Origin of the sequence: Velocimicrobium porci (assembly GCF_009696045.1) — a bacterium.
GTDB lineage: Bacteria > Bacillota > Clostridia > Lachnospirales > Lachnospiraceae > Velocimicrobium > Velocimicrobium porci.
In genome coordinates, this window is sequence record NZ_VUMT01000001.1 from 1 (window position 1) to 57671 (window position 57671).

A 57671-nucleotide genomic window follows, 5' to 3' on the forward strand; every position below is an offset into this window, starting at 1 on the left:
TCTATTTTTATATTTGTTATGATCCGATTATTTAATATCATATGAGTTCCTCCTTGTAACTCATATATCATAACATTTGTACATTCTTATTTAATATTTATTGTACATATTTAAGTATAACTTTATATCCTGCAAGTTTGGGTCGCCATAGGCAATGAGCTTTGCACTGCTGCTGACCGTCGGCACATTGTTCCTCTTTGCCGTAATGCGGATAGAACCGCTGATAGCTACGGTAGAGCTGATTGTCAATTTATTTCCAGACTTCGATACACTCACATTGCTGTCAGAGCTTGAAAAGCTGTAATCGGAAAGGACGCCGTTGCTGTCCGTCAATGTGATGCTGTACTTTCCGTCCTTGTAGGCAAGCTCCTTTGTAATGTCATTCTTACCGCCCGACATAAAGCTCGGAATGGTGTTATGCTCACGCAGCATTGCAACAATCTGGTCATACACTGCCCTTGCTCCGCTGTTGGCATAATTTGAACCGAAGTGCAGGCTGTAAACGGTGGTGCTTGTCTGGTTATATGAACCTGTGGCTTCACGGCAGCCTGTGACAAACTCCCATACGAGGGTCTGCGTGGCAAGCCATTTTTCATCATCACTTCCTGACAGATTATTTCGGTTGCCCTGATACCCATAGAGCAGGGCAAGCCCAACCGCCTTTTTCTGGTTGGCTGAAAGGGCGTTCCAAGTATCAGAGGAAGCCTTTTTCAAGGTGTTTCCTGTTTTCAGCGGTACTCCCGGCTGAATACAAAACGCATTCTCACCGTCCACAAACATACGGTACTTATAATTTCCCGTTCCGCCTGCGGTATAGCCGCCGATATTCGCACTGGAATTGTACCTCATCGCATTACCGTTGCTGTCATAGGTGTGGGAAAAGGAAATCGTCCCGATGTCACCCGCAGCAAACGCCGTCGCAGGCATTATGGATAATGCCGTGACCGCAGCCATTACAAAAGCCGCAGCCTTTTTGAACAATTTAGGGATTTTCATAGTTACCTCCTGTAATTTGGATTGAATATTTTGCCTTACTGACCGAAAAAAGCTGCCCGTTATGGACAGCCTAAAGTATTTCTTTTCTCGGATAGTTACTGGCAGTAGTTAGGGGGTGAGGTGTGGAGAGGGGGAAGCCAAAATAATGGCTATCCACTCAAATGGGCAGACCTCGCCCTCGATGTGTGGCTATCTCTCGTGAGCCTTGTTCCGCTGCAAGTGTCGGTTATAAAACTCTAACGCCTTGACAACAAAATCCGTTTCCTGCCCTCTGGGAACTGTCTTGGGAATGAGCTTGGTTATCCTCTCGTCACGGAAAGCGGGTTTTTCCTTCTGATTGGGCTTTTCTTCCTCCATAATGGACTGGATAACCTCGGAAGTGAGCTTGCCGTCTTGGTTATACTTCTTCATTTTGATAGCCTGTGCCAATGACGGGGTAGCATCGTTGTACTCCATTGCTTCAAGCAGGGTGTATTGCTGTTCCTCGGTCAGATAGGAAATTTCAACCGCAGGACGGAATGCAATCTGCCTTTCATCTACCATTTGCAGGATTTCGGGTACAAGCTCCGTTAGACGGATATAGCGGAAGATTTGATTTTTGCTTTCACCGACTTTTTCGGCAAGTTCATCACTTGAAGTAGCGAACTCAGAATTATTACCCACTGGGGAATAATTTTCTTTTGCGGGTCTGCCTGCCTGTCGTTTCATAGCTTCCAACCGCATTTTATACGCAAAGGCTTTTTCACTTGGTAGAATAACGGAGCGTTGGAGATTACTTTCCACCATCACAATAATGGCTTCGTCACGGGTAAGCTCTTTAACCTCGCATTTCAGCGTTTCAAGCCCCGCAAGTTCACAAGCCTTTTTTCGCCTGTGACCGCTGATAAGCTCATACCGTCCGTCCTCTTTTAAGCGAACTGTCGCAGGGGTCATTACACCGTTTCGCTTGATACTCTCGACAAGCTGTTCCATATCCTCGTCCATTAAAACCTTAAACGGGTGGTCTGGAAACTCGTCAATCTCCGATATGGGAATATCCCTTATCTTAGAGAGCTTTGCTTCCTCACGGCTTTCGTCCGTTTGGAAAAGGTCATCGTATGCGGTCAGCTCGATTTTGGTTTCTCTGCTTCTCGCCAATCTCTGCCACCTCCTTTCCTAACTGCTCATAGGCTACGGCAACCTTGCCGCTTTTGTCGTAAGCAAAAATACTTTTGCCTTCTGCGGTAGCTTCCACCGCACGGATAGAATGTGGTATCTCGGTATCAAACACCTTGATTTTCTGACCATATGCACTTTTGACAGTTGCCGTAATTTCCTTAGAAATGTTGGTACGGGGCATTACTATAGTCATTAAGATACCGTCTATCCGCAGCTTTGGGTTGATTTGCCGCTTGACCCTTGATACGGAGCGAAGCAAAAGCTCCAGACCTTTAGCCGAGAGATAGTGGGGCTGTGTCGGGATAATTACACTGTCAGCCGCCGCCAGAGCATTGATGGTTATCATGCCTAAGCTCGGCATACAATCAATAAGCACATAATCGTAATTCTTTTTAACCTCATTGACATAGGTTTTCAGCACACGCTCACGGCTCATTGCATTGATTAGCCTTACCTCAAAGCCCGACAGCTCAATGTTTGACGGAAGTAGGTCAACGCCCTCGCTGTGGTGGATAATACCCTGTGAAACATCAAGTGTTTTATCGTCTATGATGTTCTGCATCACAGTAGAGAGCGTTATGGGAATATCGTCTGGTCTGTTATAACCCAGAGCCATCGTGAGATTTGCCTGTGCATCGGCATCAATCAGCAGGACTTTTTTACCCTGCTGCACCAGACTTACACCCAAATTGACCGCTGTGGTTGTTTTTCCGACACCACCCTTCTGGTTAGTCAGAGCAATTACTTTGCAATTTGACATAGATGCGTCCTCCTTTCACATAGATTTAGCCACTTTGTCAAGGTAGCTATGTAAACAGTACCAGAGAACGCAAAAAAGCCGCCTACTCTTAAAATCAATAAGAATAAGCGGCTTCGTAATTTGCCTTAGACATATTCAATTTTCATTCTCTTGGTCGGTGCATTTATGACCTTAAAAATAAGCTCGTCAATACAATCCGTATATCTGCCTTGCTGTATGAGCTGATTTTTTAACTCTACAAGGCTATGTATCAAAAGTTTTCTTTCGTGGCTATCCAAATACAGATGATTAAATTTCTCTCTCATAAGCACACCTCCACTTCTTTAGCTTCATTATAAGTTTCGGAAAAATAATATACAAATCTATAACTGGGAGATTTTGATAAAAACTCATTCCTATCATAAATTTCTTCCATCTAAATACTGGATTGCGGTTGAAATTAAAGACAGGCAACGTTTATAAAAATATTCATAATGCCTTTTATCCTGAATATCCGTTTTTGTTGTTTCATGGTGTCGAATTCTAAAATTATTGCCAAGTATGGTAAGCTCATGAAATTCCTTTTCAAATAATTCTAAAAACGGCTGTTGATTATTACCCATATCCATTATAATCTTATTAACCGATTTCTTCTTATCTACAGTCGATGAGCAGTAATATGTCTTTAGTCTCTCAAATGCATCCCAAAGTTTCTCCACTGCAATTTGCAAATTGTTTTCATCATAATATTTTGAAGCCTCTTGTAATAACTCTTTCAGTCCTACTTCTTGAACAGACACTAATGAATTTTTATTTATCTGGGTATCAAATGTATTCATTAGCTTTCCCTTGGAAAGCTGAAACGGTATCTCATTCAGTTTTAATATAGCATTAATCTGTGGTTCAAAGTCATCTGAGATACTATGTTTCGCAAAAAACTCTATTGCGTCCAACACGCAAAATGGAGAATTAGAAAGTATGAATGCTTGCAAATCAGCAGTTTCAACATATTCTTTTTTATCATTATAACACTTTGGCACATAAAATTGCCTTATTTCATTGAAAACATCCTCAGCTACTGTTGTATTATAATTCCATCCCGTTTCGTCAGTCGCTTGATATACGATATTATATCGCTCCAGAAACTGATAAATTTGATTTCTCGCTTTCCGCTTTATGGACAATACTATCTTTTTTGCTTTTATGTCCTTTGCATTTCGTTGAGAATATGGAATAAACAACGTATTATCTTCTTGCTGATATATTCTCCATCCATAAACATCACGATTGGATATTTTCTCAGCAGGGTAAATCTCATAACCATCATTTTGTAATAGCTTGTTAGTTGCCACTAAAAATTCTTTCCAATATCCCTTATCATATCGAACAGCAGGGTGAAATACTTCGCAAAGAAATTTTAAATATACTTCATCGCTACCATCTTGTAAATTGAATCTTTTGTCTTCAAAAACCCAGCAGTATGGATAATCATCATTATTCACTGTATGTTGCCAAATATCCTGTTCTGCATTTGCAAATCTTGAATCAAAACTTGGCATTCTCTCCAAATCATATAATCTTTTAAGAAAATCTATTTCTTCAAGGCGACCATAATAATTATAAGTAACGGTTCGGGTTTGAAAAAATTCGTCTATCTCTAATCCATTCTGAAATAAATCTAAAATATCTCGCTTTGTTATTTCTGTAATACGGTTCACTCCATTTTCCTCCTTTCAAGCATATTCAGCACTTATATATTGCTTCCCAAATATTTTAAAGAAAAGCGTACCACTATTTTTAATGATACGCTCACCATTATTAAATCACTTCAAAATGCTTCAATGCATCCTTTATCGCTTCCACTTTCTCCGCTGTCGGATGTTTCCTCGGCTGTTTCAATTCTTCTACCGCATTAGGAGCATCATACATTGGCAAGCCTAAATCTCTCTTTACCTCTGCGATATATGCGGTATGTACTTTGAAGCCGTATTTAGCTTCTATGTACTCCTTTATCATTTTGTAGGTCACTCGTTCTTTGGGCTTATAGCTTTCGGCTCTTTTAGCGATATTATCAAGCGGAACTTTTCCCTCACCCTCACCAAACTCAACTTTTACGTTGATATGTCCGTCTGGCTTTTTGTGGGAAAGCAGTACTACCGTCTCCACATGTGTCGTTTCTGGAAACATATCCACGCAGCATACCTTCTCCACCCTATATCCTCTTTCCTGCAATCGAATCAAATCTCTTGCTAAGCTGGTTGGTTTGCAGGAGATGTATACCATTTTGTCTACCCCAAAGTCTATTATTTTCTCCAGTGCTTTTGGGTGAATTCCATCTCTTGGTGGATCTAAAACGATTAAGTCTGGTTTTTCTTCTATTTCATCAATTACTTTCAGGACATCGCCAGCTATAAATTCACAATTATCCAAATGATTTAGGGCGGCATTTTCTTTTGCTGCTTCGACAGCTTCCTCTATGATTTCCACTCCGATTACTTTTTTTGCTACTGGTGCAAGAACTTGTGCAATTGTTCCCGTTCCACTATATAAATCAAAAATCAGTTTATCTTTTGTATCACCTATAAACTCTCTTGCCTGACTATATAAAACTTCTGCACCCTTTGTGTTTGTCTGGAAAAAGGAAAATGTGGAGATTTTAAATTTCAGTCCCAGTATTTCCTCATAAAAATAATCTTGTCCAAACAAAATTTCTGTTTTATCACTTTTTACAACATCAGCTACACTGTCATTTGTAATGTGTAGAATTCCAACAATTCTTCCATTATAAGAAAGGGTTAATAAATTTTCTACTAATTCTTGTAACTCAACTTCTTCCTGGCCAGATGTAATGATACTGATCAGCATTTCTCCTGTTTTAACAGCCCTTCTTACTAATAAATGACGCAAATATCCCTGATGTGTTATTTTATGATAAAATGATGTTCCCTTTTGGGTAAAATAATCTAACACACATTTCAATATTTTGCTGTAATCCTCATCGACTAACTGACAGCCCTCTGCATTTACAATATCATACATACTTCCTTTTTTATGCAGTCCCAGTGCTAATGGTCCATCCTTATATTCATCTCCAAAAGAAAATTCCATTTTATTTCGGTATTCCCATTCTTCAGGACTTCCCTTAATTCCAAGAAATTCATATTCTTCGCAGACCTCATCTAATAACTCTTTTACCTGACTTGATTTTAATTTTAATTGTTCTTCGTACGAAAACGTCTGGTACATACAGCCTCCACATGGACCAAAATGAACACAGCGTGCCTCTCTTGTTTCTAACGGTGAAGCTGCCACTACTTCCATAAGTCTCGCTTCACACTTACCTTTTCTCTTTTTGTTAATAACAGCTTTCACAGTCTGTCCTAATAAAGCATTTTTAACTATAACGGTTGTATCTTCCGTTTTCAGAATTCCCTTATTGGGGAATTTCACTTGCTCAATCGTTCCTTCAATTGTTTGACCTTTTTTCATTTTAAACTTATTCCTATACCTTTCCTATCTGTTATAATGTAACTCTTTTTTACTCTTTTTCTAGATTTATCTATTTTATTTTCTCAATTTCATCCAATCTCCCATTATCTTACTTATCGCCCAATTAATCACTCAACTCTAATATTAATCGCTCAAAAGAAATGTGTGGCAGACTTCATTCTCGTCTTCCACACATTTTATTTTCTATCGTTATTACATTATAACGGAATTTTCGGAAAAAGGCAACTTCTTATTCACGAATCTATCGCACAAATTCCAAGTTCAACAGCAATTTTTAATCCTCTTCGTTCTCCCTTTTTCTTTTCCTAATTCCATTTTTCTTATCAAATATTTCTTCATAAGTGTCAGCAACTTTTTTATCGACTTCTATTGGTTTACTTTTTGCCTTAGCATCTGTTGCAATTGCCTCCACGATTTTTTTAATGTCTTCCGGCTTAAACATACCGATTGCTTTTACTAAGTCATCAATATTATCACGATTTACACGCAACACCGTTCCACCAGACAATGTGATATTGAGTACATCGTCTTCATTTGTCATGTCTCCCAAAGTAATAACGTCTTCTATGCTATTATACAAAAATACACTACCTTTATACTCAATGATTCCATTTTCATCTGCCAGATACGCGTAATCTGATTTATGGCTTTTCCATTGTTTTTCAATATGCTTATCGACTTTCTCTCCAACTGTTTGTTTCTGGCTTTGTTCTACCACCACTTTATCATACGTAAATAGAACTTGATCTAAATCAATCCCGCCAATTTTTTGCTTTTCTTCCTTTTCATAAACATCTTTTCCAAAAGAAGACATTGCCTGTTTTGTCAGTTCCATAGCATTTTTCCAATTTGAATCTTTTTCAAATGATTTTGTTTGATTTACTTTTTTTACTGGTGAAATTTTTTCAACCCTTATTACTTTTTTATAATCTGTTATATTGAAATTATCCGAAAACATAATTCTAATCCTCCTACCGTTTCTGTTCCGTTCTTCTGGTTCATCTCATCCATTAATTTAGGACCTAAAATAATTTCTTCTCCATCCAATATAGTTTTTCTTCCCTGTCATCACCCTCGAACTGTTTGATTAAGTTGCAATACAAGTGTATCTGCTTTTTTTCTTTATCAACATCTTCTTCAATTAACATACTTTTTTCTTTAAAAAATTCATGAAAATATAAGTCTAATAATCCACTTCAAACAAAACTATAAAAAGCAGCAATAAAAATGGTTCCGTCCATTCTTATTACTGCCCTCCATAGCTGTAATATATATCGGTATAATTTGCTGATTTTTTTACATATGTTTTCTAATCTTGTTTTTTCTATGTATCTTGATTATAATAGTCTTTAGTCAAAAAAAAATTTACCTAAATCAGATAATGAAATTGAAATAGATCTTGGAATTAAGGAATTTTGTATCACTTCTGATGGTGAAATGATTGAAAATCCTAAGTATCTTAGAAAGTCAGAACAACGATTAAGAAAACTGCAAAATCAATAGCAGATATATCTTGGAGTGAGTTTGTCAGACAGTTGGAATATAAAGCTGATTGGTATGGTAGAGAGATTATCAAGATTGATACTTTGTATCCATCAAGTCAAATATGTTCTAATTGCGGTCATAAGGACGGAAAGAAAGCATTATCAATAAGAGAGTGAACTTGCCCTGTTTGTGGGACCCATCATGAAAGAGATATAAATGCAGCAATAAATATTCTCAACGAAGGATGGTAGCAGTTTTAAAAACTTATAAAAAGTTATAAATAATTGTTGGCTTTTATAACTTTTATTGATAGAATAAAGTATAAACATTATAAAGAGATTTTTAATTATGAGTAAATATTATTCTATCAATGAATTTTCAAAAATTTTAGGAGTGTCAGCACAAACATTACGAAATTGGGATAATAATGGAAAACTTCATCCACACCATACTTCTAGCAATGGATATAGATATTATTCACATGAACAACTAAATCAAGTGATGAATATAAAACCAAATCTTGATAGAATTGTTATTGGATATTGTAGAGTTTCAAGTAATAAACAAAAAGATGATTTGGAATGGCAAACGTGCTGACCAAGCAAGAAAACTAATGAATATACTTGGTTAAACAATGTTTCAAACAACGTAACAAAGCAAGCAATTAAAGATGCTTGTGAAACATATAATGTAAAAATCCAGTTTACAGATACACATGTAAAAGTAGAAGGTTTTGCAACTTCTAAAAAGAAAAATAAGCAGAAACTAAACTGGATAAGACTTGCAGAACATGATCGTATACCTACTGAAAACATAAAATATATGAATCCTCGTATTAAATATGATGGACTTAATTGGTATATAACGGTTGGAATTGAATATAAAGATTGTACTACTCTTCCATCAAATGAAGGCATTGGAATTGATTTAGGAATGAAAGATTTAGCAATATGTTCTGATGAACATAAATATAAAAATATTAATAAGACACAAAGAATTAAAAAACTAGAAAAAAGAAAACGCAGGTTACAGCGTTCTATATCAAGGAAATATGAAAATAATAAGAAGGAGGAAGTTACTGTAAAACAAGTAACATTGTAAAAAGCGAAAAAGAACTTTTAAAATTAAATCATAGACTAGCGGATATTCGTCAGAACTATTTACATCAAACTACTACTGAGATAGTGAAAACCAAGCCGTCTTATATAGTATTAGAAGATTTGAAGTTGTCAGACCGTATTTACAAATGTGAATGTGGAAACGTGATAGATAGAGATTACCAAGCTTCTTTAAATCTAAAAAGATATGGAGAAACGACTTTAGAACAACAATCTGTATCATAACACGTTCAAGTTAATACAGATATGTACTGATGCGTTTAGTCAGGAATTTACGCCTATGGAGTGTACAAGAACTTGTGAGTAGTATCTGAATTTATTCAGTACAAAAGCATACACGATGAAGTAGGAATGAAACATAAAAGTTTATAACTTTTTATAAGTTTTCAGTAACGGAATAAAATGAATTTCTATTTAGATACTCATACACATACATTAGCAAGTGGACACGCTTACAGTACAGTGTCAGAAATGATTAACGCTGCAAAGGAAAAAGGCTTATCCTTACTTGCAATCACTGAACATGCCCCCAAAATGCCTGGAACCTGTCACGAGTTTTACTTCCATAATTTCCGTGTTTTTAAAAATAAAGACTTCGGAATTGAACTTTTACTTGGAAGTGAATTAAACATATTAGATTTTGACGGACATGTGGATTTAGATGAAAATACGTTAAAGTCATTAGACCTTTGTATTGCAAGTCTTCATCTGCCTTGTTATGAACCGGGTACGAAAGAACAAAATACAAATGCCTATATAAATGCTATGAAAAATCCATATATTCATATCATAGGACATCCTGACGATGGAAGAATTCCAGTGGACTATGAAAAGCTTGTAAAAACAGCGAAAGAGAACCATATTGCACTGGAATTAAATAACAGCTCCTTAAATCCACTCAGCTTTCGTCCAAATGCAAAAGAAAATGATCTTGTTTATTTAGAGTTATGTAAGACTTATCAAGTTCCAATCTCTTTAGGCAGCGATGCACATATTTGTTACGATGTTGCTAATTTTACTTATGCTGCTTCCGTTCTCAAACAAGTAAATTTTCCAGAAGAGCTTATTTTAAATACCTCTTTAGAACGCTTCAAACAATATATGGAAGAACGAAAAAAATTTATAAAATCCATATAAAAACGCTTTACTTTACAACTTTATCGTGGTAAAATTAGTAACAGAATAAGGGGAATTTTATTTACATAAGGAGCGATTAGAATGAATAAAAAAATTAAAACCCCCGCTGTTGACCACTTATTTGAAGCCATATTAAGCTTACAGAGTCCGGAAGAATGTTATACCTTCTTTGAGGACGTTTGTACAATAAATGAACTGTTGTCCCTATCACAACGTTTTGAAGTTGCTAAAATGCTCAGAGAACAAAAGACTTATCTGGAAATAGCTGAGAAAACAGGTGCTTCCACTGCTACAATAAGCCGTGTCAATCGTTCTCTAAATTATGGTAACGATGGCTATGATATGGTCTTTAAACGTATTGAAGAAAAAGATGTAAGTCAATAGCCCAAAACACGCTAGGTCTTCTATGGTAATATGTATAATCATAGAAGACCTTATTAATACTATGTTTCTATCCGACTTTATTAATTCTGTTTCAAAACAAAATATATCAATTTCAAAGATTATTTCTTTACTTTTCCTATAACAATTCTTACTATTTTAACTCCACTTCCAACGCTTAAAATACAGAATTTGGCAATCTTATACTTTTTGTCCAACGAATGTCAAACTATGGTTAATTAAGAACCAAATTCCTCTCCTCCATTCAAATCAGCCGTCATAAAACACTTGTCATATAGTTTTCAATACTATATAATGTAAACCAGAGGTGAGAAACGTGGGCGTTAATAACGAAGAATATATTATGCAGATTATTCAAAGTCTGCAAAAATTAGACTATATTAAACCAGAAGAAATACCAAATATTGATTTATATATGGATCAGGTTACTACATTTATTGATGAACATCTCAGTGGTTCTAAACGTTATCCCGATGATAAGCTACTGACCAAAACAATGATTAATAATTATACGAAAAACAATCTGCTTCCATCACCAAATAAAAAGAAATACTCAAAAGAGCATATGCTTTTATTAATTTTTATTTATTACTTTAAAAATATTCTTTCTATTAGTGATATACAAACCATTTTTACTCCATTAACGGAACGATTTTATAATCATCAAAATGACATTTCTTTAGAAGAAATTTATAATCAAATATTTCAATTAAGTGAAGAACAAATTAATTCGTTAACCAAAGATGTTATACGCAAATATACAAAGGCAAAAGATACTTTTTCCGATACAGACAATGATGAAGACAAAGAATTTTTACAAACATTTTCTTTTATTTGTATGTTAAGTTTTGATGTCTATGTAAAAAAAGTTATTATTGAAAAATTGATTGATAAGACCGTTTCCGGAATTAGTGAACCAGATACAAAGAAAAAAAAGAAAGAAAAAAAAGAGAAACCAGAAAATTTGCAATAAAATTTTAAAAATTAATAAGAAAGGGTGCCTCATCGGTGACAGGTGATTATATGAACATTTTAGAAGGATTGAATAAAGAGCAAAAAGAGGCTGTTATGCATAATAAGGGACCGCTTCTAATACTGGCAGGCGCCGGTTCTGGGAAAACAAGAGTTCTCACTCATCGTATTGCCTATTTAATTGATCAATGTGATGTCAATCCATGGAACATACTCGCACTTACATTTACAAACAAAGCTGCAAAGGAAATGCGGGAACGTGTTGACCGTATTGTTGGTTATGGCTCCGAAAATATTTGGGTAAGTACATTTCACTCCACTTGTGTGCGTATTTTAAGACGTTATATCGAGGCAATCGGTTATGACAGAAGTTTTACTATCTATGATTCTGACGATCAGAAAACATTAATGCGGGATATTTGTAAATATTTAAATATAGATACAAAATATACGAAAGAACGTACTCTATTATCTGTAATATCTTCTGCCAAAGATGAATTAATAACTCCAGAGACATTTATGAAAAATGCTCAGGGGGATTTTAATCAGGAACGCTATGCAAACGTGTATATGGAATATCAAAAACGATTAAAGGCAAATAACGCACTCGATTTTGACGACTTAATTTTTAAAACAATTGAATTATTTGAAAAGAACCCGGAAATTTTAAGTAACTATCAAAATCGATTTAAGTATATTATGGTTGATGAGTATCAGGACACCAATACTGCACAATTCCATCTCATCAGCTTGTTAGCTTCCACTGAAAATGAATATGGTGAAATAGAGCATAATCTTTGTGTTGTTGGTGATGATGATCAGTCAATCTATAAATTTCGTGGTGCCAACATACATAATATTTTAAATTTTGAGAAAGAATATCCTAAGACTCGTGTCATTAAATTAGAGCAAAATTACCGCTCTACGAAAAATATCTTAAAGGCTGCAAATGAAGTAATTAAACACAATATAGAGCGAAAAGAAAAAGCTCTTTGGACGGATAATGAAGAAGGGGAACCGATTGCCTTTACCCAGTTCGATACAGAGTATGCAGAAGCAGAGGCAATTGTAAATGATATTTATCATGCAACCCAAGAAGAAGGATGTGCTTTTCAGGACTTTGCAATTCTTTATCGTACCAATGCCCAGTCTCGTATTTTCGAAGAAAAATTGGTGCGAAAAAACATTCCTTATAAAATCGTCGGTGCTGTTAATTTCTATGCCCGAAAAGAAATTAAAGACTTACTTGCCTATTTGAAAACCATTGACAATGGTTTAGATGATATTGCAGTAAAGCGAATTATTAATGTACCAAGGCGCGGAATTGGATTAACAACCATTGACCGTGTATCTCAATATGCAGCTGACAATAATATGAGTTTTTATAATGCCCTCCGGCATGCAAATTCAATTCCCGGTATTGGAAGGAGTCTTGCCAAAATAGAATCCTTTGTCAGCATGATTGAAATTTTAAAAGGTAAAATAAGTGAGCCGGATTATTCCATTGAAGATTTAATCAATGAAATTATTGAAGCAACCGGATATGTCGCTGAACTGGAAGCAGAAGAAACTGTTGAGGCAGAAAGCCGTATTGAAAATATCGAAGAATTAATTAACAAAATTATTGCTTTTGAATCTGCTGCCGAAGAAGCACCCACTTTAAGTGCATTTTTAGAAGAGGTTGCATTGGTTGCTGATATTGATAATTTAGAGGACAGTACAAATGTTGTTGTATTAATGACACTTCATAGCGCAAAAGGATTAGAATTTCCTTTTGTTTATCTTTGTGGAATGGAAGATGGAATCTTCCCAAGCTATATGACGCTAACCTCTGACGATCCAACAGAACTTGAAGAAGAACGTCGTCTTTGCTATGTCGGAATTACAAGAGCGAAGAAAAAATTATCATTGAGTGCAGCACGGCAAAGAATGGTTCGTGGTGAAACTAATTTTAATAAACCTTCTTGTTTTATAAATGAGATTCCACGTTATTTATTAAAACAGACCACCGAATCTCTTTCGCCTAAATTTCCAAAAAATACATCGACATTGGGAAATAAACCAAATCTTCCAACCGGTCGTCATCTTGCTCCAACACATGATTCTGGAATTTTTGGCAATCATCCATTTATTCAAAAAGGATTTGGTAACCGCAATTTAGAGCCAACCATGTTTGAAAAAGAAAAACCAAAGAAAGTAACTCCAACCGCATTAAAAGGCACTCCACATTACAAACCTGGTGATACTGTCTATCACAGCCGTTTTGGAGAAGGTGTCGTTTTAGATTTACAGCCATTATCTAATGATTATGAAGTAACCGTAGCATTTCAAAATTCCGGTACAAAAAAAATGCGGTCTTCTTTTGCAAAATTAAAAACAGTAACAAAATAAAATTATTCACGTAAATTTAATAGAAAATATATAGTAAAATCGTTACCAGAGTGGTATAATACTGACAAATATAATTTTTATATTCTTATTTTCTTACAATGACTAATACAATTACCAGAGAAAGGAAGTGCTTATATGTCAAACAAATTAGAAGAATTACTAAACACGGCAAAGCTTAACGAACTACTTCGTAAAAAAGAATTAGAAGATGAAAAAAAATCCTGTATTATGTGGGGATTAGCAATCCTAGGTGCTGTTGCACTTGTCGGTGTAATCGCATATGCAGTATATAAACATTTTACACCTGATTATTTGGAAGATTTTGAAGATGATTTTGATGACTTCGACGATGACTTTTTCGAAGATGTAGATGATACTGAAGAATAATTATAGTAAAAATTTTTATAGGGATGTGTACCATATTTAAATAAATGGTATACATCCCTTCTTTTTTCACATTTTTTCGTTTCTTTACATACTATGTTGTATAGTCATTAAGCTACCTTATCAGGAGGATTTCTTATGTATGACATTGCAATTCTTGGCGGTGATATCAGGCAAATCTATATGGCAGAACAGTTTAGAAGGCAAAACCTGTCCATAATTACTTATGGACTTACCCATCCGATGATTCAAGATGTATGTGCCAAAGGAGCATCGATGAAAGAAACCATTCAATCCAGCCATATTTTAGTTAGTGCGATTCCTTTCTCAAAAGATGGAATTACAATTCCGGCACTTACCTCATCGTCTGATATGACCATTTCTAATTTTAATGCTTCTATTCGTTCCGAGCAGGTTTTATTTGCAGGTATGATTTCTGATAAAGTCCGCTCTTATTGTCATCAGTGTAAGGTATCTTTCTTTGACTTTATGGAAGATGATTCCATTGCAATTGCCAATGGAATTGCTACCGCTGAAGGAGCAATTATGGAAGCAATTAACCAAAGTCCAACAAACCTTCATAAAAGCCATTGTCTTGTTTTAGGTTTTGGGCGATGTGCAAAAACACTGGCAGTTAAGCTAAAAGCACTGGATACCATCGTAACAGTTGCTGCACGCAAGGATTCCGATCGTGCAATGGCAGAAGCTTTTGGTTTTCATGCAATCCCATTAAACAAGCTTTGTGACATGCTCCCTCATTTCACTTATATTTTTAATACAATACCTGCCTTAATACTGGATGCAAACCTTTTATCCCGAGTATCGAAAGATGCCATTATTATTGATCTGGCTTCAGCACCCGGCGGGTTAGATTATAAAGCTGCAAAAGCTTATGGTCTTCATGCAAACTTATGTCTTGGAATTCCCGGAAAAGTTTCTCCAAAAGCTTCTGCACAAATTTTAACTGACAAAGTAATGGAACATGTAATGAAAAGAAAGAAGGGATAATCAATGACCCTAGAAGGTAAAGAAATCGGTTTTGCGATGACCGGTTCATTTTGTACTTTTAAAGTAATCTTTAAACAATTAGAAGAATTAGTAAAAACCGGAGCTCACATAACTCCTATTTTCTCAAACGCAGTTCAAAATATAGATTGCCGATTCGGTAACTCAAAGGAATTTTATGAAAAGGCAAAAAAAATCACTGGAAAAGAGCCAATTACAACGTTGGAAGGTGCCGAACCAATTGGTCCAAAGGCACTTCTGGATTTAGTAATTATAGCACCTTGTACCGGTAACACCTTAGCAAAATTAACATATGCTATGATTGATTCACCAGTTCTTATGGCTGCCAAAGCTCATTTAAGAAATGACCGGCCTGTTGTAATCTTTCCTTCTACAAATGACGCACTTAGTATGAATTTTAAAAACATCGGTGCTCTGCTAAATTGCAAAAATATCTATTTTGTTCCATTTCGGCAAGATAGCTATAAATCAAAACCTAACTCAATGGTTGCTAACCCTGAGCTAATTCTTCCTACAATGGAACTTGCTTTGGATGGAAAGCAGATACAGCCTATCATTTTAGCACCAAAATAATAAAAAATTTACTTTACTATCGCTCCAAATAATCGTATAATTCATATAGTTTTAAAGCTTTAAATTTTTCGAATAAATCTATAAGCTAAGCATATTTGGAGGGAAAAATGAAAGAACTTTTTTACACTTATCTGTTGCTAATAAATATAATTGGTTTTATTAGTATGGGTATCGACAAACGCAGGGCTATAAAACACCACTGGCGTATCCCTGAGCGAACACTATTTCTCACCGCCTTTTTTGGTGGAAGCCTTGGTACTGTACTTGCAATGTACTGCTTCCACCACAAAACAAAGGCAAAACCTCTGTCAATTCTACTGCCTGGATGCCTTTTGCTTCATACTGTCATAGCCGGATACATAATTTTTATAAAATAAAATCATTCGAATACAGTGCATATTATATTATAAATCTCAATCTCCCAATTTATAATATAATATGCCTGCCCGTCACCATTCAGATTCATGTTCCTAACTTCTATTTTATAGTTTCACCCGAACCTTATATTCTTTCAACCAGTAATTAATCTCAATTAAATAGGCATACATCTGAGGCACAGCCATTAATTGACCAAACCAAGGTCTCCCATAATCTGACTTTTGATTCATTAAATTTTTCATATATTCTTTATCAATAAGCTGACATACCGGTTCATTTGAATCCTCCAGAATCGCTGATAAATTTTCCTTCAATAAAGATTCATATTTTGGATCATAAGTTTTCGGATAAGGACATTTTTTACGATATATAACTTCTCTTGGCAATACCTTGCCAGCGACATCCTTTAAAAGCCCTTTTACTTCATTATTATGATACTTGTACTCCCAAGGGACATTATATAAATAAGATATCAACCGATGATCCGAAAATGGTACCCGTACTTCCAACCCACTTGCCATCGTCATCCGATCTTTTCGGTCTAATAATGTCGTCATAAACCATGAGGTATTTAAAAAACTAATCTCTTTCTGTCTCCGCTCTCTTACTGTTTCATCGCCTCTCAGAGGAACCCGGTTCATCGTCTTTTTGTACTGACACCGTACATAGTCCTCAAGCGGAATCCGATTTCGTAATTCCTGATTCATAACTTCTTTTCTAAAATCTAAGTTTTTTGACCACGGAAATGTATCATTTTTATAAACATCTTCATCTCGAAACCACGGATAACCTCCAAAGATTTCATCTGCACACTCGCCTGATAAACATACGGTATGATTTTTCTTAATTTCCCTTGCAAAATACAGCATAGAAGAATCAACGTCCGCCATTCCGGGAAGGTCTTTTGCCCTTACTGCATCAAACAGACAATTATATAGCTCAGAATATTCACACTCTAAAAATCTATGATTTGAATTAATATAGCAAATCATTTTTTCTACATAAGGTCTGTCTTCTTCCGGCTGAAATGAGGAAGATTTAAAATTAGCAGAATTGTCTTTATAATCAAAAGAATAAGTATCCAGTACTCTTCCCTGCTTTTTTAAATGAAGCGAAGCTACACTAGATACAACACTGGAATCTAAACCACCTGACAGTAATGTACAAATTGGAACATCCGATACAAGCTGACGCTCAATTGCATCAAATAATAAATATCGCGTATGCTCCACCGTATCCCGATAAGTTTCCCTATGCTCTTTTGGTTCCATACGAAAATAGCAGGTTACTTTAACACCACTATAATCGACATACCCCATATGACCCGGTGGTATTTCATAAATATCTTCATATACTCCACACCCCGGTGACCTTGCCGGTCCAAGTCCAAATAACTCACAAATTCCATACTCATTTAAAACAGGTTCAACATATGGATGCTCAAACAAACTTTTTATCTCGGAACCAAAAATAAACATTCCTTTTTTTACAGTGTAAAATAATGGTTTTACCCCGTACCGATCCCGACATAGGAAAACACTTCGGTCATAACTATCCCACACTGCAAAACTGTAAATTCCATTTAACTTATGGACAACTTCTGTTCCATAAGCAATATAAGCAAATAATAAAACTTCCGTATCCGATGTCGTCTGAAACGAATACCCATTACTTTGTAACTCCTTTTTCAATTCCTTTGTATTATATAATTCTCCATTATATACAATTGCATATTCCCTCCCATTTATCGTTCGTATCATGGGCTGTTTTCCACCCTCCAAATCAATTACCGATAATCTGGCATGGGAAAAAGCAACGTGTTCTCCAATATAACTTCCAAAGGAATCTGGTCCTCTATGAGTCAATTTTCGTCCCATTCGTTCCACAATTGGTCTATGCACAGCTTCTTCCAGCTTCAGATTATCCGCAAAATCACAATATCCTGCAATTCCACACATTATAATTCCTCCAATTTATTTGCTCTAAGTAAATATATTCAAAGAAATAAAATTTATACCGCTTGCGAAAACTTGCTATAACCCATCGTTTACTCTCATTTTAATTTCTCCGATAATGACATACTTCTGTTCGTTTATCCAATGTAGCAAATTGATATCCTTCTTCTTTCAGACGTTTTATAATAGCCGGAAGTGTATCCACTGTAACTGTGTTAGCTCCAGAATCATGCATCAAGATAACCGGTTCATTATACTTTTTAAAATCCTTTTCAATATTTCTCATAATAGATGAACTTGTCGGACTGCCAACAGAATCTTCCGCACTCACATTCCAATCGTAATATTCATAACCTCTTTTCCTCATTTCCTCTACAATCGTATCACAAATATTTGTAAGATACCCATTACAGCTTCCCCATGGGAAACGATAAACGGTAGTTTTTTTCCCTGTTACCTCTTGAATCTTATCCGCCGTTTTTAAGGCATCTTCGATATAAGCATCCGCAGAACGATAAATCTGTTCCGATTTGTGACAGTAAGTATGCACTCCTAATAAATGCCCTTTTTCAACCATGGTACAAAGTAAATCTTTTTTATCTTCTGTAATTTGCTCTCCAATCAAAAAAAATGTTGCAGGTACATGTTCTTTTTCTAATATCGCAATTACCTTCTCCGTATTCACAGATGGTCCATCATCAAATGTAAGATATGCTATTTTTTCATCTGTCTTTGTTTTTGCTGTGTTCGTTGAGCTTGCCTGCTTTACATAAACATGCCGCTCCAAAGCTGCACACATAAAAAGCATAAAAACGCAAAATACTGCAAGAACTCGCTGTCTAGACATTCGATCACCTCTTTTGTCTGTCAACTCATTCTATGCAGTATTTTAATAAATTATTTCTATCGAAACTTTTTAGCGCAAACGAAGACATTCAAATCTCGCTTTTGTTTTTAAACATTCTATTAATTCATCTAATCGTGCATCAATTGTATTATCTTCAATTACTAAATCAACCGACAATGCCATATTTGTAATCATATGGTCGTCCAAATCTTCTGGTGCCTCCTCCAAAACAAGAAGCTTTTCCCTATAATCCTTCGCATCTAAAAAACGCATTAAAAAAGCATTTTTATCTTCTTTCTCGTCTGAATGTGACTCTTCGTTTATCCATTCAAAACGATATTTTTGGCTTACTTCCGGATATTTTTCATGGTCAACTTCACTTAAAAACATAATAAGTGGTCTGACATATATTTTTCCCTCACCATATTGCTGTTTATATACAACCATTTCTTCTTCTGTCTCAGAATGAATTGCAATTGCAACTATTTCATATAATTTATTTTTAAAATGCCGATACACATCTCCGGGTTCTGGTCTCCTTGTCTGCATACACATGCCTCCATACTATAATTACTGTACTTCTACTGTCCAGCCAAATGGATCTTCAATACGACCCAACTGAATTCCAGTTACTGTATCATATAATTTCTGGCTAATTTCACCAATTCCTCCATCTTTAATCTGAAGCACAGTATCTTCAAAACGAAGATGTCCGACTGGAGAAATTACCGCAGCTGTTCCAGTTCCCCATACTTCTTCTAAAGAACCATCTTTTGCAGCCTCTAATAACTCATCGACCGAAATTCTCCGTTCTTCCACAGAAAGTCCCCAATGCTTACAAAGATTTATAACAGAATCTCTTGTAACGCCAGGAAGAATACTTCCATTTAATTTTGGTGTAACTACTGTTCCATTTATCTTAAAGAAAATATTCATTGCACCGACTTCCTCAATATATTTTCGCTCAACACCATCTAACCAAAGAACTTGTGAATATCCTTCTTCATGTGCTTTCATCTGGGCAGCTAAAGAAGCGACATAATTACCACCTGTTTTCGCCTCTCCAATTCCACCTCTGACCGCTCTTACATACTCATCTTCAATCCAAATCTTAACCGGATTCAAACCTTCTGGGTAGTAAGCACCTACTGGTGATAAAATAATCATAAACAAATACGTGCTGGATGGGCGTACTCCTAAAAATTCATCCGTTGCAATAATAAATGGGCGGATATAAAGAGATGTTCCCGGTTTTGTTGGAATCCATGCTTCATCCATCTTAACAACCGCTTTAATTGCCTGCAAAAAATCTTCCTCATCGATTTCCGGAATACAAATTCTACGATTTGTCCGATTTGCACGCTCAATATTTTTATTTGGACGGAATAATAGCGTTCTTCCATCATCTGTTTTATAAGCTTTTAACCCTTCAAACATCTCCTGTCCATAATGAAACACCATAGCCGATGGCTCCAGACTGATTTTTTGATATGGAACAACTCTTGGGTCAAACCAGCCTTTTCCTTCCTCATAATTCATTGCAAACATATGGTCTGTAAATATAGTACCAAACTTTAATGGATTATCTTTTTCCGGCAATGGTTTTGGATTAGTTGTTTTTTCATATCTAATGTTTAACATCATCTATCATCCTCTCATAATCTTATTTTTTTTTGCCAATATTATTAATAATAATAGTCTTTATCAACTGAATTTTCAAGTTTTTTTTGCTCATACATTTACAATAAATTATATATATACTAGCATATGTGTTTCCATTTTCCCGTACGATATTGATAAGAAGAAATCATCCAGTTTGCAAACCAACCGATTGGAACAGCATACCATATTATTTCAATTCCAAATTTAGGTGCAAATATAACAGAAAGCGCAACACGAATAAACAAGTTTACTAAATTTGCAATTGTAAACATTTTCATATCACCTGCACCACGCAATAAACCATCAACTGCCATTTTAAATCCAATTAAAACAAAAAACCACCCCATAAATGTCAAGTAATTCTGCCCTGTTGAAATTGCCGTAAATGTCCCATTTATTCCAAGGAAAAGAGAAATGATTGAATAAGAAAAACATTCTAATATAATACAAATAATCATTGCACAAGTAATTACCATTTGATTCGCAGCATGCAATCCTTTCACAACACGCTCCCATTTACCGGCACCAATATTTTGTGCTGTATAAGACGATAAAGCATTTCCAATTCCAGCCATAGGCACAACACAGATTGATTCAATCCTCATGGCGGCAGAAAAACCAGCTAAAGCTTGGGAACCAAAGCTATTTACAACAGACTGTACTAGCATCATTCCTATTGAAACGGTAGATTGCTGTAAAATAGAAGGCAATGCAATCTTTCCCATGGCAAATAATTCTACCTTATCAAATAATTTGGTATTCTCACAGTATAACTTTTTAAGCTCATTCATAAAAACAAAGAACGATAAAACAGCAGAAATCCCCTGGGCAATTAAAGTTGCCCAGGCAACACCCGCAATACCCATTCCAAATTTTGTTACAAGTATTAAGTCTAAAATAATATTAAAAACCGAAGAAAAAATTAAAAAGTATAATGGTATTTTTGATTTTCCAAGTGCGTTAAACATAGAAGATAACACATTGTACATAAATAAAAACGGAAGACCAAGAAAATAAATATTTAAATATTCAACTGACATATCTAAAACATCAGAAGGCGTCTTCAAAAGCATCATTATATTTTTACCGGATAAAAGTCCAATTCCGCCAAGCAAAATGCTGATTATCAAAAAAGAAATAAGCGACGTAAAAACAGCCAATTTCATTCGATTATAGTCTTTTGCTCCAAAATGCCTGCTTACAACAACAGATGCCCCAATTCCACCACCAATCGCAACACAAATAAATATATTGGTCAAAGAATACGATGCCCCGACCGCAGCCAAAGCCTGTTCACCAACAAAACGTCCAATAATTGCCGAATCTGCCATTGTATAAGTTTGCTGAAATAGGTTGCCTATTATAATCGGCAGTGCAAAAATAATCAAAGCCGTTATTGGCTTTTTCTCTACTAAATAGTCATTTCCCATTCTTTTGTTCCTCCAAACATTTCAATACACAAATATGGTTTGTTTTATAATAGTATGAATTACTTCTATCTCCTCCATTCAAAATTCCTCCATTTTCGTTTCATTTTATTAATCTGGAAAACTTTTATTTTCCAGACTCTGCGAATAAACTGTAAAAAAAGACCAACAGATTTTTTTCATCGACGACGGAAAAAAGTCTGACAGTCTTTTCTTTAAAAACACAAAATGATAAACCATTTAAAAGATGCAGCCGGACTGTAATATAATATTCGCATAAGGAGAGTTTTCTCCTGTACGGATTACAGCCTTGCAATGTTTTGTCATCTTCTTCAGCTCTTCGTGAGACACAAAATCCAAGGCAACCTTTAAATCATTTCCTGTAAACAATTCATTGACTTCTTTCAAGACACTTGGATTTTTCTCTTTTATTTCTTCCGCTAAAATAACCCTCTCGATTTTCATATCTTTTTCCACTTCTTTTAACACTTCCATAAAGCTTGGCACACCAAATCTAACAGTCAAGTCAATCCGTTCCACCTCATCCGGGATTGGAAGACCACAATCTCCGATACAAATCCAGTCTGTATGTCCCATATAGGCAAGTACTCTTGCAATATCACTATTTAAGATTCCTAATCTTTTCATTATAAGGCACCGTCCTTTCTAAGCTTTTCTAATTCAAGCTCTACTTCTTGATTCGTTGGCATACCACCTTGTGCACCAAACTTTTCTGTAGAAAGGCTTGCTGCCACATTCGCATAAAGTAATGCTTCTTCCATCTCCTTTTTCCCTGCTGCCTGCACAGCAAAAGCTCCATTTAACGTATCTCCTGCACCTGTCGTATCAGCAACATTTGCCTTCCTTGCCGGAATCGTGACAACCGTTCCATCCTTTTTACATACTGACACTCCCATCGACCCTTGTGTCACAATTAATTTTTCCGGATATTGCTTTAATATTTTCTCTAATGGCATCTCTCCAAAAATTAACTTTACCTCATGCTCATTCGGTGTCAAATAAGTCACCTTTTTAATTATCTGTTCAGACAATTTACATGCAGGAGCCGGATTCAAAATAATCGGAATATTCGCCTCACTGCACAAATCAACTACATATTCTACCGTCTCCATTGGAATCTCATTTTGCAAAACAACCATATCATACTGCTTTAGCTCTTCTTTTATCGAATCGACATAAGCTTTGTCAACCTTCCCATTCGCCCCTGCAACAACAACAATCGTATTATCATTTTCACCAACCGTAATAAAAGCAGTTCCGGTTGGACAATCCTCTATTTTAGCAATATGCTTTGTAAAAATATGCTCTTTCTGAAGATTTTCTACTAAATCTTTTCCAAACTGATCATCACCTACACAGCCAAACATTCCGACTTCCGCACCAAGTCTTGCCATTGCAACCGCCTGGTTTGCACCTTTTCCGCCCGGGATATAATGAACACTATCTCCTTTTAATGTTTCTCCTTTTTTCGGAATTCGTTCTGCTGTTACTGTCATATCCATATTAATACTTCCTACCACTGCCAGTTTCATGATAATCCCTTCCTTTCTTTTGTTGTTTCTCTTTTTATTAAAGTTACATCTAAAACTTGTTCTTGTTCTATTTTTCCGGCCTGTCCATACTCCATAATCGCTTTAACTGCCAGTTTCCCCATCTCTTTGATTGGCTGTTCAATTGTCGTTAACTCCTGCAATATCATATGGCTAAATGCGATATTATCAAAACCAATCAATTGCACATCCTCAGGTACCCGATAGCCTCTTTTTTTCAAGACTTTATAAACGGCAATTGCAACCATATCATTATTCGCTAAAATGCCATCTACATCCGGATATTTCAAAAGTACCTGCTCCGCCACACGAAATCCATCCTCATAATCATACTGACAATCAATATACTGAACCGGAATCCCATATTCTTTACAAACGGAAACATAACCTGCAAAACGTTGTCTTCCACTAGAATACACTTGCGGTTCCCGAAGCTTCACAATATTTTTACATCCACATTCAAGCAAGTGCTTCATAGCAAGCCTACTTCCTTTATAATGATCTGCATGAATATAAGACACACCATTCCCAGATGCAATCTGCCGATCAAGTGCAACAATGGGAAGATTACATTTTTCTATTTCTTCCTGTAAAGTTTCATCATTTGTCATAAGAATAATTCCTTCCGCTTTAAGCCGGGTAAGCATCTGTATATTCGCCTTTTCTTTTTCCCTATTATGATTGGAACTACAGAGCGTAAGACGATACCCGTTTAAGAAAGCTTCCTCTTCAATTACCCGTGCCAATTCACCAAAAAATGGGTTATCAATGCTGGGAACAATAACGCCAATAATTTTAGAATTCTTTTTATAAAGCGAACGTGCCAGTTCATTTGGTACAAAACCCGTTTCTTGAATTGCCCAAAGCACTTTTTGTTTTTTTTCCTCATTTACATTTGCGGTCTGATTCATCACTCTTGATACCGTAGACGGAGAAACACCGGCTAATCTTGCAACATCTCTTATACTCGTCATATCGTTCTTCCTAACTATTTAACAAATAGAATCCCCAAATTTGAAACCCGTTTCAAATCTATAAAATAATTATATTTTTATTTATCCGATTTGTCAATATGAACAAAAATTTTTAACAATTTTCCTTTTTATTAACATATTTGCAGAATGTATATTCCAAATTATAATATGTCTGCTCCTCAGACTCTAACTCAAGCGTCCAGTCATCTTCCTTATCCAAGTTTGGAAAATACGTATCCGCCTGATAAGCAAAATCAATTTTAGTTACATGAGCCACTTTACAATAAGGCAGCATTTGACGATAAATGCTCTCACCACCAATTACAAATACGTCTTCTGTATTATAATCTTTCACAAGCTCCAATGCTTCTTCCACACTATGTACAACAGTTGCACCATTTCCATCGTAATTTTCTTTCTTTGTTATAACAATGTTCAAACGGTCTTTCAGCGGTTTTCCACCCGGAAAACTTTCTAATGTTTTTCGTCCCATTATTATAACTTTATTTGTTGTTGTTTCTCTAAAAAAACGCATATCTGCCGGTATGCTTACTAATAAACTATTTTGATAACCAATTGCCCAGTTTTTGTCTACTGCTACTATTAAATTCATTTTCCTGAGTCTCCTTTTTTATCTAAATTTTAATCTTAAAATGCTAGTGACGCAGGATAGAAGAGAACAGTGCTGTCCCCTCACTTTCTTGCATCACTCTAACAGTTTGAAACAACTACATCTTTTAAATTGCAATAGGAATATTCTTAATTTGTTCCCCTGTAACATAATTTTCCAACTTAAAGTCATCCACTGTAAATTCATAAAAGTCTTTCACATCCGGATTTATCCAGAATGTCGGTGCATCATAGGTTGGACGTTCAATCAGCTCTTTAATAATCGGAATGTGTCGGTCATAGATATGTGCATCAGCAATTACATGAACTAATTCTCCTACCTTCATTCCACTTACCTGAGCAAACATATGGACAAGAACTGCATATTGACACACATTCCAGTTATTTGCAGCTAATATATCCTGACTTCTTTGATTCAAAATCGCATTTAACACTAATTGGTCACTTTCTTTATCCTTTGTAACATTGAATGTCATGCTGTATGCGCATGGATATAAATTCATTTCATGCAAATCTTCATGATTATATATATTGGTCATAATTCTCCGGCTATATGGATTATGTTTTAAATCATATAGGACTCGGTCAACCTGATCCATTTCTCCCTCCTTATACTTGTGTTTAATTCCTAACTGATAACCATAAGCTTTTCCTATGGAACCTGTTTCATCTGCCCAGCTGTCCCAGATATGACTGTTTAAATCATTTATATTATTGGATTTTTTCTGCCAAATCCATAATATTTCATCAATACAGCTTTTCAATGCTGTCCTTCTTAGTGTAATTGCAGGAAATTCTTTCGATAAATCATAACGATTTACTACTCCAAATTTTTTTATTGTATAAGCAGCCGTTCCATCTTCCCAATGAGGTCTTACCTTTTCTCCCTCTGTACTTACTCCATTTTCTAAAATATCTTTACACATATTGATAAATAAATTATCTGCTAAGCTCATGTTTTATATCCTTTCTTTTTTGCCTTCAATGTTTATTTTATTTATATCGTTGTTTCTTCCACATATTTTTTTATATTTGATAGATTAACATATTTTCTTGATTGTCCATTTTCCACAACAACTAAAGTTGGAGCTTGTCTTATTCCATACTCTTGCACAAGATCCAAATTTTCTTCTGCGTCTACCAGCTTATAATCAATGTCATTTAAATATGTTCTTACGGTTTGACAGTTTGGACATGTTTTAGTCGTGAATAAGTACATTCCATTTTCTGAGTTTTCTACATCTAAATTAATCTCAATTGATGCTAGATTTTCTTGCTTTTTTTCTTCTATTTTATGTTCTTTCGACTGAGCTGTACTCATATCATACAATTTTCGATTTTTATATTCCTGTGACTTTCCTTTGTTCCAATTTTTGACCGGTCTGTAATAGCCTGTAATTCGGCTGTATACTTCTGTTTCTGCACCACAGATTGGACATTGAAATTGTTCTCCACTTAAATAACCGTGTTCTCTACATATAGAATAGGTCGGAGATATTGTATAATATGGCAATTTATAATTTTCTGCAATTGTATGTACTAGTTTTGCCGCTGCCTCCCAGTCTGGAAGCTTTTCTCCTAAAAATCCATGAAATACAGTACCTGATGTATACAAAGTCTGTAATTCATCCTGGATATCTAACGCTTCGAAAATATCGTCTGTAAATTCAACCGGAAGATGGGAACTATTTGTATAATATGGTGTATCTCCTTCTTTTCCTGCTGTAATGATATCTGGCCACCGCTTGCGGTCATGTTTTGCTAACCGATAGGTTGTTGATTCTGCCGGTGTCGCTTCTAAGTTATATAAATCCCCATATTGAACTTGATAATCAGAAAGACGTTCTCTCATATGATTCAATACTTGTTTTGTAAATTCTTGCGTCTTTTTATCTGTCATATCTCTTTGGAGCCACTTTGCATTTAAACCTACTTCGTTCATTCCGATTAGTCCGATTGTGGAAAAATGATTTTCAAATGAACCGAGATAACGTTTTGTATATGGGTATAAGCCTTCTTCTAACAGCTTTGATATAACCTCACGTTTTACCTTTAATGAGCGGGCTGCTATATCCATCATATGATCAAGGCGGTTATAAAACTCTGTCTGGTCTTTTGACTGGTAAGCAATTCTAGGCATATTTATTGTTACAACTCCTACAGATCCTGTACTTTCCCCTGACCCAAAGAATCCACCTGTTTTTTTCCGCAATTCTCTTAAATCTAAACGAAGACGACAGCACATAGAACGTATATCACTTGGTTCCATATCACTGTTTATATAATTCGAAAAATATGGCGTACCGTACTTCGCTGTCATTTCAAATAAGAGCCGGTTATTTTCGGTATCGGACCAGTCAAAGTCCTTTGTGATTGAATAGGTTGGTATTGGGTATTGAAAACCTCTTCCATTCGCATCCCCTTCTACCATCACTTCGATGAATGCTTTGTTTATCATATCCATCTCTTTTTTACAGTCTTTATATTTAAAGTCCATTTCTTTACCGCCTACGATACATGGCAGTTCTGCTAAATCGTTTGGTACAGTCCAATCTAATGTAATATTCGAAAATGGTGCCTGCGTTCCCCATCGGCTTGGTGTATTAACCCCGTAGACAAAAGATTGTATACATTGCTTTACTTCTCTATATGTTAAATGGTCGGCTTTTACAAATGGTGCTAAATAAGTGTCAAAAGATGAAAAAGCCTGTGCACCTGCCCATTCATTCTGCATGATTCCTAAAAAGTTCACCATTTGATTACATAAGGTAGATAAATGAGCTGCCGGAGAAGAAGTAATCTTTCCCGAAATTCCACCTAATCCTTCTTTTATCAGCTGTTTTAAAGACCATCCTGCACAATATCCTGTTAACATTGACAAATCATGAATATGAATATCTGCATTTCGATGTGCATTCGCTATCTCCTCATCATAAATTTCCGATAACCAATAATTTGCTGTAATCGAACCTGAATTGTGAAGTATAAGCCCCCCAACTGAATAGGTAACTGTAGAATTTTCTTTTACCCTCCAGTCTTCTTCTTTTACATAACTATCTACTATTTCCTTATAATCTAAGATTGTTGACTTCATATTTCTTATTTTTTCCCGTTGCTTTCGATATAAGATATATGATTTGGCTACTTCTGTATAGCCGGTCTGCTCTAATACATGTTCTACACTATCCTGGATTGCTTCTACTGACACATTCCCTTCTTGGATCTTTTCCTGAAAATCAGAAGTAACCCTCAAAGCAAGTAGATTTATAATATCCTCATTATATATTTTGTCCGTCGCATGGAATGCTTTTTTTATTGCCTCTCCTATCTTCTCCAGCCTAAAATCGGCAATTTCTCCATCCCGTTTGATAACATGTATCATATCAATGCCTCCCATTTTTCATTTTATATTCTAAATATTTTATTACATCCTTACCTATTCTATCAAAGTTCTTCCCTTTCGTCAACCGCAAAACACACTATATATAGTACAGCAATATACTGCCGTATCTATATATAGTGCATTTTATATATCTTTACCAATATTCTCGTTTTGCATTAAAATTGTTTTTATAAATTTTTTTCCTTTAAATTCTATCATAGATTTCTTTTGGAACATATGCTTTTACAAATACTCCATCTTCCCGATAATCTTCTTCAATTAATTCACCATATTTTTGAATAAGCTGAATCAAACCGGCTTTATTATATGGATATAACCGTTCTATATAAATCTTTTGTTTACGAAGAATTTCTTGCAATACAGCTTTTATTTCTTCCATGCCTTCTCCGGTATGTGCAGATGCCAAAATAGAATAATCTGCCTGAAAGTCTTTAAAATTTCTTTTCTCAATTACCTGATCCTGCTTATTAAATACAGTTATAATCGGTTTATTTTCCACCTTTAGTTGTTTTAATGTTTCATACACGACATACATCTGCTTTTCCATCTGCGGGTTTGAAGCATCGACAACATGAATTAATATATCTGCATATTTTGCCTCTTCCAGCGTTCCCTTAAACGCCTCCACTAAATGATGAGGAAGCTTTCGAATAAAGCCTACTGTATCCGTCAAAAGAATTTCTTGCCGTCCATCTAATTTTAATACCCGGGTTGTAGTATCTAGTGTGGAAAAAACCATATCATCTGCTAATATTTCTGCCTGTGTCAAATAACTTTCGCAAGAACTTTTACCCGCACAAGTATAGCCAATTAAAGCTGCAACTTTTACATTGCTCTTTTTTCGTTTTTCCCTTACCAATTCCCTGTGCTTTTGAACATCTTCCAATTCTTTTTTTAAATGACTGATTCTTGTTCGAATCAAACGTCTGTCCATCTCAAGTTTTTTCTCACCCGGTCCTCTTGTTCCAATTCCACCCCCCAGACGGGACAGGGAACTTCCCAAACCGGTTAGCCTTGCAGCCCGATATTTTAATTGTGCTAATTCTACTTGAAGAATCCCTTCTCTAGTCGTTGCACGTTTTGCAAAAATATCTAAAATTACAAGTGTCCGGTCCATCACTTTACAATCTAATTGCTGTTGCAAATTATTCATCTGCGCAGGTGATAATTCATCGTCGCACAAAATACCTGTTGCATTAAGCTCTATCATTAATTCCTTCACTTCTTCAATCTTGCCTTTTCCAATATAAGTACCCGGATGAATCTTTTCCCTTTTTTGAATTAAGCTTCCTACCACTTCTGCACCTGCAGTTTTGGCAAGCTCGCCCAATTCCAAAATCGAATCCTCAATATCATCGCCCATTGTTTCTTGGACTCCGACTAAAATAACTCTTTCTTCTACTTCCTTTAAATCGTATAACTGCATCCTTTTTTTGTATCATTTCCATACAAATCAGAAACCATACATTCCTTTCCTTATTATTATCAATCTATTTTAACTTTTCTTTTCCAAATAAAAAACCTTTTATATGATAACATGCCCCTATATCTTTGTCCACTCTTGAAAATTTTCATTTTTTTCCTGATTCGAGTTTTATTCTATACTTTTATATAAAATTTATTCTGTTTTTTAATAAATTTATATAACAAAATCTATCATCTTATCACATTTCTTAGCAATCTATCTATATGCTATTGGATTTCCTCTTTTATTCTTTATGAAGAATTTATTTCTAATTATTTTCCAGTGTTAAAATATAATTAGAAAAGAGAACCTATTCTTTTGACATATATTTCTTTGAAATACAATACAAATTTCCAGTTCTCTTTTCTTTATTTCTTCAGTATGTTAATTCTTTTTTATTTACTTTCATTTCTTGCCTGCAATGCCATTTTTGCTTGTAAGTTTCTCTGGAATTGGTCGATGATAACCGCCAACACAATTACCAAACCTTTAATTACCATCTGCCAGAATTCAGATACACCACACATAACCATACCATCGTTGATAACACCAATTACAAATGCACCTACTATTGTTCCACCAATTGTACCGACACCACCTGCCATTGAAGTACCACCAAGTACTGCCGCAGCAATTGCATTCATTTCCCATGATTCACCGGTTGCCGGATGGGAAGCAGCTAACTGGGACGAAGCAATAATTCCTACGACGGCAGAACAAATACCTGAAATAACATAAACTAAAATTTTTACTTTATTTACTTTAACACCAGATAACTTTGCTGCTTTTTCATTGCCGCCAATTGAAAATACATGCCAGCCAAATGCAGTTCTCTTTAATAAAACTGCAAAAATAACAGCTAAAATAACTAAAATAATCAGACCAACTGGTATTCCCATAACACGAGAACCGAAAAAGCTCCAGCCTTGATTTCCCAATGCTTCATATCCTTTTAAATCGGAATAAGTTGCACCTTGTGAATGGATATTAGCCAATCCTCTTGCTACATACATCATACCTAATGTTGCAATGAACGGTGCCACATTAAATTTCGTAATAATCAGACCATTTACTGCACCAATGACCGCACCCAAAAGAATTGTAATTAATACAATCATTGGAACACTAAAATATAATGTTACCCCAAACATTTCTAATGTAAGACCTTTTTGAATCAAGCCACCTGCGATCATTCCTCCAAGTCCTACAATCGCACCTACTGATAAATCAATTCCTCCTGTAATAATAACATAAGTCATTCCAATTGCAAGAATACCATATAATGCCACATGTTTACCAATCAACAGAGCGGTATTCATACTAAGAAAATTATCTGCTGTTATACTAAAAAATATTAACAATACAATTAATACAATAAAGGTTCTTCCCTTTAACAATGTCATAGCCAACGTATTGTTGGAACTTTTCTTATCTGTACTCATTTTTCCTATCTCCTTTTCTGATTAGTGACCATGATGGCCCTTATAAGATGCCAGTACCAGTGTTTCTTCCTGAATTTCATTCCCCATAAGTTCTCCGGTCTTAATACCATTGGAAAGTACAACTACACGATCTGCAATTGATATAATTTCTTTTAATTCTGAGGAAATTACAATAATAGAAAGTCCTTGTTCTGCATATTGATTAATGATATCAAATACTTCTGTCTTAGCTCCAATATCAATACCACGGCTTGGCTCATCTAACAAAAGAATCTTCGGATGCGTTAAAAGTCCCTTTCCAATAACTACTTTTTGCTGATTACCTCCTGACAGTGATAAAATAGGAAGCCTTTTATCCGCAACTTTAATATGTATATCTTTAATCTGAGAATCTACCATCTCATTTTCCTTTTTAAAATCTACAAATCCCGCCTTTGTATAATCTTTAATTGCAGATAACGAACAGTTTCTTCCAATGTCCATTGTCTGAACTAATCCTTCTCTTTGCCGGTCCTCCGGAACCAATGCAAAGCCTTTATCAATTTGCTCTGAAATTGATTTGATATTCATTTTTTCTCCATTTAGATAAACTTCTCCTGTATGTTCTGGACGAAGTCCCATAATACATTCAAAGATTTCTGTCCGACCTGCACCCATCAGACCATAAATTCCTAGTATCTCACCTTTTTTTAAATCGAAGTCAACATCATGTAACAGATATCCGCCACCACTTTTTGGAAGCGTCAGATGTTTTACTTCTAATACTTTTTCCTGTTTATCCCAGTTAATATTTCTTTCTTTTTTGGGATAAGATTTTCCCTCGCCTGTCATCTGTTTTACAATCCATGGAATATCAATATCTTTTACATCAGCATCAGCTACATATTTACCATCCCGAAGAATTGTAACATGATCACCAATCTGCATAATTTCTTCTAAACGATGAGAAATATAAACAATAGAGATTCCCTGAGCTGTAAGTTCACGCATTATTTTAAATAATACCTGTACCTCTTGCTCCGATAATGATGAAGTAGGTTCATCCATAATCAAAATCTTTAAATCATCTTCTACCAGATTTCTTGCAATCTCAATCATCTGCTGCTGTCCTACTCTTAAATCTCCTACCAGTGTATCAACAGGAATTGGATGCTCTAATTTTTCCAGTATCCTTTTTGATTGCTCTTTATGATATTTATTATCCATTTTTAATCCGCTTTTTTTCTCTCTTGCCATAAAAATATTCTGATATACAGGCAGATTTGGAAAAAGATTTAATTCCTGGTGAATGATTCCTATCCCATGCTTTCTCGCTTCTGTTGTATCTTTAAAGTGTACTTCCTCATCACCCATATATAACTTTCCCTCACTGGGCTGCTCAATACCGGCAATCATTTTCATCAAGGTAGATTTCCCTGCTCCATTTTCACCAATCAGTACATTTACTTTTCCTGTCAGCAAATCAAAATTAACATTGTCAAGAGCTTTGGTACCCGGATAAATCTTACTGATGCCTTCTGCATGAAAGCATACACCTTCTTTGCACATACTTGCCATACCTATCGCCTCCTGAACTTACTTTACGGTTAAGCTGACCGGTGTGATTAATAATTCATCATTTTCTTCAGCTGTAAATGTTCCAATAAACTCAATTGATTTTCCCTGTAAACCAGCAGGGTCTGCCGGCTGTATTACATTCGTATCAATTAACGAATGAAGTCCCTGAGAAATGGCACCCCATTCTTTTTGATTTGTATAGTCACCAAAATTAATAATATCTAATGTATCACGGGTAGATGAACCTTTATAAATGGAGCCTATCTGAAGCTTAATTACTTCTTTTCCTTCATATCCATCCAACTTTACGGTCATATATCCGGCTTTTTTCTCCTGATGCACTTCTTCTACTGTTCCACTGCCCTTTACCGCATAACTGATGCTTCCTGAGGTTCCCATTGAATATTTTCCATATTTATCAGCAAGAGATGTCAAATCTCCATTTGCTTCTGTTAAAAATGTAGGAAGTTCAACTGCCTTGTTAGAAATGTCTTCCACTGCCGCATCCCACATTTCTGATACACTATCATCTGCATTAAATTCTGTTTTTCCTGTTAGTTTTCCTTCTTCGCCTATTTTTACTACTTTTACACATCCTGTCATGGTTGTCACTGCTAAGGCAAACACCATAACCAGGGCTAATACTCTCTTTTTCATGACCTTCTCCTATTCTTCTATTTCACAAAATAGATATTCTCTATTTGACTTGTCATCTTCTTACTCATTCGTTACAAAACTATATTCTATACTGAGATAAAATTTAGAATAACGGGGGTCATAAATGACCCCCTAAAATCTGTTGTAACTTAAATTACTCTTTGTAAACAAAAGTTTTTAAATTGTCAACATTATCTTTTGTAATGGCAACACAATCTACTAATTGTTTTTCATCTAATCCTGTACTGCCTTCTTTTAAGTATTTATCAGCCTGTTCAACTGCCATTTCAGCAATCAATGCACACTGCTGTAATGCAGTACCCGTCATTTTTCCATCTTTGATTAATGCCGCTGCTTCATCAGAACCATCAACACCGATAATCTTAATGTCTTTTCTTCCAGCTGCTGCACAAGCTTCTGCTGCACCTACAGCCATTGTATCATTACCACAAATAATACCTGTAATTTCAGGATTGGATTGTAAAATTGTTTCTGTTTTTTCGTAGCCTTCTGTCTGATCCCAGTTAGCTGTCTGTGTTGCTACACATTCTAATGTGTCATATTGATCGATTACTTCATGGAATGCAGAAGAACGAACACCTGCATTTGTATCAGATTCTTTACCTAATAACTCTGCATATTTTCCTTCTTCTCCCATAGCTTCAACCCATTCTTCAGCGATTGCTTTTGCACCCTGATAGTTATTTGCAACGATCTGAGAAATAGCAACACCTTCCTGGTTGATTTCACGGTCAATTAAGAATGTAGGAATTCCCGCATCTGCTGCTTTTTGAACAGCTTCGATTGTAGCATCTGCACCTGCATTATCACAGATAATTGCCGCAGCTTTGTCAGCAATTGCATTTTCAAATAATTCCATTTGTTTTGTTGCATCATCATCATGAGAAGCTGTTTTTACTTCATAACCCAATTCTTTTGCTTTTGCTTCTGCTGTATCGGATTCTGTTTTAAAGAATGGGTTGGAATGGGATGGTGTAATAATATAAATAATATTGGAGCCACCACCTGGAAGTACCTTTTGTTCTGCCTCTTCCTCTTTTCCATCATTTGTTGTTTCGTCATCTGTTGTTTCATCTTTGGTTTCTGTGTTCTGTGTGTCCTTTTCGGCATCTGAACTACCACCACAACCTGACAACATTGTAACTACCATTGCCATACTAAGTAACATTGCTAATAATTTTTTCTTCATGTTTTTTCCTCCTTAAGAATATATAGTTTTGTATTAAATTGCTTCATCCCCATGAAACAACTTATAGATAACGGGAAACTTTCCCGATCATCTCTACTTTGAAAGAACTTTTTTAACAGCCTCTTTCCACCCCTGATATTTTAATTTTCTCACTTCATCTTCCATAACCGGTACAAATTGTTTTCGGTTAATCTGTGAAAAAATAGTTTCTTTTCTATAAATCCCAACTGCCAGACCTGCTGTGTAAGCAGCTCCAATACCAGATAATTCTTCTGCAGAAGGTACTTTTACTGGAATCTGTGCCATATCACTTTGGAACTGCATTAAATATGTATTTTTTGTAGGTCCGCCATCAACCCGTAATTCTTCAATTGTTATGCCAGACTCTCTACTCATTGCTTCAATCACATCGGTTATCTGATATGCAATACTCTCCAGTGCAGCCTTCACAATTTCTTCCCGTTTTGTTGTCCTAGACATCCCCCATATTGTCGCCTTTGCCTCACTGTCCCAGTAAGGAGCTCCAAGTCCTGAAAATGCCGGAACCAGATAGGAAGTATCTTTTGGATTTGCTCTCTTTGCCAGTTTCTCTGTTTCTCCCGGTGATTCAATCAGCTTCAAATCATCCTTTAACCATGTAATAACAGCTCCTGTATAATTGATATTTCCTTCTAATACATAACTTACTTTTCCATTCATTTTCCACGCTAACGATGTTACTACACTTTCACTAAGCACTGGTGTTTCTCCAATATTCATCATAATGGAAGAACCCGTTCCATAAGTCGTCTTTATCATTCCTTTATTCAGACACCCTTGTCCAAATAAGGCTCCATGAGAATCACCCAGTACACCATGAATCGGTATCTTCTGATTAAAATAACCATCAAAATCTGTAAAACCAAACTCACCATCTGAGTCCGTTACTTTTGGCAGACATTCTGGCAAAATTCCAAACGCGTCGCAAACTTCTTTGTCCCAGCTTAATGTACTGATATTAAAAAGTTGGGTTCGGGAAGCATTTGAATAATCGGTCCGAAATTCTTTTCCGCCAGTTAATTGATATACTAACCAACTATCAATTGTTCCACAACACAATTCGCCCTTTTCTGCTTTTTCTTTCGCACCGGGAACTTCTTTGAGAACCCATGCAAGCTTTGCTGCTGAAAAATATGGCGAAAGCTGTAATCCTGTATGAGATCGAATCATCTTCGCATATCCATCTTGCTCTAATGTTTCACATATTTTTGCTCCTCTTGCACATTGCCATACAATCGCATTGTAAACTGGTTCTCCGGTTTTTCTATCCCAGCAAAGTGCCGTTTCTCTTTGATTACTGATTCCCAATACTTTTACATCGTCTTTGTCAATATTCGCTTTTTCAATTAAATTTTTTACAACCTGAATTGTATTTTGATATATCTCTATGGGATTGTGCTCTACAAAGCCTTTTTCATTTATAATCTGACGGTGAGGCAAATCTGTTCTGCAAATCAGGTTACCTATCTGATCAAACAACAATGCCTTCGTTCCCTGAGTACTTTGGTCAATCCCAAGTACATAATCCGCCATTTACAAATTCTCCTTTACTGTTTTCACAATTCCTTCTGCATTTAATCCATAATGATTAAATACCTCTTTTGATGTTCCTGTAATAACCGGTGCATCCGGAAGTGCCATATTAATTACCTTCTTTGGACACTCTGCCGATACTACCTGGCTTACCATTGCCCCAAGTCCTCCAAACGGAGCATGCTCCTCAACTGTAACAACTGCTTTCACATTCTTTGCTGCATTTATAATTGCTTCTTTATCCAGTGGTTTTAAACAGTACATATCTACTACTGTTGCAGATATTCCTTGTTCTTTCAAATTTTTTGCGGCATCATAAGCCGGTTTTACCATCTCACCACAAGCAATAATTGCTACATCTGTACCTTCCGTAAGGACAGTTGCCTTGTCCATTTCAAATGGACAATTTTCTTCTGTATAAACATCTTCTACTGCATTTCTTCCTACACGGACATAAGATGGCTTTTCGTCTTTCAAAAGTGCCTCTATTAAATATTTTGTCTGAAATCTGTCACTTGGAATATATACTCTCATATTTGGAATTGCTGTCATTGCTGCAATATCTTGTGCAGAATGGTGACTCATTCCCAATGCACCATAACTGATACCACCACTAATTCCAATTAATGTTACATTTGTATTAGAATAAGCACAATCAACCTTTGCCTGCTCATAACTTCTTGTTGATAAAAAGCAGGCAGGTGAAGCTGCAAAAGGCTTTTTGCCACATTTTGCAAGACCTGCGGATATACCAACTAAATCCTGCTCTGCAATACCAACTTCAACAAATTGCTCTGGAAATGCCTCTGCAAATGGTGTTAAGGAAGCACTTCCTCTAGAATCACTGCATAATACTACAATATCTTTGTCATCTTTTGCTTTTTCCATCAATACTTCGCATATAGCCTGACGATTTGGAATCTTATTCATGAAGTGCAGCCTCCTTTCTGGTTTCAAAATCTTTCATAATCTGTGCATATTCTTCTTCATTTGGCACTTTATGATGCCAGTTTGCTTTATTTTCCATGACAGAAGAGCCAAACCCTTTTATCGTATTTGCAATCACAACCGTTGGTTTTCCCTTCGTTTTCTTTGCTTCATCAAACGCTTCTTTTAATTCTTTATAATCATTTCCGTTAATAGAAATAACATGCCAGCCAAATGATGCCCATCTTTGCTTTAAATCTTCATGAGCCATAACATCTTCCGTATTACCTGAAATCTGAAGATGATTTCTGTCAACAACCGCACACAAATTATCTAATTTATATTGGTTTGCTGCCATTGCTCCTTCCCATACGGAGCCTTCTGCCAGTTCGCCATCTCCCATTACGGTATAAACCCGGTAATCTTTTTTATCCATCTTGCCTGCCATTGCCATTCCGACACTGACCGGAAGTCCATGCCCCAAAGAACCAGAATTCATTTCGATTCCAGGAAGCTTGTTGTTTGGATGTCCGATAAACTGAGAACCAAATTTGGAAAATTCTTTGATTACCTGCTCAATCGGAAAAAATCCTTTTTTTGCAAGTACCGCATATAATGCTTCTACAGAATGTCCTTTACTCATAACAAATCGGTCTCTGTCTGGATTGTCCATGTTTTCCGGGCTGATATTCATCTGTTCAAAATATAATTCAACAAGAATATCCATTACACTCATATCACCGCCTATATGCCCACCTTTTCCTTCTACAATCATGTCAATGACATTTTTTCGCAGGTCATAGGATAATGCCTTTAAATTTTCCATTCTGATACCTTCTTTCTTAAAGTTTACGAAAAAATTCTTTTTTAATTATTCGCCTCGCAAATAAGCCTTTACATCTTCTTCAATCGGATCATACAAGTCTGGTACAATGCCTATATATTTGCAAGCTTCGTATAATACTGGTACTACATCTTTATGAATACCCACGCAGTGATGAATATATGGACCTTCTACTATTTTTGCTTCTAATCGTTTGATATTATCTACTTCTACCCAAAGATAAGTACCCATTCCTTTTGGTCCGTCAATTCCTTTTGCATTACCAAGAAGTAAGGAATATTCTCCATTGTCACCATCAAATCTTGCCAATGTAATATCTCCATGTTTTGCTTCTGCTGTAATGCTTCCCGGATGTTCAAATGCCAATGGATAAGTTAACTTTGGTGTTTCTTTTGCAACGGAAATTGGCCATGGTCCACAATGCTGTAATAGTTCTCCGTTTGTAACATCTGGATGACGAATTGTCCAGTCAGCAAAGAAGCTTCTTGTTTCTCCCATTCCTGCTGCCTCTACCATCAGAGCAGTGATTGCACCATGAATGTCTGTTTCGCACACAACCGGAATTCCTTCTTCATTTAATAGGGAATTTGCTGCACAAGGCATAATTCCGATTTCTGATTGCAGCTGGTTCCAGCATTGGATTGCAATTGCCTGACAACCATACTTCTTAGCAAGTGCTTTCATTGCAACTTTTAATGCCGCAACGTTTTCTAATTCATCATCTTTTATTAAAATTTCCATATTCTGTCTGCAATATTCCATTACTTCTTTTACTTCTGTGCCTTCTGTTTTTGCAATCTTCATCTGGTCAGTAAGCTCAGGCATTGGAATTGGTGATAATTGAATATTAAATTTCTCTAACAATTCTCCTTCGTTGCACATAGTAGTAAAAAATTCAAATGGTCTTGTGGAAATTTGGAGAATTCTCATATTTTTAAATGTCTTTACTACATTACAGACTGCCAAAAAATCTCTTAATCCACGCTCGAATACCGGATCATTTAGTCTGCAATTTGTCATATAGGTAAAAGGAACTCGAAATCTTCTCAGCACCTTACCTGTAGCAAATAATCCACATTGTGTATCTCTTAATCTTGTGCCATCAGGCTCTGGTCTTTCATCCAAAGGTCCCCATAGAAGAACCGGAACGTTTAATTCCTTTGCAAGTCTGGCACATTCAAACTCCGTACCAAAATTACAATGTGGCAAAAATAAACCATCTATCTTTTCTCTCTTAAATTTCTCGGCAATTTTATACATATCCTCATCATTGTAAAGAAGCCCTTCCTCATTGATATCCGTTATGTCTACAAAATCAATACCAAGCTCATTCAAACGATCTGCTGTAAGCTTTCTGTATTTTACTGCATCTGGTGCACTAAAAATACTTCTTCTTGTAGGTGCATAGCCAAGTTTTATATTTGCCATTTTTATTCCTCCTCTTATCTATTGTATCTATGTTTATTTATAGTTCTTTTACACTATCCCGTTCTATAAATTCCGGACAAACCAAAATTTTAGTCTTTACAAGCTGCCTGGAATTCATCATCTCTAATACACGATGAACAGCCATTTCTCCCATTGCCTGCTTTGGAACCCGTAAACTGCTTAACCTTGGCGAAGATATTTCAGAAAAAGGCAAATCATCAAATCCAACCATTGATACTTCATCCGGTATCTTTATTCCTGCCTCTTTCATCGCTTTCATCGCTCCTAGTGCAATCATATCATTGTCTGCAAAATATGCTGTTGGCAATTTAGGATTTCTTTTCAAATAAAGCTTCATATCCTGGTAAGCACCATCCATTGTTGTAGATAATAATACAGTATACTCCGGATTATAAACTAATTGACTTTGTTCAATTCCTTTTAAGTAGCCACATTCTCTTGCCTGAAAGCTCTTGATACGGAAACTGCCTTTCAAATAACCAATGTTCTTGTGTCCTTTACTTACCAAATAACTAACTGCTTCTGCAACAGCGTCCTCATTGTTAATTAAAATTCCATTATACTTCATACTGTTATGCCAATAATCTATAATTAACAACGGACATTCTGTACTTTCAAAAAAGCGAAAATCCTGATCCAGCAGTTCAGCTCCAACTAACACTAAAGCAGAAGAGTCCTCTTCAACCAGGTTCTTAACCTGTTTTTCAAAATCCATATCTCTTCGGTCTAAATAGTAAATAACCATTTCATATCCATTTCTTTTACATTCTTTCTGAAATCCATCCATTATCATTGTAAAAAATGGTGTATCATCAATAATTAAACCATTTGTTTTATACATCACAAATCTTATTTTCTTTACAGTGGCTTCTTCATAATATCCTAGCTCTTTCGCCACTTGAATAATTGTTTCAGAAGTAGCGGAATTCACACCTTTCTTTTTATTCAGAGCATTGGAAACGGTCGCTGGAGAAAAACCTGTAATTCTACTAATTTCACGAATCGTCGCTTTCATATTTTACACCCTTTTCTCTTTTCTGCTTCTAAACATTATTATAAATGTTTTATTAGATTGTTCAAGTATTTTTCAAGTTTTATCATCAAATATAGCATTATATATTATATTTTTGTTTTTTATTTGTATAAATTGCACAATACTTTTCTCTTTTTATCTATTTTCTATTCTTTCTAATCTAAACGTTTATATAAACGTTTAGATTAATTTTCAGCATAAAAAAAATAGAAACAAAAAAACTTCAAGAAATGTAATATTTAGTTACATAACTGAAGTTTTTTCTTTCTAATTTTTTAATTTTTTTACAGTATCCCGTTCAATAAACTGAGTACATACTTGTGTCTTTGTAACAATCGTATCTCTTTTTTCAATTAGTTCCACAAGCCGTCTGACCGCAATTTTTCCCATTTCCGTATTAGGAACCCTGACTGTAGATAATCGTGGTGACGAGATTTCGGAAAATGGTAAGTCATCAAATCCAACAATCGAAATATCCTCTGGAATCCGATACCCCTGCTCCTGAAATGCTTTCATTGCTCCAAGTGCCATCAAATCATTGTCTACAAAAAATGCTGTAGGAAGTTTTGGATTCTTTTTTAAATATCCTACCATATCCTGATACGCTCCGTTTAATGTCGTTTTAACAGTATAAACGTATTCGTCATTGAATTTTATCCTGTGCTTTCGCAAAGCAATTTGAAATCCGGCAAAACGAGAACGAAATCCTTTAATCCGATAATTACCCCGAATATATCCAATCTCCCTATGTCCCCTATCAATTAAATACTCCGTTGCCATTCTCGCAGAATCTGCATTGTTAATTAATACTGCATTAAATTCCATTGACTCTGTCCAATAATCTAATACAACAATCGGACAAGTTGCTTTTTTATAAATTTCCAAATCTCCATCAAGCATTTCTGTCGCTAAAATTACAATTGCACTCCCCGCTTCTGTAATCAGGCTGTTTACCTGCTTTTCATAATCTGCATCTCTTTGATCGACATTATAGATTACCATTTCATATCCATACTGTCTGCACTCCTGCTCAAAACCATTGATAAGAGATGGAAAAAATGGAGTGTCCTCTACAATCAATCCATTTTTATGAAAAATTACCAGTTTAATTTTAGTGATAGAGGATTCATTAATATAGCCTACTTCTTTCGCCACTTGAAAAATCTTAGCTGATGTTTCTTTGTTGACACCTTTTTTATGGTTTAAAGCATTGGAAACGGTTGCTGGTGAATAGCCTGTCATAGCACTAATATCTCTTATGCTCACTTTCATAGAACTTTAAATAGCTCCTTTCCATCCACATATTTATTCTTTTATAATCATAGACATCTTTAATGCTGCTATATAAAGCTCCCTCAAGCTAAAATAGCAGCACCTGTCCTGTTAGAAAATGGCTCTATTATATTTCATTTCCTTTTTAATTCGTAATTCTTGATTCTAAAAACTCTTTTTCTTTTGACATAGACGCATCATCTGGGTATGTTTTCAAATAGGATTCACATACTTTCAACGCCTCATCAAAGCGAGAAAGCCTTTCCAGCGCTACAACCTCATTATACTTCAAAGGCTTCATCCACTCTGTATTTTTTATTTTCTGACCTTTTTTAAATAGTTCCAACGCCTTTTCATAGTTTTCTTTTTTCATATAACAATTACCATATTGGTTATAAACAAGTCCTAAGTCTTGTGTTGTTTCTTCACCAAGTAATTTTTTGAAACATTCAATCGCCTTATCATACTTTCCTGATTTATAATAAGCATCACCTAAGAAATAATAAGCATCTTTTATCCCATTGTTAATAGCTTCCTTAAAGCCAGCAATTGCCACATCATATTGTTCCATATAATAATACACTTTGCTCAAATTAAACTTATATTCATCACCTTTGCCAGAGATTTCTCTTGCTGCTTCCAAAGTTGCCGAAGCACCAGCCGTATCTTCAATCTTTACCTGTGCAAAATATTTGCCAAAATATAATTCAAAATTTTCTTTATCTAGTGCAATTGCTTTATCAAAATCTTCAATCGCCAATTCATAGTCACCCATTTTTTGGTCAGCCAATACTTTGTATTTTAAAATGTCCAAATCAATTTCACTTAACTCATCAATATCTAATGCGTATTGAAACAGAGAAACTGCTTTCTTGTAATCACCTTTTTTATAATAAGCAATTGCCTGGCTCCGATAAACTTTTTTATTATTTTTAGAAGCTTTTGAATCGCCGGCATCGTTAAATGCCTGGTCAAATTCCTTAATCGCCTCGTCATATTTTCCTTCTTCCAAATAAGTTCCGCCCTGTTCATAATGTTCTTTTAATTCATCTTTTCCGCATGAACAACATAGCATAACTGCCATACCTACAATAAAACATCCACGATAAATTTTTTTAAACTGCATGCTTTTTTCTCCTGTACTTAATATTTTTTCTTTCATTATAACACTAATAAGATATTTCAAACAACTCTTTTCTGGGAACAATTCACAACAATCAAAATAATCATTTCCAATTCACTCTGCTATATAATCCTGAAAACCAGCTGAATATTCTATTGTCCCATCATTTTTAATCCAAACAGCCTCTGTATTCTCCATTTTCTCAATCATCGCCTTACCTTTTTCTACTGGCATATTATAAAGAGCCGTAGACAAAGCATCCGCTGTCCCTGAATAACTGGATAAAACCGAAACAGACGCACAATAATTTGCCGGCATTTTTGTATCCGGGTTAATAATGTGATGATATTTCTTGCCATTTACGACATAATATCTCTGATAGTTTCCACTTGTAACAAAAGACTTATCTTCTAGCTTTACTTTTAACACATATGCCTGTTGACTGTCCATATCTGGATTTTGTAATCCAACTCTCCAACTCGTTTCATCATCTCTTGTGCCAATCGCACATATATTCCCACCTACACTGATAAGAGCTTTCTTCATTCCAATCTGCTTTGCATAATTACCTACCCGTTCAACTGCATATCCTTTTCCAATTGCACCTACATCCAAAGACATTTTTTTATCTTCTAAATATACGGTCGCTTTTTCTTTATCAATCTTAACTTTTTTAATATCCGTATGTTTCGAAGCTTGATTTAACTCATTCATAGTAGGAAGCTTTGCATGTTCCGGACTGTTAATTCCATTTGTACGATAATCATGCCAAATTGCCAACACACTGCCATAGGCAATATTTACTTTTCCATCCGTTAAATCATAAAGCTCAATTGCCCGTTCTAACAGTTCAATAATTCGTTTGTCCACTTTAACAGGTTTTATTCCCGCATTATCATTTATTGTCTTTATATTGTTAATTCCTTTATAAGTATCATAAATATTATAGAGTTCATGATATGTCTCCAGCTCTTTTTGCAGCTGTTCCACCTTCTGCTTAAAGTCTTCCTCACTCTCCTCATATCCAACAATTGTTGTAACCGTATCAAACAAATCCAAAAATTGTGCTTCGTATTTTGTAAGTTGTGATTTTCTCTCACAGCCTGATATAAACACAGCAAATACACTCAATACACAAATAATACCAATTAGCCTTTTCGTTATCTGCTTCAGCTTCTTCACCTCATTTTTAATAATCATTTCTGATTTACAAGGGCTGTCATAAGACAACCTATCCTATAACAGCCCTAAATCATTCTCTTTATTTTATTATAGCGGATTTATTCTGCACTCTCAACTGATTTTACAACATCCGTGATAAAATTACCAATATGAATTGTCACAGAAGCTAATAAATCATTATCTGCTGCTTTTCCTTCCTTCATCGCGATTCCATTTACTTCTTCTGCCGTCTTTCCAACCACATAATCAGCAAATGCCTTCGCTTGTTCATTCCATTCTTTTCCGATAGAAGATGCACTCTTCATTCCATACGTTTCTCCAAGCTCATCTTTTGTTAGGACTTCATTCTCAATATCAGTTGTAATTGTTCCTTTTTTGTCAAATCCAACTTTCGCCTGAGAACCATCAATATAACAGCTTGTAATTACTCCATTTTCATCTACTGTCGTTACAGTATAAGAAGAATCAATCTGAACCACTCCATCTTGGTCTTTTGTTGCATCAGAAGAGCTTGCCATAGATGTATTGATTGCAAGTCCTAATCTATCCCCTGTCTTCGCACCAAGGTTAGATGCATTCTGAACAGCTTTTTCTACCACTGTTTTAAAGTCACCAATATGAATCGTCACGGAAGCCAATAAATCATCATCTGCTGCCTTTCCCTCTTTCACCGCTATTCCATTTACTTCCTCTACAGTTTTTCCAACTACATAATCAGCAAATGCTTTTGCCTGTTCATTCCACTCTTTTCCAATAGCAGAAGCACTTTTCATTCCATACGTTTCTCCAAGTTCATTTTTTGTTGAAAATACAGTGTTTTTATCAGTTGCAAGCGTTCCCTCTTTTGTAAAATCAGCCTTTGACTGTACTGCATCAATCACACATTTTGTAATTACTCCATCTTCGTCTAATGTGACAGCTGCTGCAAGAGAATTAGCAACTGCCTGTCCATTCTCATTTCCTGCCTCTTTTGAATCATTTAACTTTGTTACAACTGCAAATCCTGTTTTCATTTGTTGTTCTGTTTTGTTTTGATTCTCCTTTTCTTCCTGCCCTACATTAGTTTCCGTCTGAGTATTATTATTGTTTGATGAATTTTCATTGGAAAGATTCGATTTACAGCCTGCCATAAGTGAAACTGTCAACATCATACTAATTCCTAATACTATCTTTTTTTTCATTTTTCATTCCTTGCATAACAAATTGATAAACAAATCTATTATACATTTTCCTTTCTCTTTATTATTATATTTTCTTATACTTTCTCTTTATCTCTAAATTCCACAAAGGAATATTAATAAAACATCTGCTCCCATAATAATCACATAATTCTTAATCGAGCATAAAAATGTAGTTTCTTTTCTTTGCTCCTTTAAAAATACTTTTATATTTTTCCAAACAGGAACAATTGTAATAAAAAACAAACTGTAAAAGGTCGGAAGTATTCCAAGTAAAATCATAGCAGCTGCTGCCACATAAACGATATAATATAAAAACTGAAATAAAATAAACGCTTTTTCCCCGAGATAATAAGGCAATGTATACCGTTTTACTTCAATATCCTTCTCTAAATCGCAGATATTATTCGCAAGCATAATATTTGCCGTTGTGCAAATCGGTGCAATTGATAGAAAAAAAATTGGTATCCATTCCCTCCACATAATCATAAAAGACAAACTTTCCAAAGTAAACTCGTAGGAAAGAAAATGGTTCTCTGGCATATTAATATAAAATAAAATAAATGGAATCAAGAATCCATAAAAAATCCCTGAAAATATTTCACCCAGGGGCTGTCTTGATATTGGAACCGGACCATAGGTATACAAAATTCCACACAAAAAACAAAGCCCTCCAAGAAAAAATACAACCCAATCTGTCAGCCATGCTAAATAAAGTCCTAAAGCTGCACTTGCAAAAAATAACACATATATAATCAGCAATGCCCTTTTTCGCTCAAACTGTAATTTTTGTGTATTTGTTTTTGTATCAATATAATTATTAACTGCCGTTGTAGTTAAATCAAATAAAAACATAGATAAGAAGAACACTACTGTAAGTCTTCCATTGATTGGCTGATCAATATAAAATAAATAAGCACATGTCATAAGAAAGGCAAATATACTTGTAATTTTTGTTTTTATTTCAACATAACTTAAAAAATTCCAAACCAGCCCTGCTTTCATACTATTATCCTTTCCGCTGCAATCCAAAATATGCTTTTTCTGCTAATTTAGTAAGCTTCTCTTCCTTTTCCTTTGACAAATCTAACGCTTTAATTGTCTGAATCGCTTTTTTTAAATACTGCTTTGCAATTCGCTTTGTAAAAAAGATTCCACCTGCATGATAAACCGCCTCATTGATTTCTTCCCTCATAAGTACTGTTTTTTCTGCTTTTTCACGAAACCTTTTATCTGCATTTAACGTATAAATAAGAGGAAGCGTAATAACCCCCTGCTCATAATCAGATTGTACATTTTTCTTTGCTACAGTTTCTTTTTCCTCAAAATCAATGCAGTCATCTGTCAATTGAAAAATCATCCCAACATAACGTCCTAAATGACGGTATAAACGAAGCTTTTCCTCGTTCTTTTCCGCCAATACAGCTCCTCCATAAAAAGAAGCTTCAAACAAGGCTGCCGTCTTACCGCTAATAATACTTAAGTAACGATACATTGACAAGTTGAGATTTCCATTGTTTCTATGCTGTAAAAGCTCTCCTTTGCAAATTTGATTAATGTAATTTGGAAGATAATATGTTTCATACTCGTTCTTTGTTTCTGCTTTAACAATCTCCTGCAAAGCAACGGAAAGAAGATAATCTCCACAAATAACTGCTGTTTTTCTTCCAAATTTCTTTTGCATTGTCTTAATTCCTCTTCGCATATCTGCTTCGTCTATAACATCATCATGTACAAGCGTTGCTAAATGAAGAATTTCAATTGCCGTAGCAAAAATTACAGCATCTTTATGAATCAAGTTATTTTCATCCATCGCACAGCTTAATAAACTATGTGTCCGGATAAATTTACCCCGTGCTTTAGAAAGATATGATGTATAAGCTCGAATAATTTTAGGAGCGGTTGTTAAAATCTTATCAACTCTGAACACAACTGCTTCAAATGCTGTATCATATTCCATCCTTGTATCAGTCATGATAAATATACCACCTTTTCACAAACGGAATCTTTTTCCATTGTTTCTTTAACCAAGGCATTACGTAATAATCCAAACCAAGTGTCCTTCCTCCACCAATCAGTAACGCAATACCTGCAAAAATCATCCAAAATGTATTCAAATATAATCCTGTTGTGCATACAAACATAAATTGTAAAATCAAAGATACTACTGCAACTGGCGTTGTAAGAAAACCTCCCATTAATGCAAACCCAATTCCAATTTCAATAAGTACAATCGTTATCTGCATAAAAATCTGCATTTCATCACTGGATAATACAATCGTATCGACAAACCAATTAATAAGAGGGACATTTAATTGTATTGCATAATCCGCTAATCCGGAAGCAGCAATCTCCTTCCCACTTACCATTGATATATCAAACAAACCCAATATATTATAACTAAATATAGCCACTCCGCTTGAAACTGCCTCTGCTGCTCCTGTTGCCTGTGCCGTTGCATCAATGGCACCAGTCGCTTGAGAAATTGCGTCTAATGTGCCTGTTGCATTGGACATTCCATATAAAATTTGATCAAACCAAGTTCTGGCACCGCCAAAAAACCCAGTCAACATTGGATTCTGAAACCAGCCTTCTAAAATTTTCAAAATTCCTTCAAATGCCCAAACTGCCCCAAGCCAGACTCTCAATGGAACTAATAAAAAGCTCGGTGTCCGGTTAGAAAAATGGCCGCCCACAAAGCTCCTGCAATGGCGAACTGTAAAAAATTCATGCTTTGTATAACTAAATACCTTGTTCCAACCAAGTACCTGAATAAAATAAATAATATTAATCAGATGTTTTGCAAACATAGCAAAAAAAGAAGGAAGATTAAACATATGATTTGGCAGTCCGACTCTTGCTACACCATATCGTCCCCCAACCGAAACCATTACCCCATGAAAAGAAGGTTTATATACTTGCATTTCTTTTTTTCCAGTTATTGAAACCGTTATATTATGCGCCGCCACATCAGCACTCTGTTCACAATTTTCTACCATTTGAGGTACCGGTGATTGTTCTCCTTCCGGAATATACATCATATTATCACCTACAACATAAACCTCTTCCCGCTCAAGAGAGCGAAGATACCTGTCAACCTCAATGCGTCCTCTTCCAGAAGCCGTTAACAGTTTGGAAGTTTCCTTTGTAATCTCTGCACTTTCGATTCCGGCAGTCCATATAACTGTTCCGGCGGGCTTTCTATGAATTTCTTCTCCTTTTTTTAGTACAATAAAGCCATCTTCTATCCCAACAACACTTGTTTCTAATTGAACTGAAACCCCCATCTTAGTCAATCTTTTCTCTACCTTTGCAGATAATTTTTCTGGAAGAATTGGCACAGTCCGTTTCAAAATATCAACATCGACAATTTTTACCAAAGAACGCTCAATCTCAAATTCTTCACAAAGAACCGGTATATATTCCCCTAATTCTCCCGCCATTTCTACACCAGTAAAACCAGCTCCTACAATATAAAAACTAAGTAATTTTTTCTTTTCCTCCAGATTTGTTTCGCAGGAGGCTTTACGAAACTGAGTTAAAATCCGCTCCTTTAGTAGAACTGCATCCTCATAAGACCAAAGCTTATAAGAGAACTCTTCTGCACCCGGTACACCAAAAAAAGTAGGTTTTGACCCTGCTGCCAATACTAAGTAATCATATTCATATACTTTTTCTTTTCCATAAACCACCTGCTTATCAAACTCAATATGACTTACTGTGTCTAAAATAACATTTACATTTCTTCCGGCAAATATTTTTTTCAGGCTCATTTTAATACTATCCTCTTCCACGCGGTTTGCCGCCACCTCATGAAGCTCTGTCAACATAGTATGAAAAGGATTCTTGTCAATAATAGAAATGCTGACTTCTTCCTTACGCAATTTTTTTTCAAGTTTTTTTGCGGTCAGCACACCTGCATAGCCTGCACCTATTATTACAATTTTTTTCATTGCATTCTCCTCTTTCTTTCTAAAATAAGTCGTTTTTCGACAGGTTATTTTATCATGATATTTTTTATTCTTCCGTAACATTGTTACATAAGCAGTAATTTCTATATCTTTTTTAACCCGTCAAAATCTAGAATGTCAATCTTTCCTCTTGACAATGAAACAAATCCAAGCTTTTCAAATTTCTTTAACAGCCTCGATACAACTTCTCTCGCAGTTCCGATGTCATTTGCCAATTCTTCATGTGTAATAAAAAGCACTTCGCTTTGATTCCACCTGCTGTGAGCGATTAAACTATCAGCTAATCTTTTTGAACTCTTTGTAAACGCAAGATTTTGAACAACCGAAATCACTGCCTGCAAATGTTTCATTCCAACTTGCCAAATAAATTCACTTACTGCACTACATTCATCCGATAGCTTTTTGCAAATCGTTTCCGGAACCCAATAAACGACTGAATCCTCCTCTGCTTCCATATTAATATCAATCTGCCCATCGCTCATCATAGAAAATACACTCCAGATATTTAAATTTTTATTTTCAATCCGATATAGTGTTATCTCGTTCCCATCACTTGTAGAAAGAAAGACTCTAATTCTTCCACTTATAAGAATCTTTAGACCAGCATCTTCTTTTTTTACATGATATACTTTTGCTCCTTTCTGAAACAAAAGTTGTTCTAAAGATTTTACTACTAACTGTCTATCTTTTTCCGATAGAAAATACCAAAATGGCAGTACATTTTTTAACTCTGTTTCCATCTCTGTCCTCTTTACATAATTATTTAAATTTTTCTTTTATTTAAATTGTTCCCCCAAATTTAACACCACAATAACAACTTCATTTTTTTAGCAAATTGCACAATAATATAGTTCTTTTTTCTCCATTTTTATTTGTATTTTTTTCTTTTCTCTTGACATTAGTTTATTGAAAGCAAAAACCGCAAACCAACAATCAGGAGGTGAAATTATTATTAAATCCGGTATTTGTTTTCTTACAACAATTAAGTACATAGCATTTGAACATTTTTAAGAAAAAGTGAAAAGAGGAGGATATATGAGACGTTTACTAAAACAAATTTCAGCGTTTGCATTAGCTTCGCTAATCGCAGTCACCGGTCTTCCAGCTGTTCATACATACGCTGAAACATCAGAGCCAAAAACGGAAACAAATATGAATGGGGTTACTTTACCAGATGGATACCATAATAGGAAGGTCGTGGGGTACTTTCCTAACTATGCCTTAAACTTAGAACCACATAAAAATTTTAGTATTACAGATTTGCAGTGGGATAAATTAACTCATGTCCAATACGCATTCGTTGTTGCTGACGAAAATACTTATGAACTAGTCCCTTCCGATCCTAAAAATGACGTTGAAAGTACATTTGACGGAAGAAAGTTTTATCACAAAGGAAAAGAAATCAAAATGGATAATTCATTAGACTATAAAGGGCAGTTTAATCTAATGAACCAAATGCAAAAACAATATCCAAATGTTACTGTATTAGCTTCCACAGGGGGCTGGGCTGCCTCCAGAACACTTTGGAAAGTAACAGATAATGAGGCAAATATGAAAAAATTTGCAGATTCTGCAGTCAAATTCATTCGTAAATACGGATTTAATGGTATTGACATCGACTTTGAATATCCATCGGAAACAAGCCAGTCTGGCAACCCTGCAGATTTTGACTTATCCGAACCACGAAGAAAAGGAATCTCCGAACGTTATACCCAATTTATCCATATTTTGAGAGATACTTTGGATGAAGCTGCAAAGCAAGATAACACCTATTACTGGCTTACCTCTGCTGTATCTGCTTCTTCCTGGGTACTGGGTGGTCAAACAAGCAGTGAATTTCTCGATTACTTAGATTTCGTATCGGTTATGTCATATGACTATCATGGGGGATGGAATCAATATGTAGAAAATCAGGCAAATCTGTTTGCCGACCCAAATGATACAGAAACAATTAACATGGCACTTCCTACATTAGGCTTCGACTGGTCTTATCACTTCTATCGTGGTGCTGTCCAATCTGAAAAAATTTTAATGGGTGTTCCTTATTATACGAGAGGATGGACAAACGTATCTGGCGGTACAAATGGACTTCACGGAACTTCCAAAACCCCTGCTGTCGGAAATGAAAATATTTGGCACGATGACGACGAAAATGGCAAAGAGATTCCAGCAGGTGCTAACCCATTATGGCATGTTCTTAATTTAATGAAAAAAGATTCCAATTATAAAAAATATTGGGACAATGTTGGAAAAGTTCCTTATGTATGGAACGATGTAAATAAAACGTTCCTCACATTTGAAGACGAACAATCCATTCAGGAAAGAATCAATGTTGTAAAAGAAAATAACCTTGGCGGTGTTCTAATCTGGGTTATGCATGGTGATTACAGTTATGATGAAGAAAAACAAGAATACACCGTTGGCGATACCTTAACATCTATGCTTTATAATCGGTTAACTCAAATGGGACCTGCCAAAGTAACCAGTGACATTGACGTTAATGCCGAAACAGCAGACTTTGATGTTAAATTTGGTGGAAAATATGACCATCCAAACTATACCTATGAAATTTATTTAACTAATAATACAGGGGAAGATTTAAAAGAGTGGGAACTTTCCTTTGATTTACCAAAATCAGCTGTATTTTCTTCTGCATATGGTTCTACATTCTCTGTAAAACCAAGTTCGAACAAAGACTTTAATACCGTTACTCTAAAAGGACAAAGCTGGAACGGTCTTCCAAACGGAGGTACCGCAAAATTACAAGGTGCAATCAAGTTAAATTTTGCAGGCGTTAAAAACTTTAAACTAAATGGAAAATCTATGAAATCAGAGGTAGAAGCTGAAAGAAAACGTCTTGGAATGGAATCTTTGCCTCCAATTGAGAAACCAGACGTTACTCCTACTCCAACCGATAAACCAGATCCTACTCCTACAGAAAAACCAGAAGTTCCCCCAGTAGCAGACGACCATGCAACGCAGGCACCTGCAGTTCCCGCTGTTACACATGATAATTGGGATAAAGGAAATAATTTCACAATTACATGGAATCTTTGGTGGGGTGAAAATGCCTCTAGCGCAGAGATTTATGAAGATGATGTGCTAATCGACTCCAAGACACTAACTCCAAATTCTCCTAACGCTCAATCAGGAAAATTTGCATTTAAAGATGTTAAGTCCGGAACTCATACTTATAAAATTGTATTAAAAAACAACAAAGGAAGCTCTAGTGCTTCTGTAAACGTAACGGTAAATTAACAGAAACAAAATCTATATTTAAAACTATAAAAAGGGAACCTTTTGAATCTGTATTTTATATCACTTCATTAAAAAAAAGGTTCCCTCACTATTGAAAATACGCTGCTTTTATATGAGATTTCTACTTTTCAAAATTTGATATCACTAAGTCTCAGAACTATTGTTTAATATCTTCTTTACCTTTCCCTTTAATCTCTGAGTTCTTGCATTCATACAAACAGAATTGACACAAAAGAGTTCTCCCATCTCCTCCATTGACAATCTGTATTTGTATTTTAATTGAATCATTCGGCACTCGTCTTCCGTTAATTGCTCTTTCAACAAAGTAATATATTGCTTTAACCGGATATTCTCGATTACTTCCGCCTCAATATCTGTCGAATCAACCGCATATAGCAGGCTTTCTAAATCTTCGCTATTCTGCCGTAACTGAAGATGTAATCCCCGATTATAATTGTAGCAAATATAACGAGCTGTCTGTGCCAACCAAAGTTTTGGATTTTCTCTTTGTTTTAATCCTTCTTCCTTTTCTATAGCTATCAAAAACACTTGATGTACGCAAGATTCGATTTCACCGTTATCTCGGATATAAAGCTCGTTCTTCACAATATGATACAGATAATTATAGTACTTTTCATACAATGTAAGAATAAAATTACTCTCCACAGCTAACACCCCTTCACTGTTTTGCACTTCACAAAAAGCAGCTACTTAGAGTTTACAGTTATTTACATCCTTCGAACACTGTATTTTATGTGATTTTTAGTTTATTCTTGTTCTTTCATTTACTTAATGTGTAAGAATATCCTTAAATGGTCTTTCCCTTATATCCAACAGCAAATTTGGAAAGATGATTCGTTGCAAAACTAATCGTCTTTGATTCTCTAGAATAAACAGAATTTGGTACTTCCACTGCCTTACCATTTGCATTAATATAATAGATAACTAAGTTATCTGCTTTCTCCTTCGCAGCTAATTTGTAAGGAATAGATACCCTAATTTTCCCCTTTCCAAATTTAGTAATCTTTTTCCCAGTTTTATCAGTGATACTAAAACCATAAATAGGACGCTTACCTATCTTCTTCTTTGTGCTTGCAGATAAATCATTGGCATTTACCTTAGTTATTGTTATATCCTTCGTTGACTGTTTTCGAATTTCCTTTAAGGCATTCAAATCAAGTGACGTAGTAACCATACCACTACTAACACCCACTTCCCCAACACGATTTTTCATTAGTTCTGCAATTGTCGCTTTTGGCAGATTGAAAGCAAACTCCTTTGCTTTCTTGGTATCTACTTTTACTGTTATAGCAACGTCATCTGTTTCTTTCCCATTCTTTTTTGCTTCTGCCTGTTGCCTTTTGATAGCACTATTTGCCACAGAGCTGCTCAGTGTCGCCGTTGCTTTATCTCCTTGGTATTTAGCTTTCACTGTCGTAATAGTCTTTGTTGACGTTTTTGGGAGTTCTGTTGCCCCCGGAGGAGTTATACCAGAATTATCCTCTTTGGCACCGTTATTGCCATTGGATGGGCTTCCACCGTTCGATAAATTATCTCCATCGGATGTACCTCCACCGCTCGATGAATTGCCTCCGTCAGACATACCTCCACCACTCGATGAATTGCCTCCGTCAGATGTACCTCCACCATTTGGTGAATTACCTCCGTCAGGTGTACCTCCACCACTCGATGAATTGCCTCCGTCAGGTGTACCTCCACCACTCGATGAATTGCCTCCGTCAGATGTACCTCCACCACTCGATGAATTGCCTCCGTCAGATGTACCTCCACCACCATTTGAATCAGATCCAGAAGAATTAGAATCTTCTATAGGCCGTCCCTCCAGCCTACCACTGCCAATAATTTTACCATTGTTCTGAAAATCACCTTCATTGCGGATAGTCCCATTATTTTCTATAGTTCCACGATTAATCAAAGTACCCTCGCAAGTCAAGATAGATCCGTCTGAAATAGCAAGTTCTGTATTCTCTGAAATAGTCATTGTAACCCCTTTTGGAATTGTCGGATTTCCTTTGACTTCCCAGTTATCATCTTCCCGTTTCAGAATAGCATTATCGAAGGTCTCACCAACTGCTACACCGACTAACTCCACATAACCATTTGTATTACCTACGACATTGCCATTCTGGCTGCCTCCATAAACATTCACTACTGTACCACCTGTCACAGTCACAGAAGTGTTACCTGCGATATCACCATCTTCGCCGCCGCCATAGACATCAGCTACTCGACCACCTGTCATAAAGATGCTTGTGCTCTCTACTTTCTCATCCTCAGCACCACCATAAATGACATAATCCTCTAAATTAGCGGTCTCTTGTACCCCCTCTGTGTCCAAATCCAAATGTACCGCTTTGAACTATCATAGCTATAACTAAAATCAGCGATAGAACTCTCCATCTTAATGTGCTTTTCATAAATTTCCTCCTATTTGTAATAAATACTATCAAATCTACCACCATATTTTTCTTTCTAACTCTTTGTTTTCAAAAACTTGCAAATAAAAAAACAATGACCTCCTTCTTTTAAGCATATAACATAACCGCAGCAACAACCAAAATCCAAGAATTTCATTACTCGTAAACGTTATATCTTATTTGCTTGATTATATTCAGCAACAATATCAACAAGTCTTCCAGATTTTAAATTTTATTCACAAATATAAGCAATGAACATTCAATAATTTGCATTACAAAATATACCAGATTTCCTTGTAAATATCCTCTGAAAAAATATTTTTCTCAGTGTAGCATAAATCTTTACTTATAACAAGATATTTCAGAAAGTTTCCTAAGAAATTTAAAAATCTGAAGCCCCTACTGGCAAACTCTCCGATACACACAATGCCCCATACCCCAGCATCTCATTAGGCCACACATCATACCCAAGCAAATGTCTAGCCCCACTTCTCAAATATGCCTTCACCTTCTCCCCATACAAATAAGCATCATTCCCATTTACAATTCCCCATTCCATCATTAACGCAACCGAACCTGTCACAAATGGCGTTGCCATTGATGTACCAGTTCTTCTTGTGTAACCGCCACCCGGTGAGCAGGAGATAATATCAACTCCCGGTGCAACAAGATCCGGTTTTATCCATTGATTATTTCTCGTAAATCCACGCCCTGAAAAAAAGGCATAGCTATCCGTATTTCCGTTATAGGCACCAACAGAGATTGCCCTGCTCGCAGTCGATGGAATTGTAAGTGTTGTTTCCTCAACCGGACGTAAAAATCGGGTCATTGTATTTAAAACGGCTCCTGTTGGAAGCCACATATCATAATCACCTGATATAATTCTTTCTCCATTTAAACGAATCGTCCATATACCATTGTTTACATAAGTTTCCTGTGGTATAAACTCTACATAAATTTCCTGTAAACCATTGTAAGGCAATGGTTCTCCATAGTAAAACAAGATTTTTGTGTTTTCAAGTACAAATTGATTTGTTCCAATCGTACCGCTCAGCCTTCCTGCACTGCTTCCGTTTGGGCTTATTAATTCAATTGTCATACGGTCATAAAAATTTTTCCATATTTGTAGGTTAACTCCTGTTTCATAATCACTAATTACAAGCTCTATCACTTCTTCTTCTCTCTCCCTTACCACTCCACTTTTATGACGTCCAAGGCTTCCTTCATTCCCTGTTCCAATACAAATATTTGTTTTCCAACGATTTGCCATGGAATCAAGATATTGTTCAACCAGGCTTAAATTCGCATGAGAGCCATAACTATTTCCAAAACTGATATTAATTGCCAATGGCTGATTTCTCATAATTGCAAACCGAATCACAAAATCCACTGCTTCCATCAAATTTGTCGTCTTTGGAAACGAATCTCCAACTGAACTTCCCAATTTTACAATCAAGATATCACTCTGTGGTGCAACTCCTCTATACCTTCCATTGCTTGCTCTTCCATTTCCTGCGCAAATTCCAGCAACATGGGTTCCATGCCCAGAAGAATCTATGCTGGGAACAACCTGCATTTGTTCACTTCGGTCAGACGAATTTAATGCCTGATTGATTTCTTCCTCACTATAAAAAGTTCCACTATCAAATCCTTCCGGCGGTGTTCCCCGAATTGTTTGATCCCATAATCCAATAATCCGGGTCGTTCCATCAGCTTTTCTAAAATCCGGATGACTATAATCAATCCCAGAATCAATAATCGCAACGATTACTCCGTTCCCATATAACGATAGTTGTCCTGTTTCCCTTCTATTTCTCTGTACCGGAGGAATACAAGACACTGCAATTCCTTCTGCCACTTCAAATGAAAGCTGCTTTGGTTTCTCTATAAATTCAATCTGTTGATATTTCACTAATTTTTCAATATCCTGCTGTTGAATCGTCACAACCGCATACTCATTCATAAGCTCTACAACTGATAGATTCAATTCCTCTTTTATCGGTTGTAAATCTCCATTATACTTTACAATTAGTTCCCAAGTATTATTATCGGAATCAAAGCCGACATCCAAATCTATTGTCTGTTCTCGTTCTTCCTCTCCTACATTAAGTGCAAGATTTAACTGATTATCTATTTTCCCGCTATCCATTCAAATCCTCATTCTCTCATCTTTTACTCATTAATATATGCAAAGATTTCTTTCTTTTCTACGCTACAGCAATAATAGAATATATTGCAACGCAAAGATGGACATCACAAAACGCAATCTTAACCTTTCTTTTTACGAATGAAATGTCATTTTCAAAATAATAATTTTGTAATTCATCAACAAAATTTTGCAAAAAACAAAAAAAT

49 protein-coding genes and 2 pseudogenes are annotated in these 57671 nt (G+C 35.6%); 12 read left to right on the forward strand and 39 right to left on the reverse strand.

The annotated features are described in order from the left end of the window. Positions 1-123: 123 nt before the first annotated feature. From FYJ58_RS00005 to FYJ58_RS00035, 7 genes and pseudogenes are all read right to left on the reverse strand, one after another. Positions 124-996 (reverse strand): annotated as a pseudogene (locus tag FYJ58_RS00005) (thioester domain-containing protein); the annotation flags it as partial. Positions 997-1185: 189 nt separating this feature from the next. Then, a complete protein-coding gene (locus FYJ58_RS00010) occupies positions 1186-2133 on the reverse strand; it encodes a ParB/RepB/Spo0J family partition protein (RefSeq protein WP_055245376.1) in 948 nt (315 codons plus the stop codon). After that, the gene (locus FYJ58_RS00015; protein WP_154515382.1) at positions 2087-2914 is read right to left on the reverse strand and encodes a ParA family protein; all 828 of its coding nucleotides are present in this window, start codon (positions 2912-2914) and stop codon (positions 2087-2089) included. The genes FYJ58_RS00010 and FYJ58_RS00015 overlap by 47 nt, the downstream gene beginning before the upstream one ends. 125 nt (positions 2915-3039) lie before the next feature. After that, a complete protein-coding gene (locus FYJ58_RS00020) occupies positions 3040-3219 on the reverse strand; it encodes a hypothetical protein (protein WP_006857231.1) in 180 nt (59 codons plus the stop codon). Positions 3220-3312: 93 nt separating this feature from the next. After that, positions 3313-4611: an AbiJ-related protein gene (locus tag FYJ58_RS00025; protein WP_095906011.1), complete on the reverse strand. Its 1299-nt coding sequence runs from the start codon at positions 4609-4611 to the stop codon at positions 3313-3315. Positions 4612-4711: 100 nt separating this feature from the next. Next, the gene (rlmD, locus tag FYJ58_RS00030; protein WP_154515384.1) at positions 4712-6382 is read right to left on the reverse strand and encodes a 23S rRNA (uracil(1939)-C(5))-methyltransferase RlmD; all 1671 of its coding nucleotides are present in this window, start codon (positions 6380-6382) and stop codon (positions 4712-4714) included. A 295-nt stretch (positions 6383-6677) separates the two neighbouring features. Continuing rightward, positions 6678-7361, reverse strand: a complete 684-nt coding sequence (locus tag FYJ58_RS00035; RefSeq protein ID WP_154515386.1) for a hypothetical protein — start codon at positions 7359-7361, stop codon at positions 6678-6680. A gap of 577 nt (positions 7362-7938) precedes the next feature. On the opposite strand from FYJ58_RS00035, the gene FYJ58_RS15410 reads away from it, so the two are divergent. From FYJ58_RS15410 to FYJ58_RS00090, 11 genes and pseudogenes are all read left to right on the forward strand, one after another. Further along, on the forward strand, positions 7939-8064 hold the full coding sequence (locus FYJ58_RS15410) for a zinc ribbon domain-containing protein (protein WP_456300787.1): 126 nt from the start codon (positions 7939-7941) through the stop codon (positions 8062-8064). 172 nt (positions 8065-8236) lie between these two features. Further along, a pseudogene (locus FYJ58_RS00045) lies at positions 8237-8476 on the forward strand (IS607 family transposase); the annotation flags it as partial. 234 nt (positions 8477-8710) lie between these two features. Continuing rightward, on the forward strand, positions 8711-8989 hold the full coding sequence (locus tag FYJ58_RS15225) for a transposase (RefSeq protein ID WP_331464122.1): 279 nt from the start codon (positions 8711-8713) through the stop codon (positions 8987-8989). 419 nt (positions 8990-9408) lie between these two features. Continuing rightward, positions 9409-10143 (forward strand): phosphatase, encoded by a 735-nt coding sequence (locus FYJ58_RS00055; protein ID WP_154515388.1) that lies wholly within the window; start codon positions 9409-9411, stop codon positions 10141-10143. Positions 10144-10224: 81 nt separating this feature from the next. Then, a complete protein-coding gene (locus tag FYJ58_RS00060) occupies positions 10225-10527 on the forward strand; it encodes a YerC/YecD family TrpR-related protein (RefSeq protein ID WP_154515390.1) in 303 nt (100 codons plus the stop codon). 334 nt (positions 10528-10861) lie between these two features. Next, the gene (locus FYJ58_RS00065; protein ID WP_328597758.1) at positions 10862-11518 is read left to right on the forward strand and encodes a DUF1836 domain-containing protein; all 657 of its coding nucleotides are present in this window, start codon (positions 10862-10864) and stop codon (positions 11516-11518) included. A 50-nt stretch (positions 11519-11568) separates the two neighbouring features. Further along, positions 11569-13908, forward strand: a complete 2340-nt coding sequence (gene pcrA / locus FYJ58_RS00070; RefSeq protein ID WP_154515392.1) for a DNA helicase PcrA — start codon at positions 11569-11571, stop codon at positions 13906-13908. A gap of 135 nt (positions 13909-14043) precedes the next feature. Beyond that, a complete protein-coding gene (locus FYJ58_RS00075) occupies positions 14044-14295 on the forward strand; it encodes a DUF4366 domain-containing protein (protein WP_154515394.1) in 252 nt (83 codons plus the stop codon). Positions 14296-14430: 135 nt separating this feature from the next. Continuing rightward, positions 14431-15300 carry a dipicolinate synthase subunit DpsA gene (dpsA, locus tag FYJ58_RS00080; protein ID WP_154515396.1) on the forward strand — a complete coding sequence of 290 codons (870 nt, stop codon included), beginning with the start codon at positions 14431-14433 and terminating at the stop codon, positions 15298-15300. Positions 15301-15303: 3 nt separating this feature from the next. Next, entirely contained in the window at positions 15304-15891 is a 588-nt protein-coding gene (locus FYJ58_RS00085; protein ID WP_154515399.1) for a dipicolinate synthase subunit B, read from the forward strand. Between the two features lie 107 nt (positions 15892-15998). Next, positions 15999-16268, forward strand: coding sequence for a DUF1294 domain-containing protein (locus tag FYJ58_RS00090; protein ID WP_154515402.1), 270 nt, complete (start codon positions 15999-16001; stop codon positions 16266-16268). A 105-nt stretch (positions 16269-16373) separates the two neighbouring features. On the opposite strand, the gene asnB is transcribed toward FYJ58_RS00090, so the two are convergent. The 29 genes from asnB to FYJ58_RS00235 form a co-directional block, all read right to left on the reverse strand. After that, positions 16374-18227, reverse strand: a complete 1854-nt coding sequence (gene asnB, locus FYJ58_RS00095; RefSeq protein WP_154515405.1) for an asparagine synthase (glutamine-hydrolyzing) — start codon at positions 18225-18227, stop codon at positions 16374-16376. 100 nt (positions 18228-18327) lie between these two features. Next, a complete protein-coding gene (locus FYJ58_RS00100; protein ID WP_154515408.1) occupies positions 18328-19071 on the reverse strand; it encodes a polysaccharide deacetylase family protein in 744 nt (247 codons plus the stop codon). Positions 19072-19140: 69 nt separating this feature from the next. Beyond that, positions 19141-19620: a DUF1653 domain-containing protein gene (locus tag FYJ58_RS00105; RefSeq protein ID WP_154515411.1), complete on the reverse strand. Its 480-nt coding sequence runs from the start codon at positions 19618-19620 to the stop codon at positions 19141-19143. 21 nt (positions 19621-19641) lie between these two features. Next, positions 19642-20712, reverse strand: coding sequence for a branched-chain amino acid aminotransferase (locus tag FYJ58_RS00110; protein ID WP_154516240.1), 1071 nt, complete (start codon positions 20710-20712; stop codon positions 19642-19644). Positions 20713-20831: 119 nt separating this feature from the next. After that, positions 20832-22163 carry an MATE family efflux transporter gene (locus FYJ58_RS00115; protein ID WP_154515414.1) on the reverse strand — a complete coding sequence of 444 codons (1332 nt, stop codon included), beginning with the start codon at positions 22161-22163 and terminating at the stop codon, positions 20832-20834. Positions 22164-22400: 237 nt separating this feature from the next. Then, a complete protein-coding gene (gene rbsD / locus FYJ58_RS00120) occupies positions 22401-22808 on the reverse strand; it encodes a D-ribose pyranase (RefSeq protein ID WP_154515417.1) in 408 nt (135 codons plus the stop codon). Next, on the reverse strand, positions 22808-23713 hold the full coding sequence (rbsK, locus tag FYJ58_RS00125) for a ribokinase (RefSeq protein WP_154515420.1): 906 nt from the start codon (positions 23711-23713) through the stop codon (positions 22808-22810). Before rbsK ends, rbsD begins: the two co-directional genes overlap by 1 nt. Further along, positions 23710-24705, reverse strand: coding sequence for a LacI family DNA-binding transcriptional regulator (locus FYJ58_RS00130; RefSeq protein ID WP_154515423.1), 996 nt, complete (start codon positions 24703-24705; stop codon positions 23710-23712). Before FYJ58_RS00130 ends, rbsK begins: the two co-directional genes overlap by 4 nt. 112 nt (positions 24706-24817) lie before the next feature. Next, positions 24818-25318, reverse strand: coding sequence for a dihydrofolate reductase (locus tag FYJ58_RS00135; protein ID WP_154515426.1), 501 nt, complete (start codon positions 25316-25318; stop codon positions 24818-24820). Positions 25319-25442: 124 nt separating this feature from the next. Continuing rightward, positions 25443-26291: a thymidylate synthase gene (gene thyA, locus FYJ58_RS00140; protein ID WP_154515429.1), complete on the reverse strand. Its 849-nt coding sequence runs from the start codon at positions 26289-26291 to the stop codon at positions 25443-25445. Positions 26292-26332: 41 nt separating this feature from the next. Continuing rightward, a complete protein-coding gene (locus tag FYJ58_RS00145; RefSeq protein ID WP_154515432.1) occupies positions 26333-28717 on the reverse strand; it encodes a ribonucleoside triphosphate reductase in 2385 nt (794 codons plus the stop codon). A gap of 205 nt (positions 28718-28922) precedes the next feature. Further along, entirely contained in the window at positions 28923-30164 is a 1242-nt protein-coding gene (gene hflX / locus FYJ58_RS00150; RefSeq protein ID WP_154515435.1) for a GTPase HflX, read from the reverse strand. Between the two features lie 434 nt (positions 30165-30598). Then, positions 30599-31645, reverse strand: a complete 1047-nt coding sequence (locus FYJ58_RS00155) for an ABC transporter permease (protein ID WP_154515438.1) — start codon at positions 31643-31645, stop codon at positions 30599-30601. A gap of 21 nt (positions 31646-31666) precedes the next feature. Continuing rightward, positions 31667-33202 (reverse strand): sugar ABC transporter ATP-binding protein, encoded by a 1536-nt coding sequence (locus FYJ58_RS00160; RefSeq protein ID WP_235912515.1) that lies wholly within the window; start codon positions 33200-33202, stop codon positions 31667-31669. 18 nt (positions 33203-33220) lie between these two features. Beyond that, positions 33221-33859, reverse strand: a complete 639-nt coding sequence (locus FYJ58_RS00165) for a DUF2291 domain-containing protein (RefSeq protein ID WP_154515441.1) — start codon at positions 33857-33859, stop codon at positions 33221-33223. 154 nt (positions 33860-34013) lie between these two features. Continuing rightward, a complete protein-coding gene (locus FYJ58_RS00170) occupies positions 34014-35069 on the reverse strand; it encodes a D-ribose ABC transporter substrate-binding protein (protein WP_154515444.1) in 1056 nt (351 codons plus the stop codon). A 93-nt stretch (positions 35070-35162) separates the two neighbouring features. Continuing rightward, positions 35163-36641 (reverse strand): glycerol kinase GlpK, encoded by a 1479-nt coding sequence (gene glpK, locus FYJ58_RS00175; RefSeq protein ID WP_154515447.1) that lies wholly within the window; start codon positions 36639-36641, stop codon positions 35163-35165. Beyond that, complete coding sequence (locus FYJ58_RS00180; protein ID WP_154515450.1) at positions 36642-37571, reverse strand: transketolase family protein; 930 nt, start codon at positions 37569-37571, stop codon at positions 36642-36644. Next, the gene (locus FYJ58_RS00185) at positions 37564-38394 is read right to left on the reverse strand and encodes a transketolase (protein WP_154515453.1); all 831 of its coding nucleotides are present in this window, start codon (positions 38392-38394) and stop codon (positions 37564-37566) included. The genes FYJ58_RS00180 and FYJ58_RS00185 overlap by 8 nt, the downstream gene beginning before the upstream one ends. Before the next feature lie 45 nt (positions 38395-38439). Then, complete coding sequence (locus FYJ58_RS00190) at positions 38440-39840, reverse strand: L-fucose/L-arabinose isomerase family protein (RefSeq protein ID WP_154515456.1); 1401 nt, start codon at positions 39838-39840, stop codon at positions 38440-38442. A 37-nt stretch (positions 39841-39877) separates the two neighbouring features. Continuing rightward, a complete protein-coding gene (locus tag FYJ58_RS00195) occupies positions 39878-40876 on the reverse strand; it encodes a LacI family DNA-binding transcriptional regulator (RefSeq protein ID WP_154515459.1) in 999 nt (332 codons plus the stop codon). A 285-nt stretch (positions 40877-41161) separates the two neighbouring features. Then, positions 41162-42166 (reverse strand): LacI family DNA-binding transcriptional regulator, encoded by a 1005-nt coding sequence (locus FYJ58_RS00200; protein WP_154515462.1) that lies wholly within the window; start codon positions 42164-42166, stop codon positions 41162-41164. 145 nt (positions 42167-42311) lie between these two features. Next, positions 42312-43292: a tetratricopeptide repeat protein gene (locus FYJ58_RS00205; RefSeq protein ID WP_205839113.1), complete on the reverse strand. Its 981-nt coding sequence runs from the start codon at positions 43290-43292 to the stop codon at positions 42312-42314. A gap of 111 nt (positions 43293-43403) precedes the next feature. Then, positions 43404-44489, reverse strand: a complete 1086-nt coding sequence (locus FYJ58_RS00210; protein ID WP_154515468.1) for an FAD:protein FMN transferase — start codon at positions 44487-44489, stop codon at positions 43404-43406. Between the two features lie 80 nt (positions 44490-44569). Then, positions 44570-45652, reverse strand: a complete 1083-nt coding sequence (locus FYJ58_RS00215; RefSeq protein WP_154515471.1) for a hypothetical protein — start codon at positions 45650-45652, stop codon at positions 44570-44572. Positions 45653-45745: 93 nt separating this feature from the next. Continuing rightward, positions 45746-46681, reverse strand: coding sequence for a UbiA family prenyltransferase (locus FYJ58_RS00220; RefSeq protein ID WP_235912516.1), 936 nt, complete (start codon positions 46679-46681; stop codon positions 45746-45748). Continuing rightward, a complete protein-coding gene (locus tag FYJ58_RS00225) occupies positions 46659-47624 on the reverse strand; it encodes a polyprenyl synthetase family protein (protein WP_154515474.1) in 966 nt (321 codons plus the stop codon). The genes FYJ58_RS00220 and FYJ58_RS00225 overlap by 23 nt, the downstream gene beginning before the upstream one ends. Beyond that, positions 47617-49602, reverse strand: coding sequence for an NAD(P)/FAD-dependent oxidoreductase (locus tag FYJ58_RS00230; RefSeq protein ID WP_154515477.1), 1986 nt, complete (start codon positions 49600-49602; stop codon positions 47617-47619). Before FYJ58_RS00230 ends, FYJ58_RS00225 begins: the two co-directional genes overlap by 8 nt. A gap of 101 nt (positions 49603-49703) precedes the next feature. Next, complete coding sequence (locus tag FYJ58_RS00235; RefSeq protein ID WP_154515480.1) at positions 49704-50360, reverse strand: Crp/Fnr family transcriptional regulator; 657 nt, start codon at positions 50358-50360, stop codon at positions 49704-49706. A gap of 295 nt (positions 50361-50655) precedes the next feature. Here FYJ58_RS00235 and FYJ58_RS00240 point away from each other — a divergent pair, with 295 nt between their 5' ends. After that, complete coding sequence (locus FYJ58_RS00240) at positions 50656-52878, forward strand: glycosyl hydrolase family 18 protein (protein WP_154515483.1); 2223 nt, start codon at positions 50656-50658, stop codon at positions 52876-52878. A 144-nt stretch (positions 52879-53022) separates the two neighbouring features. Here FYJ58_RS00240 and FYJ58_RS00245 read toward each other — a convergent pair whose 3' ends face one another. The 3 genes from FYJ58_RS00245 to FYJ58_RS00255 form a co-directional block, all read right to left on the reverse strand. After that, positions 53023-53544, reverse strand: a complete 522-nt coding sequence (locus FYJ58_RS00245; protein ID WP_154515486.1) for an RNA polymerase sigma factor — start codon at positions 53542-53544, stop codon at positions 53023-53025. Between the two features lie 142 nt (positions 53545-53686). Continuing rightward, a complete protein-coding gene (locus FYJ58_RS00250; RefSeq protein WP_154515489.1) occupies positions 53687-55243 on the reverse strand; it encodes a hypothetical protein in 1557 nt (518 codons plus the stop codon). A gap of 455 nt (positions 55244-55698) precedes the next feature. Further along, entirely contained in the window at positions 55699-57465 is a 1767-nt protein-coding gene (locus tag FYJ58_RS00255; RefSeq protein WP_154515492.1) for a S8 family peptidase, read from the reverse strand. Positions 57466-57671: the final 206 nt, after the last annotated feature.

Bases quoted from the DNA above. Each gene is read 5' to 3' on its own strand.
- pcrA (WP_154515392.1), top strand. From the start codon at position 11,569: ATGAACATTTTAGAAGGATTGAATAAAGAGCAAAAAGAGGCTGTTATG.
- FYJ58_RS00235 (WP_154515480.1), bottom strand. From the start codon at position 50,360: ATGGAAACAGAGTTAAAAAATGTACTGCCATTTTGGTATTTTCTATCG.
- FYJ58_RS00115 (WP_154515414.1), bottom strand. From the start codon at position 22,163: ATGGGAAATGACTATTTAGTAGAGAAAAAGCCAATAACGGCTTTGATT.
- FYJ58_RS00090 (WP_154515402.1), top strand. From the start codon at position 15,999: ATGAAAGAACTTTTTTACACTTATCTGTTGCTAATAAATATAATTGGT.
- FYJ58_RS00215 (WP_154515471.1), bottom strand. From the start codon at position 45,652: ATGAAAAAAAAGATAGTATTAGGAATTAGTATGATGTTGACAGTTTCA.
- FYJ58_RS00165 (WP_154515441.1), bottom strand. From the start codon at position 33,859: ATGAAAAAGAGAGTATTAGCCCTGGTTATGGTGTTTGCCTTAGCAGTG.
- rbsD (WP_154515417.1), bottom strand. From the start codon at position 22,808: ATGAAAAGATTAGGAATCTTAAATAGTGATATTGCAAGAGTACTTGCC.
- FYJ58_RS00015 (WP_154515382.1), bottom strand. From the start codon at position 2,914: ATGTCAAATTGCAAAGTAATTGCTCTGACTAACCAGAAGGGTGGTGTC.
- glpK (WP_154515447.1), bottom strand. From the start codon at position 36,641: ATGGCGGATTATGTACTTGGGATTGACCAAAGTACTCAGGGAACGAAG.
- FYJ58_RS00035 (WP_154515386.1), bottom strand. From the start codon at position 7,361: ATGTTTTCGGATAATTTCAATATAACAGATTATAAAAAAGTAATAAGG.
- FYJ58_RS00020 (WP_006857231.1), bottom strand. From the start codon at position 3,219: ATGAGAGAGAAATTTAATCATCTGTATTTGGATAGCCACGAAAGAAAA.
- FYJ58_RS00110 (WP_154516240.1), bottom strand. From the start codon at position 20,712: ATGTTAAACATTAGATATGAAAAAACAACTAATCCAAAACCATTGCCG.
- FYJ58_RS00100 (WP_154515408.1), bottom strand. From the start codon at position 19,071: ATGTCTAGACAGCGAGTTCTTGCAGTATTTTGCGTTTTTATGCTTTTT.
- FYJ58_RS00200 (WP_154515462.1), bottom strand. From the start codon at position 42,166: ATGAAAGTGAGCATAAGAGATATTAGTGCTATGACAGGCTATTCACCA.
- FYJ58_RS00160 (WP_235912515.1), bottom strand. From the start codon at position 33,202: ATGGCAAGTATGTGCAAAGAAGGTGTATGCTTTCATGCAGAAGGCATC.
- FYJ58_RS00055 (WP_154515388.1), top strand. From the start codon at position 9,409: ATGAATTTCTATTTAGATACTCATACACATACATTAGCAAGTGGACAC.
- asnB (WP_154515405.1), bottom strand. From the start codon at position 18,227: ATGTGTGGAATTGCAGGATATTGTGATTTTGCGGATAATCTGAAGCTG.
- FYJ58_RS00170 (WP_154515444.1), bottom strand. From the start codon at position 35,069: ATGAAGAAAAAATTATTAGCAATGTTACTTAGTATGGCAATGGTAGTT.
- thyA (WP_154515429.1), bottom strand. From the start codon at position 26,291: ATGAGCTTAGCAGATAATTTATTTATCAATATGTGTAAAGATATTTTA.
- FYJ58_RS00205 (WP_205839113.1), bottom strand. From the start codon at position 43,292: ATGCAGTTTAAAAAAATTTATCGTGGATGTTTTATTGTAGGTATGGCA.
- FYJ58_RS00130 (WP_154515423.1), bottom strand. From the start codon at position 24,705: ATGACGAGTATAAGAGATGTTGCAAGATTAGCCGGTGTTTCTCCGTCT.
- FYJ58_RS00155 (WP_154515438.1), bottom strand. From the start codon at position 31,645: ATGAGTACAGATAAGAAAAGTTCCAACAATACGTTGGCTATGACATTG.
- FYJ58_RS00190 (WP_154515456.1), bottom strand. From the start codon at position 39,840: ATGGCAAATATAAAACTTGGCTATGCACCTACAAGAAGAAGTATTTTT.
- FYJ58_RS00210 (WP_154515468.1), bottom strand. From the start codon at position 44,489: ATGATTATTAAAAATGAGGTGAAGAAGCTGAAGCAGATAACGAAAAGG.
- FYJ58_RS15225 (WP_331464122.1), top strand. From the start codon at position 8,711: ATGAATCCTCGTATTAAATATGATGGACTTAATTGGTATATAACGGTT.
- rlmD (WP_154515384.1), bottom strand. From the start codon at position 6,382: ATGAAAAAAGGTCAAACAATTGAAGGAACGATTGAGCAAGTGAAATTC.
- FYJ58_RS00075 (WP_154515394.1), top strand. From the start codon at position 14,044: ATGTCAAACAAATTAGAAGAATTACTAAACACGGCAAAGCTTAACGAA.
- FYJ58_RS00105 (WP_154515411.1), bottom strand. From the start codon at position 19,620: ATGCAGACAAGGAGACCAGAACCCGGAGATGTGTATCGGCATTTTAAA.
- dpsA (WP_154515396.1), top strand. From the start codon at position 14,431: ATGTATGACATTGCAATTCTTGGCGGTGATATCAGGCAAATCTATATG.
- FYJ58_RS00180 (WP_154515450.1), bottom strand. From the start codon at position 37,571: ATGAATAAGATTCCAAATCGTCAGGCTATATGCGAAGTATTGATGGAA.
- FYJ58_RS00060 (WP_154515390.1), top strand. From the start codon at position 10,225: ATGAATAAAAAAATTAAAACCCCCGCTGTTGACCACTTATTTGAAGCC.
- FYJ58_RS00240 (WP_154515483.1), top strand. From the start codon at position 50,656: ATGAGACGTTTACTAAAACAAATTTCAGCGTTTGCATTAGCTTCGCTA.
- FYJ58_RS00185 (WP_154515453.1), bottom strand. From the start codon at position 38,394: ATGGAAAATTTAAAGGCATTATCCTATGACCTGCGAAAAAATGTCATT.
- FYJ58_RS00195 (WP_154515459.1), bottom strand. From the start codon at position 40,876: ATGAAAGCGACGATTCGTGAAATTAGTAGAATTACAGGTTTTTCTCCA.
- hflX (WP_154515435.1), bottom strand. From the start codon at position 30,164: ATGCAGTTATACGATTTAAAGGAAGTAGAAGAAAGAGTTATTTTAGTC.
- FYJ58_RS00225 (WP_154515474.1), bottom strand. From the start codon at position 47,624: ATGACTGATACAAGGATGGAATATGATACAGCATTTGAAGCAGTTGTG.
- FYJ58_RS00255 (WP_154515492.1), bottom strand. From the start codon at position 57,465: ATGGATAGCGGGAAAATAGATAATCAGTTAAATCTTGCACTTAATGTA.
- FYJ58_RS00145 (WP_154515432.1), bottom strand. From the start codon at position 28,717: ATGATACATGTTATCAAACGGGATGGAGAAATTGCCGATTTTAGGCTG.
- FYJ58_RS00135 (WP_154515426.1), bottom strand. From the start codon at position 25,318: ATGAATTTAATAGTAGCAGTAGACAAAAACTGGGCAATTGGTTATCAA.
- FYJ58_RS00085 (WP_154515399.1), top strand. From the start codon at position 15,304: ATGACCCTAGAAGGTAAAGAAATCGGTTTTGCGATGACCGGTTCATTT.
- FYJ58_RS00230 (WP_154515477.1), bottom strand. From the start codon at position 49,602: ATGAAAAAAATTGTAATAATAGGTGCAGGCTATGCAGGTGTGCTGACC.
- rbsK (WP_154515420.1), bottom strand. From the start codon at position 23,713: ATGAAACTGGCAGTGGTAGGAAGTATTAATATGGATATGACAGTAACA.